Genomic DNA, 57,671 nt, shown 5'->3' with positions numbered 1-57,671 from the left:
TCGCAGCGGGGAACTCTTAAGAGCCTTGCCTTACAAGCATGAGGTTCTCATACGGGATTTGTTAAGTTAAAGGAGAGATGACGCCTTGCGGTTTAATTACATCCGGCCGATCATGCTGATCTTGGTCGCATACACGGCGAAGACCTTGAGCCAGACGATCGCGATGATGGCAGGCATGCCCGAATTACAAGCCGAGAACTTGGGCTATCTGATCATGATCATCGCGGGAGTGATCACGTTCATCTATTTCCGCAGACAGAGCAAACAGCGCCGTTAATAGTGAAGCGTGAAGCTATTATGAAGCTGAGCGATAAGGAGGGGCTGATGCCCGATCGGCAGGTTTTGTCCTAATAATAGGCAGGACCGAAAGTAAACGGAGAAATCTGATCGGGCATTTTTTGTTTTATATAGGATAAAATTCGCTAAAAAGGCTTCTTCCTATACCTGTATGAACCTGTTGGGCTGCCGCCTATTTTGTCTGTTGGAAGCTGAACCTGCCTGCGCCCGCACTGGGCACCAAAAAAAGCACGAGCGCATGCCTCGTGCTTCTTTTTTATAGTTCATGCTCGATTTTATGGTTCATGCTCGATCCGATCGAACTTGCTTCCCCGACAGCTCAATCGAACGCCGAACGAGGACGTCCATGGCATCGATGCAATATCGCGCGGTTTCTTCACTGAGCGGGATGCAGGACAATTCCGTGCATGCAAGGATGACGCAGTCGCATTGATGTTCCTGGACAAAATGGCGGACGATCGCTTCGACCTTCGCAACATCCGCAGCCAGCTCGCGCTTCACCTGATAGATGATGCCCATGATCTGATCTTGGATCTTCGGCTCCGGCTTGACAAGCTCCAGCCCCTTCGCCAAACAGCTCCGCTCATATACGCCGCTCAGGATCGTACCGTCCGTCGCCATGATGCCGATCTTGCTGCGTTCTCCGTAGGTTCTGCAGATCTCGTCCAACGTCTCCTCGACCATATTGATGATCGGCACGCGCGTCATCGCCTGCATCTCCTGATAGAAATAATGGGAAGTATTGCACGGGATCGCGATATGTCCGACGCCGGCGTATTCCAACAGCTCTAGATCCTGCCTCACCGCTTCCAGGAAGCGCTCCCTCTGCCCATTGAGGATCACCTCCGTGCGATCCGGCAATGATGCGTGATTCAATATGATCATATCGAGGTGTTCCTGGTCCCGATTCGCAGCTGTACGCTCGATCACCTTATCGAAAAATACAGCCGTCGCCTTCGGGCCCATCCCTCCGATGACACCCAAGCGTTCGTATGCCACGTTAAGACCTCCAAGATCTAGATTCAAGGGCGTTGCTGCACCGACTTGCGGCCGCTGTCCTGAGCAGCATCCCTTAGAACATGCCGCTCCGCAGGGCAGCCGGCCGGATGCCTGCCGCGCACTGCGGAGTCAAGCCTATGGATAGGCAAGTATGGCGCTGTCCAGAAGACAGCGCACCATCTCATAAGCGCATAAGCTGGTCAAGCTTACTCCTTGCCAAGCTCCTGGAACGCCTCTCTTACGATCTCGGCTTCGTGGAAGGGAATCTCTTCCTTGCCGATGACCTGCGTTCGTTCATGGCCTTTGCCGGCGATCAGGATCACATCGCCTGGACGACAGATCTCGACGGCATGGCGAATCGCTTCACGCCGGTCAACGATCGCCGTATAACGGCCGCCCTCCTCTTCGATCGCAGCGGCCACATCAGCGATGATCGCCTTGGGATCCTGCTCCTTCGGGTTATCCGTGGTGACCACAGACAGATCCGCCAAGCGGGCTGCCACCTTGCCCATGCCGCGCCGCTTGCTCAGGCCGAGTTCACCCGGCGCTGCATAGACGCCGAAGACGACGATCAGCCGTCCCTTCGTGAAAGGCTTCAGCGTCGTGATCGCCTTCTCTAGACTGTCCTCCGTATGGGCGAAGTCCACGACGACCTTGTAATCGTCCGTCTGATACACGACCTCCATGCGTCCTTGTATGCCTTGCACGGCCTCGATGCCCTGTTGAATATCGCCGGGGTCGATGCCGTTGGCATAGGCGCATGCGATCGCCGCTAAGCTGTTGTAAACATAGATGAGCCCGGGCAGCTGGACCTTCACGGGGAAGCTGTCCGCCGGCGTATGCGCCGTATAGGTCGTGTAATCCGCCGTCAGCTCGATCTCCGTCGCATAGACGTCCGCAGGCTGCTCGATGCCGTAGGTGATAAGTCTGGCCGGGAAGTTTGCAGGGAAGTTCGCAGCCTCTTCGCACAGCCGGCGGCCGTATGGGTCATCGATATTCACGATGTTGTAATCCTCGGCCATCTTGAACAAGCGCGCCTTAGCCGCATAGTACTCATCCATGCTGCGGTGCAGCTCCAGATGATCCGGCGTAAGATTCGTGAAGATCGCCGTGCGGAAGCGGCTGCAGGCGACCCTATCCAAGCTGAGAGCATGGGAGGAGACCTCCATCACGCAGTTCATGATGCCTGCGTCCGCCATCTCATGGAAGATCTGCTGCAGTTCCAGCGCCTCCGGCGTGGTCGGATTCTTGTTCTTCCGCAGCTGGCCGCCGATCAAGGTGCCGATCGTCCCGATCACGCCGACGGAGCGGTGCGCCTGCTCGAAGATCGATTTCACGAAGTAAGTGATCGAGGTCTTACCGTTCGTGCCCGTCACGCCGATGAGATTGAGCATATCCGTCGGCTGATTATAGAAGTTGGCAGCCAGCCGTGCCAGTGCATATCTTGTATCCTGCACTTGCAGCACAGTGACGTCATCGGCGATAGCGACGGGCTGCTCGATGAGGATGACCTCGGCACCGCGGCGGATGGCATCGGGGATATAGCGGTGTCCATCGACGGTGAAGCCCGTGATGGCGACGAACAGGCTGCCCGCTTGGACTTCCCGCGAATCATAGGCGATATGCGACACCGTGCGTTCCAAGGTCCCCTTGATCCGCTCATAGGTCAAACCTTGCAACAGATCGCTGAGCTGCATCCCGATCATCCCTTCCTTGCCGACTTCTGCGCGATGCGGCGAGCCGGCTTAAGGCGCAGTTTGCGAAGCACTTTGCCGGCGATGATCCCGGCGAAGGCGAAGGCCGGCTTCGGATCCTGCGGGTCCCAGATCGCCTCTACCTTGCGGAGCTTCAGCGTGCGCAGGACTTGTCCAAGGGTCAGCTGCTTCGTCCGCAGATAATCGCGCACAGCTAACAGATCTTCATACAGATACCAGAACACGGTGTTCGTCTCTTCGCGAATCGCCTGCGGCGGGAGCGGATCGCCCGTCAATTCGCGGTAGGTGATATAAGGGAAGTTCAACCCGATCTTATACAGCATATGGTTGAAGTTCGTCATGCGCACGTTGCACTCGATCAGATAGAACTTGCCGGTTTCGGCGTCTTTTTTGAACTCGATCTCGATGAATCCCTTGAAGCCGACGGCTTCGAGGAACTTCGCACCGATCTCATACAGCTCCGGCACCACCTTCTGCCGGGTGTAGACGGAGGCGCCGAAGTTGATCGGGTATTGACGGTATTTCTGACAGGTTACCCAGTGGGTCACCTTACCTTCCTGATTCAGATACGCATCGAAGGTATGCATGTGATCATCAAAGCCGGGGATGATCCGCTGCACGATCACTTCCAGCCCCGCCTGCTTCACCTTCTCCAATGCTTCCGTTAATTCCTCATGGTTATGTACTTTGAAGATCTTGCGCCGGAACACCGCCACGAACGCCGGTGAATCGACGGGTTTGACGATGCAAGGGAAGCCGATCAGCTGATCCACCTTCACCCGAAAATCCGGCTCCTCCGGCCGCACCGTCTCAGGCACAGCGACGCCGTGCTGCTTCGCCAAGCGCTCCAGCGATTCCTTATTCATCAACTTCGTATAGAGGCCTTGTTCGGTCTGAGGGATCAGATAGTACTTCTTGAGCTCAGGCAGATACCGGTCGATCACCTCGACATAGTTGTCATGGCAGGGGAACAGCACCGGCGGTGCACTTTGCTTCTTCGCATAATCGATGAGAAAATCAACAAACGCCCGTTCATCTTCCTGATAATGGGGCGATATCAAACGTTCAGATACATATTTGGACCTGGCGCCATAGGCTTGATCATCAGAATAATCCACCGCTACCGTATGGATGCCGTGAACACCCAGACAGCGAATCACGCTGAGTCCGATATAATAATTGCATCCGAGTATGACTGCTTTATTGTTCATAGTCGCACTCCCGCATCATGTAAAGTTTGCAAGGCGAATCCTGCTTCATCTGCTGCTGATGCAGATCCGCGATAGACCGCCTAGATTAAATGTATCTTAAACGATCCCATATTACAAATCGCGGGCCATGTACAGTCCCGGAGCTGAACACGGATTAATCGCGCCAATTCATGCGAATATCGCGGATGCCCTCCACTTTCCAGAGCGCTTCGAACAGCTGGTTAAATTGTTTGCCGCTGACGGCATATACTTGAAACTCCAGCATCAGATGCCGCTGATCCTGATCCGCGGTCTCATCGGTAATGTGCACCTTCTCGATCTTCAGCCTCGCCTGCTCGAGGATGGAGGTGACCTGATCCAGAGACGTCAGGCGTTCTTCAGTCACCATGTGGATGCGCAGGCTGCCCGACCGCCTGAAGGCCAGATAGCGCATCTCGAAGCGGTTCAAGAGCAGCGTGCTGAGCAGGACGAGCAGCGTAACGGCCACCGCCGGAACATAGAAGCCGGAGCCGACGCTTAAACCGATCGCCGCGGCCACCCACAGCGTAGCAGCCGTCGTCAGGCCGGAGATCACCTTATCCGAGCGGCGCAGGATCGCCCCTGCACCGAGGAAACCGATGCCGCTGACGACCTGTGCAGCCAGCCTCGCCGGATCGAAGCCGTAGATGGACGTCAACATGATGAGCGACGAACCCAGGGAGACAAGCAGATGCGTCTTCAAGCCGGCTTGCTTGTTCCTCCGCTCCCGCTCCCAGCCGATCATGCCGCCGAGCAAAGCAGAGAGCAATAATCGGCTGATGATCGTCGTCGTATCGATGATGATCTCGGGCATACCGCCACCTCCACGCTGTCACGAAGTCTTGCCTTCCAGATAACCTTGCTTTCCATAAACCTTGCTTGCATATAACTTTATAATGTTGCCATAATTTTTATAATGTTGCCTGTTGCCATAATCTTGATCATCTTGCCTTTCTCTTACAATTGTACTATCATAACATGATCCTATCATATACGATTCCTTGAGATCTGCACAATATCGGACAGTTCCTTGCGCACAAGCTCCCGCTCTGAAGCACATCTCGCCTCATCCCAGCCCAATCGCCGGGCGAGCACGCGGATCACCGCATCGACTGCCCCCTCTGCCCGCTTGCGATCGAAGAGCAGCCAGCCCGTTCTCCGCAGGAGGAAATCCAGCGCACTGAGCGTCATCTCCTCGTCGATGCAGTAGAGCACTTCCGCCGCAAGCAGCCGATCTTCTCTCTGCCGCTGCCCATCTTGCTGCCTTTCGGATCCGGGCTGTTCCCGATACAGATCAAGAACCCGCTGCATATTCACCCCATACCGCGACCACAGATCCCGCGCATCGCCTTCGGATATGCCAAGAGACGCGGCACACTCGATCATCTTCTGCTCCACAGCTGCAGCTGATTCATCCTCAGCGCCCGGAGCCGGTCCGCCGCTGACGGCGATGCGGTCCGTCGTGCAGGGCGGATAGATCGGACCGTATTCCTCCTCCAGCTGCATGGCGACGAGGTTGACGACTTTCTTCGCCATCTTGCGGAAGCCCGTCAGCTTGCCGCCGGCGATCGAGATCAGACCCGAGGGAGCGAGGAAGATCTCATCCTTGCGGGAGATCTCCGAGGGACGCTTGCCCGGCTCGTGGATGAGCGGTCTCAGCCCCGCCCAGCCGGACTCGATATCCGCTGCCGCAAGTTCGGCTTCAGGGAAGACGCGGTTCACCGCTTCGAGGAGATACGCGGCATCCTCCGCCGCAACCCTGGGCTCAGCGGGATCACCGTCATACTCCGTATCCGTTGTCCCGATATAAGTCTTCGCGCCGCGGGGGATCGCGAAGATCATCCGACCATCCGGCGCATCAAAATAAACCGCTTGCCGGATCGGCAGGCGCCCATGATCAACGACTAGATGGACCCCCTTGGTCAGACGCAGCTGCTTGCCTGTCAGGGACTGATCCAGCCGCCGCAGATGATCCACCCACGGTCCCGCTGCATTGACGATCCTGCGCGCATACAGAGAATAACGCCGCCCGCTTAACTGATCCTGGACTTGCACGCCGATCAGCCTGCTCCGCTTATAGAGAAAATCCACCGCCTGCACATAGTTACAAGCCAGAACGCCATGCAGCACCGCCGACTTGATGATCTCGATCGTCAGCCGCGCGTCATCGGTTGTGTATTCGTAATATAGCCCGGCGCCGCGCAGACCTTCCTGTTGCAGCAGCGGCTCAAGCCTCAGCGTCTCCTTCCGGTCCAGCATCCGGCGGCGTTCGCTCTTCTCCACCCCGGCCAGCCAATCGTACAGCCAGATCCCCAGGCTGCTCGTATAATAGCCGTACGTCCCGCCCTTATACACGGGAAGCAGCATCGGCACAGGCCTAATGAGATGCGGAAGGCGCTTATGCAAGAGCTTCCGTTCCCGTCCAACCTCGCGCACGAGCTTCCATTCTCCCTGCTTTAGATAACGAAGCCCGCCATGCACCAATTTCGTCGATCGGCTGCTCGTTCCGAAGGCAAAATCCCTCATCTCGATCAGCCCGACGGACATGCCTCGCACCGCAGCATCCCAAGCGATCCCCGCTCCCGTGATACCGCCGCCGATGACGAGGAGATCCAGCTCCTCCTGCGCCATACGCTCCAGAATCTCTTCCCGCCGATCAGCAGCCAGCGTCCCCTTCCGATGAGTATCCCTCATCCCCCAAACCTCCCAGCATATATCGCATGAAGTAACACACCCTGAAGCTGTTCTATGATGATTAACCCTATTATAATCCAAAAAAAAATCCCCCGCCTCACGCAAGGGCAAGCACCGGTGTGTGTCAAGCAATTGTGGGCAGCCTTCTAAGTTTGGTGAAAACTCATGTTTCATTGGCTGCAAGGATCTTGCGGTAGTCGACCAGATGCTTCTCATGACCACGCAAAAACCCTTTCAGCCGTTCCCAATCGGTACGTCGATCCTCTGGAATACTCTCCTTCGGTATGACATCCATCGCAGCAAACAATCCCTGCGGGTCATAAGCAGCCAGGGCTCGACGGACGGCTTTCCAATGCACAAGCAGTTCGCGCAAACTATGTTTTAATTCCCGCGCAACATGAAAGCGATCCAGCGTGTAAATGCAGCGGTGAAAATAGGATTCACACTCCCCGATCCACTCCGCTCCATCTCCATTGACAACCAACCATGTATCTTCATCCACATCATAGTGCTCGATCAGAAAGTCTCCAAAACCTTCCCAAAACGTTGCTTTTAAACATTGTTTCACCAATTATTCCTTTTTACTCCCCACAAACATTTTACACTCACCAAGCACCGCTTCCATACATCCAGCAGGGGATTCGCTTGAGAGATACCGCATCACATATCGCATCACATGATGAGCAGACTCACTGCCATCACCATCATTCCGCCGATCAAGCCATAGATGGACAGATGGCCTTCGTCGTATTTTTTGGCAGCCGGCAGCAGTCCGTCCAGCGAGATGAAGACCATGATGCCGGCCACAGCGGCAAAGATCACGCCGAACATCACATCGTTCAGGAAGGGCAGCAGGATCAGCATCGCCACAAGCGCTCCAAGGGGTTCGGATAACCCCGAGAGAAAAGACAACCGAAGCGCCTTGCGCTTATCCCCTGTAGCATAATAGATCGGCACGGATACGGCGATCCCTTCGGGAATATTGTGGATCGCGATCGCGATGGCGATGGCAATGCCCAGCGAAGGATCATGCAGCGTGGAAGCAAAGGTCGCAATCCCTTCAGGAAAGTTGTGGATGGCGATCGCCAGCGCCGTGAATACGCCCATCTTCAGCAGATTGGCATCGCTGCTTGCGGCAGCTTTGTCGCCTTCTTCCAACTTCTTCCCCTCATGGGGATTACCCTGGTTGGGTACCAGCCGGTCGATGAGCGCGATGAGCAGCATCCCGGCGAAGAAAGAAGCGACGGTGGTCCAGCTTCCCGCCCGCATACCGAGGGAATCAATGAGCGAGTCCTTCGCCTTGACGAAAATCTCGATCATCGAGACATAGATCATGACCCCCGCGGAGAATCCCAGAGAGAGAGACAGAAACTTCGTGTTCGTCCTCGATGCAAAAAAAGCCAGCAAACTGCCGATTCCTGTTGCTAATCCCGCCATGAGCGTCAGGCAGAAAGCTAAGATCACATTCCCCATGTGCGTCCACTCCCTCAACAAGCTGCATGTCATTAACTAAGCGGTTATCCGCCATTAAAGCGGCATGACGCAAACTTAGTAGCATGCTCCTAAATAAGTAGCGTGATATAAAAGAAGTAGCGTATCCTAAAATAAGTAGCATTGCACAAAAAAAGTTGTGTTCGAGCAAGTTTCTATTATTTTTATATTCTAAGGCTGGGGATTTAGAGCGTCAAGGAGTTCCGTTACACCCTTGCACGAGCTCTTCCACAATAGATAAGATAGCGCCCCAACAGAACTTTATGCACAACAAGAAGAGGACTTTCCCCATCAGGCATCGTCCGCTTGCCGGGTAAAGTCCTCTTCTTGTTTTTTTTCAATATTAGTTAGACCTTGATCTGCGGTCATCGATCTCGAGGGGCGCCTCTTCCTGCAAAGCAGCAAACTTCTCTGCAAGTTCTGCCGCAACACTTTCTGCCGGCTCGCGGAATCGCAAAACTCCGCCTTCCATCTCGCCGACATGAACGACGAGTTTGCTCAGACCATCGGCATAATGCACATCGATGACATAGTTGTGCAGCTTGTCCGCTGCATCAGGGGATACTGAGCGGCCTAAGGAATAGAACACGGGCACGCCTTGGATCAATACCGCCTCCTGCGAGCGGAGCGAACGGTTGCCGATGATGAGATCGGCACCTGCTTCTGCTGCCGCCTTGGCCAATCGCTCCTGCTTGGCCACCGGTGCCTCCCCGCTTCGGCGGTTGCCCATATGGATGAGCACGATGAGATAATCCACCTGCTCTTTAGCTTTGGTTACAGCTTGGATGACTTCGCTGTTGTCATAGGCTCGGGGAAGGCCGACACGGTTGCGGGAAGCAATCTGGTTCGCTTCATGAATGAGTCCCGCCAGCGAGACGAAACCAACCTTGCTGCCGTTCACATCGATGATCTGCGGTTCATAAACCGCCGGCATTTTGCCCAGGCCGATCACCGCATAGCCCTCATCCTGCAGTTGAGTCCATTCCTCCACTGCCGTATTCGACCAGATATCCGCTGTACCGAGATTGAGGATGAGCCGCTCTTTTCCGATCTCTTCCACCCAATCCGGCCGCTTCGTGGTCAGCCCTTCAATCGGTATGATATGCGTAACCTTGGCTGCATCGTTCCCTTCCAATTCCGGTATACCTGCAGCTGCATAAGAGATGTTCCCCCAGATGCGGAACACCGCTCCCGCTTCATCCTTCTGCGGGGGCATCACGCCGTCCGCTCCTTGTTCAGCGGGCCGTTCAGCAAGCCGTTGATCAGCGGTCGCAGCGCTTCCCGATTGTTTGCCGGAATCCTGTCCGGAATCCTGTTCTGATATAGCATCGTTTTGTCCAAACTGATCTTGCTCTCCCTGAGCTTCTCCAGATGTCGCCGCCCAACCATCTTCTCCATCTTCACTGGACTGATCTGCTTGATCAGCTTCGCCGGCATGATGGGCTCCACCGGCTTCATCCGCCCGATCAGCTCCATCGGTCTGATCCGCTTCAGCTTCATTGACTTTCCCGGTCCGAGCAGCCTCATCAGCTTGCTCGGACGTCTCCCCATCTTCCCCTGTTTGCAGCGTCCCGCTTCGCATGCCGGCCCCCTCTGAAGACGGCTCAGATTCATCGAAGCCCCCCGCCAGTTCCGTCTCTTCCGCCTCTTGGCCGGCTGCCGCTCCTCCGGCAGGATCTCCAGCCAACATGCCGTATGTTATGACCAAACCTGTCAGGACGGCGAAGGCCGCAACAGCCGCTAAGATGACCCGTTTCTTACGCTGTCGATACTTCAGCACTTGCTCAACCGACATGCGATAATAACCAAAAAGCTGATCAAGTTCGCCGATCGACAGCCGCAGTTCCCCCCTCTCTGCTTCACGCAGCCGTGCCGCGGGGATTCCCGTCGCTCGCTCGAGCGTTTGATAAGTGATGTTCCGATCCTCTCGAATCCTCTTAAGATTATGTACCAAGTTGTAATAATCCATGATGTACACCCCGAAATGTTGGTTGCATCCATATAAGTTCAAGTGGCTGTGTCTATATAAGTTCAACAGCAAGACAAGTCTCTTGCGACTCTGCTGTTCTATGATGGCTCAACAAATCTACGATGACATTCTAAGTCTATTAATGACGCTGCAAGTCTATTATATCGCTGCAAGCTCGTAGATGCGTTGTTGCTGAGGCTGAGACGACAGGAAGTGTGGTCTCAGCATGGGAAGCGTGCAGGCGGTGCTTGAGACGATAGAATGTGTCGACTTAGCATGGGAAGCTCGCATACGGCGATTGAGACGACAGAATGTGTCGACTCAGCATGGAAAGCGTGCGCAACGGCGATTGAGACGATATAAAATGTGGTCTCAGCATGATAACCACGCGTCCGGTGTTTGGGACAACAGAATGTGTCGACTCAGCATGGAAAGCGCGCATACGGCGATTGAGACGACAGAATGTGTCGACTCAGCATGGGAAGCCCGCATAACGGCGCTTGAGACGACAGAATGTGTCGACTCAGCATGGAAAGCGTGCGCAACGGCGACTGAGACGATAGATTGTGTCGACTCAGCATGGAAAGCCCGCATAACGGTGCTTGAGACGATAGATTGTGTCGACTCAGCATGGAAAGCGTGCGCAACGGCGACTGAGACGATATAAAATGTGGTCTCAGCATGATAACCACGCGTCCGGTGTTTGAGACGACAGAATGTGTGGTCTCAGTCTTTTTCTGACCCTGCAACCTTTATATGTTTCTCCAAACCCCTTATGACGATAAGTCTCTATGACCATAAGCCCATTTTATATATATCGGTCAATCCGAGTCGCATCTATAGGGTTGACATAAATAAAGCTGGCCGCAAGATCATCTTGCAGACCAGCCTGTTCCATAAGCATACGGGATCGCAGCCTGCTTATCGAACCATTAATTTGCACACATCGTTCGTATAGGCCAGCGGGTCAGCAATCGGCAATCCTTCGATCAACAGAGCTTGATTGTATAACAGATTTGTGTAGAGCTCGAGCTTCTCCTTGTCATGTTCGAAGGCGTCTTTGAGCGCTTGGAAAACTTCGTGATTCGGGTTCACTTCAAGCACTTTGTCCGCTTTGATGTCCTGACTGTTCGGCATCGCGCTCAGCACCTTCTCCATCTCGATGGAGACTTCGCCTTCCGCAGACAAACAGACAGGATGGCTCTTCAGCCGCGTCGAAGCTTTCACCGCTTTGACCTTATCCGCGAGCACCTTTTTCATGTATTCGAACAATTCCTTGTTTTCGGCTTCGGCTTTCTTCGCCTGTTCGTCATTTGCATCGGCTTCGATGCCCAAATCGCCGCTGGAGACATTCTTGAATTCCTTATCCTTGTACTTATTCAGCATCTTGATCGCAAATTCATCGATGTCTTCGGTAAAGTACAGGATCTCGTAACCCTTCTCCTTCACAAGTTCTGTCTGCGGCATGCGATCGATGCGTTCAATGGATTCACCAGTAGCATAGTAGATGTACTTCTGATCCTCCGGCATTCTGGATACATATTCATCCAGGGTAACGAGTTTCTTTTCTTTGGAGGAGTAGAACAACAGCAGGTCCTGCAGCATGTCTTTGTTCATGCCGTAGTCGCTGTACACGCCGAACTTCAGCTGTCGACCGAAGGCTTGGTAGAATTTCTCATAGCGGTCCCGCTCATCCTTCAACATGCTGACAAGGGCGCTTTTGATCTTGTTCTTGATATTCCTTGCGATCAGGTTGAGCTGGCGGTCATGCTGCAGCATCTCACGAGAGATGTTGAGGGACAGGTCTTCCGAGTCGACCATCCCTTTGACGAAGCTGAAGTAGTCGGGCAGCAGTTCCCCGCACTTGCTCATGATCAGCACGCCGTTGGAATAGAGCTCCAGGCCCTTCTCATAGTCCTTCGTATAATAATCGAAGGGAATATTCTCCGGAATGAATAGGATCGCGTTGTAGGAAACAACACCATCCGCACTGATATGGATGTGCTTGATGGGTTTGTCGTAGCCGTATCTTTTCTCTTGATAGAAATTCACATAGTCTTCTTCGGTCAGTTCGTTTTTGTTTCTTCGCCAGATCGGCACCATGCTGTTGATCGTCTGTTCTTCCACATGCTCTTCGAATTCGTTCTCGCTGCCTTCCTTCGGCTTCGTAACCTTCACATCCATTTTGATCGGATAGCGGATGAAGTCGGAGTATTTCTTGACGATCTGTCTCAGGCGGTATTCTTCGAGGAATTCATCATAGGACTCTTCCTCTGTGTTCGCTTTGATCTTCAGGATGATATCCGTGCCGACATGCTCCTTCTCCGCCGGTGTGATGATATAGCCGTCGACTCCGCTCGACTCCCAGCGGTACGCTTCATCGCTGCCCAGCGCCTTGCTGATCACCGTCACGGTGTCGGCAACCATGAAGGCCGAATAGAAACCGACGCCAAACTGACCGATGATGTTATGGCCGTCCTTCGCCTCATGCTCCGTCTTAAAGGCGAGCGAGCCGCTCTTCGCGATGACGCCGAGGTTCGTGTCGAGCTCCTCTTTCGTCATGCCGATCCCCGTATCGGAGATTGTCAAAGTCCGGTTCTCCTTATCCGGGATGATCTTGATATAGTAATCGTCCTTGTTGAACTCGATGTTGGGATCCGTCAAGGCTTTGTAGTAGATCTTGTCAATCGCATCGCTGGCATTGGAGATGAGTTCGCGCAGGAAGATCTCCTTCTGCGTGTAGATGGAGTTGATCATCATCTCCAACAATCGCTTCGACTCTGCCTGAAACTGTTTCTTCTCCATGGATGATCTCCTTTCCGTACATATCTAATTGCACCTGCATCATGCAACGTGGCATGGGGTGCAAGATATAACCCGATCTTCGAAAGGCAGTCCGGTCTTGGAGTTGTACAGTATGTTGCGACGTCTCGTATTGTTGCTGCTCGTAATGTTTTATGATATCTATGCGCTGCTCTTAAGTTACGTTTCTGGCCACACCTCTGTGTTAGCACTCTAGACCAGGGACTGCTAATCTCTAATTTATATTACCTAGGCATATTTTTGATGTCAATTAAACATGCCGGTTGTGCCCGTGTCTTGTAGCTTGCATTTTTTCGTACGCTGATCGACAGATTCTGTTGGTTCATGCAATGATCCCACCTCCGCACACGCTGAGTCAATACTTTCTGTCGGCTCACGAACCGTTCTCACGCACCGTTCCCCCTCCGCACACACTGAATCAACACTTTCTGTCGGCTCACACACCGTTCCCGCCACCGCACACGCCGAGCCAACACTTCTTGTCGACTCACGCACCGTTCCCGCTCACACACACGCTGAGTCAACACTTCTTGTCGACTCACACACCGTTCCCGCTCACGCACACGCTGAGTCAACACTTTCTGTCGGCTCACGAACCGTTCTCACGCACCGTTCTCCCTCCGCACACACTGAATCAACACTTTCTGTCGGCTCACGCACTGATCCCGCCACCGCACACGCCGAGTCAACACTTTCTGTCGGCTCACGCACTGATCCCGCCACCGCACACGCCGAGTCAACACTTTCTTCGGCTCACACACCGTTCCCGCTCACGCACACGCTGAGTCAACACTTTCTGTCGGCTCACACACCGTTCCCGCCACCGCACACACTGAGTCAACACTTCTTGTCGACTCACGCACCCTTCCCGCTCACACACACGCTGAGTCAACACTTCTTGTCGGCTCACACACCGTTCCCCCTCCGCACACGCTGAGTCAACACTTCTTGTCGGCTCACACACCGTTCCCCCTCCGCCCACGCTGAGTCAACACTTCTTGTCGGCTCACGCACCGTCCTCACACACCGTTCCAGCTCACGCACACGCTGAGAACACTTCTTGTCGACTCACCCTCTCCCTCCAATCTCTCCTTCCTCACGCTGCCTCTACCCCATCCTGCTGAGCTCTTTCCTTCCATCCGCCTAATCCACCTCATCCTGCCGAAGCTGCCGAGGCCCTCCCAGCCTCCTCACGCTGCCTCACTCCATCCCGTCAAAACTACCCTTTTTCTTCCTCCTCCCGAACTCCACTCCATCCGTCAAGGCTCTCTCTTCTCCCTCCCGCCGATCTCGCCATTCTTCCATGCAATATATCACAGCGAAAACGCCCTCATCAGGAGCACTTTCTGCATGTCGTCAAGATATCGTAACAGCTCATAATTGGCTAAGAATGAATTAGATCGAGTACAATAAAAATATGACCTTCTAAACATATGAACCAAATAACAAACTCGAGGTGTTGCTGTTGATGTGGTTCGCAAAAACCAAAGAAGAAACTCTGGAAGAATTAGGCGTCGATCCATCAGTCGGTCTCTCATCCGCCGAAGCCAAGTCCCGGCTGGAAAAGTACGGGGAGAACAAGCTGAAGGGTAAGCCGAAGAAGAGTTTAATCTCGCTTTTCTTCGCGCAGCTGAAAGATTGGCTCATCTATGTTCTCTTAGGAGCAGCGCTGATCACGCTCGTCGTAGGCGAGTATGTGGATACGATCATCATCCTGCTCGTCGTCATATTGAACGCGATCATCGGCGTCGCCCAAGAGCACAAAGCCGAAAAAGCGATAGAAGCGTTGCAGCAGATGACTACTCCGACGGCATTGGTGCGGCGGGACGGCAAAATCGTCGAGGTCCCATCCCACGAGGTCGTACCCGGAGATATCGTCATCTTGGATGCTGGACGATACATACCCGCGGATCTGCGGCTTCTCGAATCGGTGAACCTGCAGATCGAAGAATCCGCCCTGACGGGGGAGTCCGTCCCATCGGACAAGGATGCCGATGCCATCCACGAGGATCCGAAGACCCCTGTCGGCGACAAATCCAACATGGCCTTCATGTCGACACTCGTTACATACGGCAGAGGTGAAGGGGTCGTCGTTAGAACAGCGATGGAGACCGAGATGGGCAAGATCGCCAAGATTCTCGACGAAGATACCCAGGATCTAACGCCGCTGCAAAGAAGATTGGGTGAACTCGGCAAGACCCTGGGCACGATCGCCATCGCCATCTGTGCGCTGATCTTCATCATCGGCTGGCTGCAAGGACGAGACTTGTTCGATATGTTCCTCACCGCGATCAGCCTGGCCGTGGCTGCTATTCCAGAAGGGCTGCCGGCGATTGTCGCCATCGTCCTCGCGCTGGGCGTCACCCGCATGTCGAAGATCAATGCGATCGTCAAGAAATTGCCTGCGGTTGAGACGCTGGGCTCGGTCAACATCATCTGCTCTGACAAGACAGGCACCCTCACCCAGAACAAGATGACCGTGGTCAAGTACTTTACGCTGGATCATGAAGCTGAAGTCCCCAATACGGGTTCGGGCTTCGAAGCCGCGCCGGACGTGAAAGAGCTGATCAAAACCTTCGTGCTCTGCTCCGATGCCACCTATGAGAACGGGCAAGGAACCGGCGACCCTACGGAGATCGCACTGGTCGTCATGGGCGAGCGGTTCAATCTCCCCCGTGAGGCACTGCATACGACATATCGTCGCGTCGGAGAACGGCCCTTCGATTCGGATCGCAAACTGATGTCCACATTGAATCAGATGGAAGAGGGCTACCGCGTGCATACCAAAGGAGCCATCGACCAGATCTTGAAGATCTCCACGACCGCCTTGGTAGGCGGCAAGATCGTCCCGCTGACGGAAGAGATGAAGCAGCGTTATCTCGAAGCTTCCGAGGCGATGTCCAATGATGCCCTGCGCGTCCTTGGTGCGGCATTCAAGACAACGGATCGCATCCTGGAGCCGGAAGAGATGGAGAAGGATCTTACCGTTATCGGTTTCGTGGGCATGATCGATCCGCCGCGCGTGGAGGTTAAGGATTCGATCCATGAGGCGAAGATGGCCGGCATCACGCCGATCATGATCACCGGCGACCACAAGAATACCGCGTTCGCCATCGCTAAGGAACTCGGCATCGCTGAATCGATCACGCAGTGCATGACCGGTGCGGAGATCGATGCGCTGACGGATGAAAAGTTCGCGAAGCGAATCAGCCATTACCGCGTCTTCGCCCGCGTCTCGCCGGAGCACAAGGTGAAGATCGTGAAGGCGCTCAAGGATCAAGGCAACATCGTCTCGATGACCGGTGACGGCGTCAATGACGCGCCTTCCCTGAAGAGTGCGGACATCGGTGTAGCGATGGGCATCACCGGTACCGATGTCTCGAAGAGCGCCAGCGATATGATCCTGACCGACGACAACTTCACGACGATCGTGCACGCTGTACGGGAAGGACGGAACATCTACGAGAATATCAAAAAATCCGTTATCTTCCTGCTATCCTGCAACCTTGGAGAAGTCGTGGCCATCCTCGCATCCGTGCTGTTCTTCTGGCCGGTGCCGCTGATCGCCACTCAGATCCTATGGATCAACCTGCTGACCGATACCCTGCCTGCGATCGCACTGGGGGTAGACCCGGGCGACAAGGAAGTCATGAAGCGCAAGCCGCGCGATCCGAAGGAAAGCTTCTTCGCCCACGGAGCCGGCACAAGAGCAGCGTTGGGCGGTCTTTTGATCGGATTGATCACCATCATCGCCTTCGCTATCGGCTTAAACGCAGAAGGTTACAGCTTGAGCGCTGCGAATATCCCTGCTGAAGCACTGGCCCATGGGCGTACGATGGCCTTCATCGTATTGGCAGCTTCGCAGTTGTTCTATTCCTTGGCCAAACGCAACAACACCAAGTCCATCTTCCAGATCGGACTCTTCTCCAACAAATACTTGATCGGCGCCATCATCATCGGCTTGCTGCTGCAAGTTCTCGTCATCAATATCCCGGTCCTCGCGGCCGCATTTGGCATGCAGCCGATCTCCCTGGCTGACTGGGGCACCGCGATCGGGCTGGCCTTCCTGCCGCTGATCGTCAATGAGATCATCAAGATCTTCATGCGTATGCGCGAAGCTTAATACCAGGCAAGTCTCGAGAATCCCAATAAGGGCTGTCCTATCAGTTGGCAGATACCAGCTGATGGACGCCCTTTTTTATTCTCCCGTCCATCTACCATCGGTTTGATAGAAATGTATAAAAATGAAATAAAACGGAAATTCTAATCCTATCAAACCCATTTATGAAATATGAGGTTAAGGGAGGATGGGAGATATACCAATGTTAAGAAAAAGGATCGCCGGTGCCGGTTTGTGGCTGCTCGTACTGCTGATGATCACCACACCGGCATGGGGAATGGCGCAAGTACGGAAACCCGAACATTCTTATACTTATGTACCAAGTGAGAAATCGATCTATCAGAAACACGGCGGCAAAATAAACCACAGCGCCGGTACAACAGCTTTTCCAGAGATCATGCTGGAGGAATTACAAGCCTATTTCTATCAATATCCTACAACAGCGGTGAACACCGCTCGCTCCTATATCCCCAGCTATATTGTCGATCAGTACATGCTGAATTCCTATCAAACGCTGGGCAGCGAGGAACGCAGCGGCGATGTGCAAGCTGCTTCAGCAAACGCCAAACATACAGAAGCCAGCTATGTCGTGAAGAAGGGAGACACGCTGTACCGCATCTCCAAAATGTTCGGTGTATCCGTAGATGCGCTTAGGCTTCACAACAAAATCACCGATCCTTCCAAATTGCAGATTGGACAGGTACTCAGCATTCCTGCTGTAAAGCCGGATCAGGATCTCGCTGCATGGCTGAGCAGCAGCAAGCAGATTACCGATGTATTCTATGCTACGCTCACCGCTTATACAGCCGGTTACGAGTCCACGGGCAAGACCCCGTCCCATCCGGCTTACGGCATCACAGCCAGCGGTGCGAAAGTGAAGGAGAATCATACGATCGCCGTCGATCCGGATGTGATCCCTCTGGGAAGCTTGGTCTATATCGAAGGTATCGGGCTGCGCAAAGCAGAGGATACCGGTTCAGCGATCAAGGGACATAAGATCGACATCTATATTCCCGATTTGGAAGAAGCGCTGGCCTTCGGCGTGAAGGAGAATGTGCGAGTGTTTGTCCTCGGACCTGACAAGCGGGACGATGTTCGGATCGCCTCAGCCAAGCCCTGAAGCATCTGCTTCGGGGCTTTCTTGCCGCTTGGATATGCTGGTTCCTGTCCAACTCCGCTGCCCAAGCGATGAACGCACAGCTCGTGAAGTTCTATACCCCGGATAATGAGACCTTATACTTCGGATTGTTCGGCGGAACTGCCATCGTACTGGCCATTATCCTGTTCTCAGCTTCTAAGAACATCCACAGCTTCATGCGAGGTGCCGATTGAACCATATGAACACCAAGAAAAAGGATTCCCCAAAAGTCAGTATTTTCCTTATTCAAATCATGAGCAAACCATCGAGATCCCGTATGCGAATCCTGCGATGGGTGATCTGCTCGATATAGCCGGCTTCCTCGAATTCAGCCAGCTTGCGGCTGATCGTCTCAGGCGTCGTCCCGAGGTAGGATGCAAGATCTTTGCGGCTCATCGGCAGCTCGAATTCCAGATTCGGCTGATCCGAATTCCCGTCCGCACTCCCATCCGCATCTGCGCATTCAGCCAAGTACAAGGCGATCCTCGTGTCCGTCTTCTCACTGGAGAAGCGGGCCGCCTGGATCTCTGCGGCTTCCAGCCGCTGTGACAGTTCATGTAAGATCTTCAGCGCGATCGCCGGATATTGCAGCAGATAATGCTGCATGTCTTCTCGTCTGATAATACATACCTGAGTATCCTCCAGCGCCTCCGCATAGGAATCGTGCGTCGTCTCCTTGAACAGTGCAAGTTCCCCCGCAAAATCCCCCGCCGTCAAGATCCGGTGGATCTGCTCCTTGCCGGACTCCGACAAACGGTAGATCTTAATCTTGCCTTTATTGACGATATACAGGGCTTCCGAGGGATCACCCGCTCGATAGATCAGCTCGTTCTTCTTATACACTGCCGGACGGACCGCCTTGCCGATCTCCTGCATCTGCTGATCATCGAGATGATTGAAGATCGGCACGATCGCTATGCAGGAATGATGCGTACAGGACTGATTCGTGACAGAGTCATCCTTGCAGGATGAAGGATTACAGCCCACGGCCTGCTGATGATCAGAACATGCCATGCGGTGTCATCTCCCTTGGAATGGTTGGGTATAGCTTATCGCTGGTTTTGAACGGCTTTGCAGCGTCCTCTTGCATTCACGCTGGAACCTCCACCATTCATCCATGATCTTTCCTATATATCTGGCATGACCGCCGAATTATTCCTTGCGTTTGAACAGGATGCCTAGGGTATTCGGACCGCAGTGGCTGGTGATGGTGCAGCCGGCACGCGTGACGATGATTTCTTCGAAGGGGCCGAAGCTGGCCACCGACTCCTTGACCTTCTCTAGGACATCCTCAGGAATACTGGAATAGGTGATGAAGATCCGGCTGTAATCGATGTCAGTCCTGCCGCTCAGCCGATCCTTCACATAGTTGTCCAAGCAGCGGGCCAGGTTGCCGCGGTATTTCTTGCCGACCTGCATCTTGCCGTCGACGACCTCGATACATGGCTTGATCTGCAGCAGCTTCGCTCCGAAAGCTTCCAAGCCGGAGCAGCGTCCGCCTTTATGTAAATAGTCGAGTTTGTCTATGACGAAGCTTGCTTCCACCTTGGCTGCGGTCTCTTCTAACTTGCGGCAGATCTCCTCAGCGGAATAACCTTCCTTCGCCATCAGCGCCGCATCCATCACCAGATGCCCGCTGCCCGTTGAGAGATTGCGCGAATCAACCACATAGACATTGTCAAATTCCGCCGCTGCCATCTTCGCATTCTGATGACTGGAAGAGAATTCCGAACTGATGTTGATATGGATGACCGCCTCGTATTGACTCGACAGCTCTTGGAACAGATTCGTATATTCGAACAAGTTAGCCGCAGCGGTCTTGCAATGGATCCCTTCTTCCTCTGTATAGCGGAAAATATCTTCGGGCTTAATATTCACCCCGTCGTCGAAAGTCTTGTCCCCAACGACGATATGCAAGGGAACGATCTGAATACCTAAACTTTCAATAATTTCAGGTGATAGATCACATGTACTATCTGCGGTTATTTTGATCATGTCCAGCACACCTCTAAGTTTTATTTGGGACGAATTGCATCCCTTGATCATTCTTTCACATAGTTATATTGTATCACGAAAAAAAGCCAGCAAAAACTGACTGATAGACAACCCATTGACATGTGCGCATGAACATGCAGACGAGCAGATCCGGTGCTTGAGACGTCTGATGAATGAGTCGGCAGACATATGAAACGACAGACATAATCGTCTTGGCGTGCGAGACGTTAATCATTGTCGTCTCAGTCGCGCCGGACCGGTGCTGCCGCGGATGATTAACCTCGACATAAGCTCTGTGCGCTTCCTCATCGATTATGTCCCCGTGCATGATGCGGATTGAAGAACCCTCGCTGTTATGAAACGGGCTTCATTTTTTGTCTACATTATAAAAATCCCTCTACATTGTCAATTTCTACACATTATCAATCGATATATTCGTTCTCCTGCTCATGCTCCATGGAGCCAACCATCCTCATCCCGAAAAACAACAGAAGCCGCACTCCCAGCTAGCGCGGCTTCTCTGGTTTCCATCATCCCAATTTGTCAGTACTCCAGTCCCCACTGCTCCCGCAGCGCATCCATCGTCCGCATGATCTCCAGCGTCTCCGCCAGCGGCATGACCGGGCTCTCCAGCAACCCTTCACGCAGACACCGCATCGCCTCTTCCGCTTCGAAGAGGTAGCCGCGGGTTTCCCTCTTGTCCTTGAAGGAGATATCTGCGCCATCAGCGCGGCGCAGGAAGGCTTCCCTTGCAGCCAGGAAGTTCGGCACATGGATATAGCCGGAAGTCCCGTAGATATAGGCTTCGTTACGCATCATGAGGCGTACGCCGCCGTTTAGCAGCGCCGTGCGGTCGCCGTCATAGACGAACAGCGCGGAGAAGCGCTCATCTACGCCCGTCGCACCGATATGGGCGGAGCTGGCGATGCGATCCGGCTGTTTGCCGAATACCATGGAAGCGAAGGAGATCGGGTAGATCCCCGCATCAAGGAGCGAACCCCCGCCGAGCTCCTTGTTCAGCAGGCGATGCTCCGGCTGCCAGCCGATATCGAAGCTGAAGTTGGCAGTGACGGACTTGATCTCCCCGATCTCGCCCGTTTCGATCCATTTCCTTACCTGCACGATCGCCGGCAGATAACGGGTCCACATCGCTTCCATCAGGAAGACGTTGTTCTCCCTCGCCGTCTGGATCAACTCCTCGGCTTCGGCGGCATTCATGGTGAAGGGTTTCTCACACAGCACAGCCTTGCCGGCACGCAGACAGCGCAGCGCGCAGTCCTTGTGCATCGGATGCAGCGTGCCGATATATACGATATCGATATCGGGATCAGCTGCAAAATCTTCATAATTGTCATAGGCGCGCGGGATGCCGTATTCAGCGGCGAAGCTCTTCGCCCGTTCTGCCGATTGCGATGCCACAGCGACGAGTTCGACGCCTTGCGCATGCTTCAGATCGGAGGCGAACTTGCCGGAGATCCAGCCCGCTCCCATGATCCCCCAGCGGATGTTGCGATCTGCCATCACTCTCATCTCCTCACAAGCGGCTTGTCACAAGACAAGCCGGCAATAGGTGTACGCTTATGTGATCTCTATGCTGATGATCTATCAGCTAGAATGCCATTACGATGCCTCTCTCATTCGCATACAGAGAACTTACGCCGTTCGTCGGCATCACGATGATCTCTTTGAACGGAAAACGGCTCATGATCGCGTCCTGCAGCTTCTCAGCGAGACTCGGATTGTTGCAATGGGTGATCACCATGCTCTCGCCTTCCAATTGACGTCCGCTGTTTGCAACGAGGTCGATCAGTTTGCTGATGATCTGTTTCTCCCCGCGCGCCTGGCCGTACATGACGATGTTTCCGTCCCCGTCCGATCCCATGATCGGGCGAATGTGGAGGATGGAGATGATCTTGCCCGCGATTTTGTTCAGACGTCCATTCTTCACTAAGTTGTCTATATTGTCCAACACGAAATAGGTCTTCATATCCTTGATGAAGCTCTCCAGCTTTGTGACGATCTCAGACTTGTGCAGCTTCTCATCGAGCATCCTGCGCAGCTTAACAGCGAGCAGCACTTGTCCGGCAGATGCGCTCTTCGAGTCGAACACGTGAACATCCGCATTCGGATCCTCATCTTCTGCCATGCGCTTGCCAAGCATCGCGCTTGTATAAGAACTCGAGAGATTGCTGGACAAGGTGATGGCAAACGACGTGCGCGCACCTCGGAAAGCCTCTTGATACAGTACAGGGGACGGTGCAGCAGAGCCGACCCGGCCCGTACAGTTCTTCATCCGCTGCATGAAGTCGATCAGATTCAGCTTCTCATCATCTACATAACTTTCTTCGCCAAGCGTCAAAGTGAGCGGGACCGTTGTCACCTGCATGCGTTCCCTGTACTCCGGCGTCAAATCACAGCAGCTGTCCACGATAATCTTGTAATCCATATTACTTTCCTCAACTTTCCATAATACAAATAATGAATAGGTTCATTATAACCGATCAGCCGGAGAAAGCATAGGACAAAAAACAAGCATGACCGATTCACGCCTTTTTTTCCGTCAATTTTCCGTTACCGCCAGCATCGCATAACAGACAAAGCAATGGCAAGCGCAACAACATGCTTTACAGCAGCTGTATGAACGCAGTTGCATGAGCTGCAGTATGTGTAACAGCACGCGCAGGTATATGCGCTGCAGCTTCCAATACCATGCACTACAGTACCGCTGCGCATGCACTACAGTATACGCTGCAGCATGCCACCAGCCTTTCACCCAGTTGCTGCATCCCCACATCCTTCGCTAACGGAACTACAGTGCGCTATTTCGTCAAAAAGCGGGGCTTCCTAAATCTAACGGAACTACAGTGCGCTATTCACCGTAAATCCATAGGAGAAAGCCCCATTTCAACGAAATAACGCACCCACGTTCCGTTAGCTCGGAAAATTCGCTCGATACAGCAAAATAAGGTCTCTCAGTTCCGTTGGGCACGAATCAATCTCCGTTTAACCGCCCTGCCGAAACCACAGCAACTGCTGCAACTGCTCGATCAGCCTTTCCAACCTTCGCTAAGGTGAAATTTTCATATGAAAATGTTGCTAATTATTAAGGATTACTCCTTGTTAAGCAGATGTTACAATGAGTGAGAGCGCTTTCACAGGAAATTTCTATACTATAAGGAAAGGAGCAAGAGCATGAAATCGTTCCGTAGTAAAACCCTCATGCTAACCATCACAACGATGCTGCTCGCATCCTTGTTCATGGGCAGCAGCGTGTTCGCAGCAGAGCAGACTAAGTCTCCAATGCAACAGTATGTCGAGGCGATGCAGCCGGGTTGGAATCTGGGGAACACCTTCGATTCGGTAGGTCTCGGCGGTTCCGAAGATCCTGCTTCCGAAGACGAGACAGCTTGGGGCAATCCTAACGTCACCCGCGAGCAGATCGCGTGGATCGCCGATCAGGGATTCAAGAGCATCCGCATCCCGATCACCTTCGACGCCAAGACAGGTCCGGCACCGGAGTATGTCGTGGATCCGGCTTACTTGGAGCGCCTGGCCGAAGTGGTGAATTGGTCCCTGGATGAAGGTCTGTACGTCATGATTAATATGCACCATGATTCCTGGATCTGGGTAAACGGCATGGGTGAGAATCATGACGATGTGCTCGCCCGCTTCGAGGCCATCTGGACCCAAGTGGCTGGTCACTTCAAGGACTACCCGCGTGAGTTGATGTTCGAAAGCATCAATGAACCGCAGTTCTACGGCGAACAGTCGGGCAAATCCCACCAGGAGCTGCTTGATACATTAAACCTTTCCTTCTATAACATCGTTAGAGCATCCGGCGGAAACAACGCCGATCGTCCGCTTGTTCTGCCGACCCTGTATACCAACGCAGGTCAAGAACATTTGGATGCGCTGAAGTCTTTCATCGAAGACTTGAATGATCCGCATATTATCGCAACGATCCACTATTATGGTTTCTGGCCGTTCAGCGTCAACATCGCCGGGCATACCACCTTCGACGAAACCACAAGGGATGATATCCATCAGAACTTCGATCGTCTGTATGATACCTTCGTATCCCAAGGCATCCCGGTGATCATCGGTGAATTCGGCCTGTTAGGTTTCGACCAGCATACCGGCACGATTGAACAGGGCGAGAAACTGAAATTCTTCGCGTACATGCTCAACTATGCGCAAGACAAAGGCCTCACCCATATGCTGTGGGATAACGGCCAGCACTTCAACCGCCGCACCTTCGAATGGAACGATCCGCAGCTGTACGAATGGATGCGGGAGAGCTGGAGAGGCCGCTCCGCTGTAGGTATGACGGATCTCGTCTTCGTGAAGAAGGGCGGGGAAGTCGAAGACGTCACGATCCCGTTCGAGATGAACGGCAGACGCTTCATGATGCTCACTATCGGTGAACAGCCGCTTAAGATGAAGCAGGATTTCCGTTTCAACCGCCAGACGGGCGTGATCACGCTGAACGCCGACCTGCTGGAGCGATTAACCGCATCGGGTGAATTCGGTGAACAAGCGAGATTGACGACCTATTTCAACCTGGGTGCGCCTTGGACTTTCCGCGTGATCTACTACGACACGCCGGTATTCGGAGCAGCGGAAGGCACAACGGTGGACTTCGCGATTCCTGTCCAATATAACGGCGATCTGCTGGCAACGATGGAAGCTTACTATGAAGACGGAAGCTTCGCGGGTCCGCAGAACTGGACGCCGTTCAAGGAATTCTCCTACACCTTCGAACCGAATTATGAGGAGAACACTCTGATCTTAAAGCCGAACTTCTTCAACGAAACGGAAGATGGCGTTGTAAACTTGAAGTTCCACTTCTGGAGCGGAGAAGTATTGGAGTACACGATCACGAAGGACGGCGACTACGTCACCGGCCAACCAGTAACGAACTAATTACGAAACAACATAGTGGATTTGAGAATTCAATGTGTTCAATTGATGATATAGTGGATAAATTGTGAATTTATTGATTGATGAATTGGTAAATTCATGGTGAATTTCTTCTTGACAAACGCTTACCGCCGCTCCTCTCAATGTTTACTATAAAACCCCCAACGAACCAGACGGTTGGTTGGGGGTATTTTTTTGTTGACCAGAAGGTTCATGATGCTATAATAGTTCCATTCATCTTACAGCTGTATGGAAGATCGTCTTCGATCCACAAGATAAAAAATAAAAACCAGAACGGACACCACAGACAACCACAACATAACAACATGTTGATGAAGGAGCTGCTATGAGAGAGAGATTATCTTGGAGAGATACCATCTGGATTGGATTCATGTTATTCGCCCTGTTCTTCGGAGCCGGCAACCTCGTCTTCCCGCCGATGCTGGGACAAGCCGCGGGAACCAATGTATGGCTGGCTAATCTCGGCTTCCTCATCACGGGCGTCGGACTGCCGCTGATCTGCGTGATGGCCATCGGTTATTCAGGCAAACCGGATCTTATGTCTCTTGCCAGCCGCGTGCACCCGATCTTCGGCGTAGTCTATACGACGGTCTTGTATCTGACGATCGGACCGCTCTTTGCGATGCCGCGGACGGGCAGCGTCGCCTTCGAGATCACTTTCAAACCCTTCTTGTCCGAAGCATCAGAGCCCATCCTGCTGTTCATCGTGACAGTTCTCTTCTTCGCCGTCAGCTGCCTCTGCTCGCTGAATCCATCGCGGATCATCGATATTGTAGGCAAGATGCTTACGCCGGCCCTCCTGCTCTTCCTGCTGTTGCTGGCAATCGCTGTGATCGCACAGCCGCTCGGGCCGCTGCAGCGGCCGCAGAGCAATTATGCCGAACAGGCTTTCTATAACGGATTCCAGGAAGGCTATCTGACGATGGATGCGCTGGCCGCCTTCGTATTCGGCATCATCGTGATCGATGCGATCAAAGCCCGGGGAGCAGGTTCGAACAAACGGATCTTATTCGCCTGTCTGAAAGCCACGCTGCTCTCAGCAACGATCTTGGGGCTGATCTACTCCGTACTTTCCTATATCGGCGCATCAAGTACTGCAGCACTGGGCGTACAGGAGAACGGCGCCGCCATCTTAACGAAGGTATCCGACGCCTACTTCGGAACCTACGGCAGCATCGTGCTAGGAGGCATCGTGCTGCTGGCCTGTTTGACGACGAGCATCGGTCTGACGACATCCTGCAGCACCTATCTCCACCGGCTGATCCCAGCAGTCTCGTACCGCACCTATGCCGTCGGATTGTCGGTGTTCAGCGCAGCCCTTGCCAACTTCGGACTCTCGGAGCTGATCTCGATCTCCGTGCCGGTGCTGACGATCCTCTATCCGCTGGCGATCGTCCTCGCCGTCCTGACTTTCCTGCATCCCTTGTACCGAGGGAAACGCCCGGTCTACATCGGCAGCCTGCTGCTGACATTCCTCTTCAGCTTGATCCATGTAATCGGACAAGCTGATCTTCCAACATATGGGGTCCACGAATACCTGAAGACACATCTTCCCCTGTACAAACAAGGATTGGGGTGGACCATCCCCGCAGCTGTCGGCGCCTTGCTCGGTCTCATGTTGACATGGACCGGGATCGGCAGCCGGGCGCAGGATTGATCCACCCCAATGCGGTGGGACAACGAATCGCTTCAGAGCGGATCAAGGTCTCGCCGCGAACCCACCAATCCGCTCCAGAGCAAATGATCCCTCGTTCGAAGCTTACTTCAGTGAGTATCATGTTTTAGCTCGAGGCATTACCTCAGTTCGAATCATGCCTCAGTTCGCGAATTATGCCTCAAAACGGAACCAAGCGAAGTTGAAGTTGGAGCCTGGCAGGAAGATGAAGTTCACCTTCTGCATGCCGGCTACGCGCTCCAGTTCAAAGGTCCGCTCCACATAGCCGTCGGACTGGGTGAACTCGACGAGCTGGTTGCTCTCTCCGCCGTCACCCGAGAAGCGGATGTGGATCGTGTTCTTATCGATCGGCGAATGACCGCAGATGACGATCTTCGATACCCCCTGCTCCCCGAAGTCCATGCCAGAGAATTCAAGGGATACGTTGTTGCCGATGCCTTCAACACGGTTCTCGCGGATCTCGAAGGTATCGCCGTAGATCCGGTCGCTCTCCCCTGCGGCATTGCGCTCGAAGGCGCGATTCAGCCGCTCGAAGGAGAAGCCCTTGATATGAATCTTGGATTGCGTCACGAAGCTGATCGTCGCGATGCCCTTAACTCTGCGCTTCAAACGGAACTTTTCTTCTTGATAGACGTTCCAGATCGGCTCCTTCTGATAGATGACATCCGCAAGCAGCTCGCTGCCTTCCTCGCCCGGCATCCCTTCCCAGATCTGAATCGGGTATTCCTCATTGGACAGAGCGAAGATCGGGATCGTGATCGTGTCAGAGCCGTATGGACCGAAGTCGATGTTGCTGAAGCCGACCACTGTTTCTCCGTCACGGGCAGTTGCGACGCCGCGCTCGTTGCCGCTGCCGACTTCCCCTCGGCTGAGGTCATACAATCCTCCGGCGATGAAGCCGTAAGGATCTTTGTAGGCTACGCCGAGTCCCGTTGCTTCAAATTCCAGCTGCGAGATCAGCTTGGTCTTGTCGGTGCCGTTCTTGCTCGTGCAGCGGACGCGGAAGCTGCCATCGCCTAGCGCCGTGATCTTCGCTTCCAACCCATTCGCTTCTACCTTCGCGATATTGGACTCGATGCCCGCGTCGTTGACCACGCTCCATTCAACGTCTTGGTAGCTGGCATCCGCCGGATGCAGCTTCGCGCGGACGATGATCTCCCGCTTCGTCGGATCCAGCTTCTGGCCGGATTCACTGATGATCTCGATCTTGCGCACCGGGATCTCATCTGCCGAGCCCATCACGATCGGCATATCGGTATTCGCCATCCGTGCAGTCACTCCTGCGACAGCTTCAGGCACTGCCTGCAGCGACTCGAACTTGATCACCGCCGGCTCCATGCCTTTGGAAGTGACCTTCACTTCGATATCGCCCGGCTCTAATGTCGCGCCGATGATCGCCATCAGCTTGCCGCTGAACAGACGGCGGCTTAGGCCTTTGTACTGATCGTAGTCCGTGCTGTCACCGTTATCTAGACCCAGCAGGCGGCCAGCTCCCGTAACTTCCACACGCACGCGGTTGTTCGCATTCTCCACGGGGTTGCCCTGCTCGTCCTCCATGCTGATCTCGAGGAAGATCAGGTCTCTGCCGTCCGCCAGCATCTGCACTTTGTCCGCTTGCAGGCGGATCTTCTTCGCATCGCCGAAGGAACGGCGCACGTGCGTTGCGATAACCTTCCCTTCTTCGTCATAAGCGATCGCCTTGAGCTCGCCCGGTTCATAAGGAACCTTCCACCAGCCGACCAGCTGCGTGCCGCTCTTATGCTCCGGCTCGAAGGTGCCGATCGTCTTGCCGTTCAGCTGCAGTTCGATCTTCGGCGCATTGGAAGCCACGCGCACGTCGATGATCTGCCCGACATTAAAATCCCAATAAGGAAAGATATGAATCATCGGTTTCGTCTTGTAATCGGTCCAGCCCGATTGATAGACATAGTAGCTGTCCTTCGGGAAGGTCGCCGTGTCGATCTGGCCGAAATAGGAGTTTTTCGTATGGTAAGGCGTCGGTTCACCGATATAGTCAAAACCAGTCCAGATGAACTGACCGAGGGAATACGGCGTATCCCGCTCTGCGAGGATACATGCTTCTGTCGATTTGGCTCCCCAGCTCGTCGTGCTGTTGCCGAGAGCCGAGCATTGCTCATCGTCGTCAGCCAGGATCGGCACTTCGTATGGGAAGTGGTACACCCCGCGGCTCTGAACGACGGAACCCGTCTCGCTGCCGTAGATCACCCAATCTGGATGCTCTTTGTGGTGCTCGTCGTAATATTTTTCCCCATAGTTGTATCCTGCGATCTTCACGATATCCGCACACTTCTGAGCGTTCTCCCACGGCATATAGTTCGAGCCGATCGTCACCCGTGCGTTCATCTTCGGGTCATGCTTCAGCACTTCTTCCATCAGCCTGCGGGTGATCTTCTGTCCTCGCTCGTCGGCATGGGTGTCATAGATCTCGTTGCCGATGCTCCACATGATCAGGCTCGGATGATTGCGGTCGCGGCGCACCCAGCTTCTAACGTCTGCCGGCATCCATTCCGGGAAGAAGCGGGCATAGTCGTACTTCGTCTTCGGCCGCTCCCACATATCGAAGGCTTCCGAGACGACCAAGAAACCCATCTCATCAGCCAGATCCATGAGTTCCTTGGCAGGCATGTTGTGAGCCGTACGGATCGCGTTGACGCCCATGTCCTTCAGGATGTGGAATCTTCTGCGCAGCGCATTCACATTGAAGGCAGCGCCCAGGGCGCCCAAGTCGTGGTGTTCGCATACGCCGTTCAGCTTCATTTTCTTGCCGTTGAGGATGAAGCCTTCATCCGGATCCATCACGACATGACGGAACCCGATGTTCGTCGTGATGACTTCGATCGGCTGCGCATTGGCTGCCGATGTTTCTGCAGCTGTTTCTGCCAATTTGCCGGCCGTGCCTGTCACCAGCATCAGTTCCGTAACCAGCTGATACAGCTCCGGTGTATCGGGACTCCAGAGCTTCGGATCAGTTACCATCAGCTTCGTGCTGTTGGTGAGGAAACCGCCGCCTTGCGGCGCTTTGATGTCCTCCTGCACCTGGGTAATCGTCTGATCCCCCTTCTTCAAAGTATGGATCAGCAGTGCATCCTCGAAAAGATTCAATTCCGTATCGATCTCTACTGTCCATTCAGCTCCATCCCAGCCGTCCCCGAGCTTCTTCGCAGAAACGTAGATCCCGTCGGTTGGGATATGGCTGCGGTCACGCAGTTTCAACCATACATTGCGGTAGATCCCGGCACCGGAGTACCAGCGGCTGTTCGGGCTTTGGTGCACGACCTTGACGAGGATCTCGTTATCCCCATCCTTCAGTGCTTCAGTGATATCATGTTCAAAAGCCGAATACCCATACTTCCACTCTCCGACGAATTCGCCGTTCACATAGACGGACGAATCCATGTAGACACCGTCGAAATGAAGCAGCACCTGCTCATGCTCCCGCTTCGTATAATTCAGTTTGCGGCGGTACCAGCCGATGCTGTTCTCATAGAGGTCCAATGTGTTATAGATCAGCCAGTCATGGGGCAAGTCCACAGGGGTGAAAGTCAGACCTTCCGACGATTGCACGTCCAGACCGCTCTTGGCAAATTCCCAGCCGTCATTGAATAGAATCTTGCGGTTCATGTATCCACCTTCTCTCATCGTTCATTGTTCGCACCGTTTGGTTCGCTTGATGGCATTTCTCCTGTTCGTTCACGATCATGGTATCATGCCCATTGAACGAACTCTGCCCGCCTTTCTATACCTCTTTTCATGAGATAATTTGTTATTCTAGGTGCGGGTATTCGGCTGTGCAGGGCAGAGCCTGTGACTTGGGACGTCAGTTTATTCCGCCTCATGCACCAGTCCCGCCTTTACACGCACTGAATCGGCATTATTTGTCGTCTCACGCGCGGTTTCTGCGTCGCACGCAGCTGAGACGACAATAAATATCGTCTCATTCGCTGTCTCTGCATCGACGCAGCTGAGACAACAATAAGCATCGTCTCATGCACGGTTCCTGCCTCGCACGCAGCTGAGACGACAATAAGCATCGTCTCACGATCATCTGCCCTCACCACGAACCGTCCTCACATGCCAGTCCACCGACACACCTTCGCGTCTCCAAGTCCTCTGCTGGGACCATCCTCTCACCGCGTCACATCCATTCAATCTACCGCACCACATCAATCCAATATCGGCAGATCATTTTACCGCTGAAGAAAGTCTTATTCTCCAGCATCCCGCCGCATTTCTCAATCAACTTCCGGGCAGCATCGTTATGCTCATCGCAGGTAAGGAGCAACCTTTCTATACCTAATTCCTTAGCTTTCCCCATTGCCATCTCCAGCATGCGGGTGCCGTAACCGAGCCTGCGCGCACTCGGTCTGATGCCGATCCCGATATGGCCGCCGATTTTGAGCAGATGCTCATTCAACCGATGCCTGATGTTCACCGCGCCAAGCACCTCTCCTGAGCCATTAACAAGCCAGTAAGTAGAACTGTTTACCGTTTTTTTTGCACCCGTCGGCTGGACTTTCATATCATGCAGGATCTTCAGATATTCCGCGAAGTTCGAATGATCCATTCGCAGCACGAAGGGCTCCATCTTCTCCCCCGCAGCCTCCCATTCCCGGATCATCTCCGAGTACGCCTCTTGATCGCGAAGCGAAGGCTCAACCAGCCTCAATTCCGACTCTTGATCAGCCGGCGATCTCCGCATGGAGTAATCGCCTGTCACCGTAATCACCTGCCTTACAAGCTCTCGTATTGCTAGAAAGCATAGCCCGCTCCCCTCATCCTGTCAACGGAACAATCAACATCGACACCTGTCCAACCACAAGCAACCATCAGCATCGACAAGATCATCAGCACCGCCTTCTTTCATCAACACCAACACCATCTTCAAACCTGACACCATCATCACCCCGACATCATCATCAAACCCGACACCATTATCAACACCGGCCACACATGAAATCCGGATCAACAATCTAGCATTGTTCCATATTTATATACTCTTATTCCATTCGCTCAGCAGCTGGAATCGCGTACAATGAAATGGACGAAACTTCATACCAACACCCATAAAAGGAGGATGAATCATGAGCAAAATCACTTTTTTAGGAGCAGGAAGCACCGTGTTCGCTAAGAACATTCTAGGAGATGTGATGCTCACTCCGGCTCTGCAAGGATTCGAACTAGCATTATTCGATATCGATCACGAGCGACTGAACGATTCTTATCAGATGTTGGAGAACCTGAAACAAACAACGGGCTCCACATGCCGAGTCAAAGCCTATACCGATCGCAAAGAAGCGCTCCGCGGCGCCAAGTATGTGATCAACGCGATTCAAGTCGGCGGCTACGACCCATGTACGATCACTGACTTCGAAGTGCCCAAACGCTACGGTCTGCGGCAGACGATCGGCGATACCGTCGGCATCGGAGGCATTTTCCGCAATCTTAGAACGATCCCTGTGATGCTTGACTTTGCAAGGGATATCCAGGAGGTCTGCCCAGACGCCCTGTTCTTGAATTACACCAATCCGATGGCCGTGCTCACCAATGTTATGATCACCCACGGCGGTGTGAAAACTGTCGGACTCTGTCACAGCGTGCAGATCTGCGTACCGTTCTTGTTTCGCGACCTCGGCATGGATCCGGAGGGCGTACAGGCGAAGATCGCCGGCATCAACCATATGGCATGGCTTCTAGAAGTAACGAAGGACGGCGTGGACCTGTATCCAGAGATCAAGCGGCGCGCAGCCGAGAAACAAAAACAACCCCACCATGACATGGTGCGCTACGAGATCATGTTCAAATTCGGTTACTATGTAACGGAATCCTCCGAGCATAACGCGGAGTATCATCCGTATTTTATCAAGCGCAGCTATCCGGAGCTGATCGAGAAGCTGAACATCCCGCTCGATGAATATCCGCGCCGCTGCGTCGCTCAGATCGAGGGCTGGAAGAAGATGCGGGATGATCTCGTGAACAATAAGCAGCTCACCCACGAGCGTACGAACGAATATGCATCCTACATCATGGAAGCGATCGAAACGAACGTGCCGTTCAGAATCGCCGGCAATGTGATGAACACCGGCTTGATCACCAATCTGCCGTCCAATGCCTGCGTAGAAGTTCCCTGCTTAGTCGACCGCAACGGCATCCAGCCGACGTATGTTGGTGCACTGCCGCCGCAGCTGGCTGCGCTCAATATGACGAATATCAATACGCAGCTGCTGACGATCGAAGCGGCCATTACCGGCAAGAAAGAACATATCTATCACGCAGCCATGCTCGATCCTCATACCGCTTCGGAACTTTCACTGGACGATATTGTCTCCTTGTGCGATGATATGATTGAAGCTCATGGGGATTGGCTGCCGAAGTTTACTTAATATGCATTGAATGAATGCACGTTCCCATGAAATGAACCTTACATGCGATTGAGCTCATGATTGCATATATTCGCTCTGCTTGATTTCTGCTCTGTCTGAACGCTGATCTGTTGAACTTGTTGAAAACTGTTGAATCTGTTGGATTGCAGTTAGACGACAAGGGGGGCTTCTGGTGGAATCGTTAAAACCGATCAAGCGCAGCCGCTTGAGAATCTTTCTGGGCAAGCGGTATTACCGCTTACGGCGCTATCTGGAGTGGCATCTGGACGGCAAGACATACGCGCTTCGCCGTGAATCGCAGCAGCTGCCATATCTCGCTTTCACCCACCGGACCCCCTTGCTTCGTCAGCTGAAGGACGTAGACATGTGGATGCAGTACAACAAAATCCATAATCTCAAAATCGCTGCCAGCAGATTGAACGGGATCATCGTTCGTCCGGGCGAGACTTTCTCCTATTGGCGGATCATCGGCAAGCCTACTCGGCGCAAAGGCTATCTGGACGGCATGGTGTTGTCTTACGGCCGCGTTATATCCGGTGTGGGCGGCGGACTGTGCCAGATGTCCAATTTGATCTATTGGATGACCTTACATACCCCGCTGACCGTTACCGAGCGGCATCGCCACAGCTATGACGTGTTCCCGGATGCCGGGAGAACCCAGCCCTTCGGCAGCGGTGCGACCTGTGCCTACAACTACTTGGATCTTCAGATCCGCAACGATACGAATAGCACCTATCAGCTGATCGTCTACTTAACCGATACCCATCTCGTCGGTGAATGGCGATCTGAGCTGCCCCAGACCAGGACCTACGAAGTGTATGAGCGGGATCATCTCATTACCTGCGAATATTGGGGAGCCTACGTCCGGCACAATACGATCTACAGGCGGGTCTACAACCTCGACCATGAATTGATCGACGACGAATACATCACTGAGAACCACGCCATCATGATGTACGAACCTTTATTGCAGGAAGGCCGCCCAGAGCAATTGGGGCACGCTAAGGAAGAGAGCCGGCAGCAGGATCAACCGCTGCGCCATCCACAGCAGAAGCGGCAGCAGAAGCCGAATTGATGATGTGAGCAGTTTTGTACGATTTTTAGGACAAAAACCTTCGCAGCCCCGGCGACTTCACGGGTTTTGTAGGAATTTTAGGATAAAATCTGCAACATCGAGCATCGATCAGCGATTTTTATCCTATTTTTAGGATAAAGTTCGATACTACGTGCGCCAACCAGATGTTTTTATCCCAATTTTATGACAAATTGGAAGCTTATTTTCTGTCAGAGGATAGTATCCGCAAGATCGTCTTCTGCAGAAAAGCTAAATGATCATAAATCAATCATCGTAGATCTAATCATCATAAGTCTAACCATCATAAATCTAACCATTGTGTATCCAACTTTCCTATATCCAAACTTCTTATAAAAAACTCCTCGCAGCCAGGCCCTTAAGCCGGCGGCGAGGAGTTGCTGTTATCGGGAGCCGATCGGGAGCCGTGCCGCGATGAAGCGCACCCAACGGCAGGTTTGAACCCGACCTAACCTTATTCCCAATCCTCAGTCTTGATCGCAAAGCCCTCGATCACGATATCCTCGTCGATCTCGATGACGAGGCAGCGTTTCCCCCGCATATTCACTTGTTTGATATACTTCAGGTCTTCCGGGCGAATCGCAATCGTCGCAGCCTGCGTTTCGATCTTGATCGATTTGGAGGAGAACTTCGGCAGGACGTTGGCGGCTTTGAGCTCATAGTTGCGATCGTCCGTCACCAGCTCGAAGGCCCGTTCCACCTTCTCCGCCGTTACATCCTCCACGCCGCTTACGACCAGCACCCGCTCCACATCCTGTACGTCCAGCTTCGGCGGCTCATCTTCCTCCTCATGCTCATCGATATACTGCTTGATCTCCTCGTACACCTGAGCAAGCGTACTCGGTTCCAGCTCCTCGCCGGCTACTTCTCTCACGATCTCTTCGAATACTTCCTTATCCTGCTGAGCCGTCAAGGGAAGCTCTGCATCCAGCACCTCTTCGACCATGCGCAGATCCGGTTGATTCGCCTTCTCCGCAGCGTACAAAACATGGTTCACATCAGCATACCCATCCTGAACACATGGATACAGGAACCCGCCCTGCGGCTTGGCGAGCTTGATGATCGGATCGACGGTCACCTGATATTTGAATTCCCTGCTGATGTAATCGAAGACGAGGGTCTTAGGAGGCTGCTCCGTCGTGTTGATCGAGCATAGGATGAATTTTGCCGCGTACCCTTCATCCTGCTCATATTCTTCTGTTACCTCCTCCCGCTTCTTAGCCGGCTTATAGACCTCCCCCCGGATGAAAGTGATAACGGTATCCTTGGCAAACTGGAAGTCCGTGAGCATTTTGTCTACGAGCCTCAGCATCTGCTCCTTCCACTCTTCGACATCCTGTGCCTGCAGAGCTTGATAGAGTATGCGGCGCGAATGGTTCTCTGAATGGTTCTTTGAATGGTTCCCCGCCGGGTGCTCCGCCCCAGCTTCCAGCTCTGTTACCGTTCCAGTCTCCGTCCGGAAGTGGAGTTCGAACAGCTTCTCGTCCAGGCGTCCGGAGAGCACCTTTTTGAAATTGCCCATGAAGAGTTCCTGCTGATCCCGCTCCAACAGAGCGAAAGGCTGGCATTCGTGATGATAGATCTCGCTGCTTTCCTTCATAATATACACATGGAAAATATCAAATACACGCAATCGGTCGTTGTCCAGTTTAAACTGTCTGCGTATATAAGCGATATCCTTAGCATTCACCGGTTGAACATCTCCTAGTCTCTATAGATTGCTGATTGAATATATGAACTCAAGTCCCGCATGAATTGCCAGTTTAACATAGATCGGCTGTCATATATGAAGCCGCTTGATCGCTTAAGATCACCCATCCATTATATCGAAAAGCATCCCGTTCAGTAAGCAAAATGCCGGAAATACCGTGAAAACCTATGCGAATCTAGCATTTAACAAAAATTTTGATACAATAGAGAGACCATGTCGAAAATTAAGGAGGTTGAAAATGACACGGTTGCCACAGTTCATCGAAAATGTACAAGGGAAACTTTGGTTGACCGAAGATGAAGACCATAACCTGGAGATCAGATACCACATCAAAGAAGTCTTGTTCGAGGAACAGAGCAAATACCAGCATGTCATGGTCTTGGACTCCTACACCTTCGGACCGATGCTCGTGCTTGATGGGATCGTGCAGACAACGTCCAGGGACGGATTCATCTACAATGAGATGATCTCCCATGTTCCCTTGGCCTATCATCCGAACCCGCGAAATGTTCTGATTATCGGCGGGGGCGATCTCGGAGCGGCACGGGAAGCAGCCAAGCATGAGAAAGTCGAACGCGTGGATCTCATCGAGATCGATGAGACGGTCGTTCGCGCCAGCCAGCTGCATATGCCCGAAGTGTCCGGCGGAACCGAGATCAGTCCAAAGATTCGCATCCACTACCGCGACGGCGTCGAATACGTCAAGAACCTCAAAGCGGAATACGATGTGATCATCGTCGACTCTTCCGACCCGATCGGCCCGGCGGTCGAATTGTTCTCTGAGGCGTTCTATCAGAACGTTCACCGCGCTCTGAAAGACGACGGGATCATGACATGCCAAAGCGAATCCCCGATCTTCTATCAGGACATCATGGCCAAGTCCTACAATCGGATCGCGGGCATATTCCCTCATACGAAGATGTATACTGCGGTTGTTCCGACTTATCCGGGCGGCTTCTGGACCTTCACGCTTGGTGCGAAGCAAGCCCTGCCGGATCCGGAACAGGTCCGTTTCGATATAGATGCACGTTATGCCAATGAAGAGGTTATCCGCGGCTGTTTTTCCTTGCCGACTTTCATCAAGAAGCAGCTGGAGAAGTAAGCTGGCCCTCACTGAGAAGCATACTAACTCGATAGAGAAGCAGCTCTAAAGCACACAAACTCAAGCGAAAACACAAAACACCTGCTAACCAACAACCTCTGCCAAGTTAAACGGGGCTGTCCAATAAGTCAGTGACAACTGACGGATGGACAGCCCCTTTATGTGTGAGACGACACTTTTAGTTGTCTGAGATGCGTCGAGGCAGGATCTGCACGCGAGACAACACTTCTTGTCGTCTCAGATGCGTCGAGACAGGATCTGTGCGTGAGACAACACTTCTTGTCGACTCATCTTGCGCTGAGACTGAATCTACGCGCGAGACGAAACTTCCTGTCGTCTCAGCTGGCGGCGTGACAGAATCTGCACCTGAGACGACACTTCCTGTCGTCTCAGGTGCCTGTATCCTACGCGCGGGGCTGCCCAACAATCATGCCAGCAGTCATACACATTAGTCATGTCCGTCAAATATCAGTCATGCCGGACTTACTGGTCAGCCCCGCTTCTGCCTTATTATTCGATTACTTCACAGGTTCCAAACCGAGTTCTCACACCGGCGCCTCAGCCGTCTTAGCTGCCTCAGCAGCCTCAGCCGCTGCCAGCCGTTCATTGTACCTTCTGCGCAGCGGGATGAGGATGACGGCACCGGTCACGATTGCAAGGCCCAGCACCGCAGCGGTGAGGTACATCCCGTCGAACCCGTTGCGGGAAGCGATCTTCGTCACCTCCGCCGCGCTGCTGGTGATGACCTCGCGCAGCGTCGGGTCTTGGATCGCATTCATCATCTCGGTCATCTCCGCTTCTGACATCCCCGCTGCACCTTCTGCCATGCGTGCACCGATCTGTCCGAGTTCCATCCGGGCCTCCGCAGACAATTCCACGCCTGCAAGATTCTCCCGCAGGATATCCGGAAACTCCTCGCGGTACAGGGTGCCCATTCGATTGAATGCTCGCGCTAAGAATCCTGCATAGATCGTCGGTGCCAGCGTCATCCCGATCTGACGCAGCAGCGACAAGGAAGCCAGGGCAGAACCCTTATCCTTGGTCATCCCTTCCGTAGCCAGGATGTTCAGCGGCGCTCCCAAGATGATCCCCATGCCGACACCGGCGATGATGCTCGCGGCGATGAATTCCCAGCGGGTCTCGAGCCACAGCGGGAAGAGACCGAAGCCCAGGGCTGAGATCAAACCGGCCGCTACAACGGCGAAGATCGGCCCCTTCTTGCCGACCAACACGCCGCCCATTCCTGCGCCGACACCGGCAGCCAGCGCCAACGGCGTCATCCAATAGCCCGAATTCTCCGCCGCGATGTCCAGTACTTGTTCGGTGAAGGCGGGAATATAGATCATCGCGGCGAGCAAACCTCCTGACAGCATGCCGATCAACAGCACCATCAGATAGCGCGGCTGCTTGATCAGACGAATCGGCAGGATCGGATCGCCGCCCGCTTTCCGTTCAAGCTGGTTCTCGTATACCAGAAGCACGACGATCAAGAAGATGCCAGCGAGCAAATAGCCCCAAACATCAACACGGCCGAGACTTTGCATAATATCCACATCGATGTTCGTCAGGCCCAGCATCAAAGCCAGGATCGCGACGGACAGAAGGATCGTACCGCTGAGATCCAGCCTACCCGGCGACGGATCCGCCGATTCCTGTAATTTCATCACGCCTAATATGATCAACACGACGGCGATCGGCACGTTGATCAGGAACAGCACATGCCAGTTGCCTGTCAAGTCCAGCAGGAAGCTGCCGACGTTGGGGCCCAAGACTGCAGCCACTCCGTTCATCGCTCCCAACAGACCCAAGTATTTGGCTTGCTTGCTGGGTTCAACCGTGCTCAAGATATGGGAACTGCCGATGATGAAGATCCCGCCGCCGCCGAGGGCCTGCAAGAAGCGCGAGAACAGATAGAAACCGAAGCTGGGACTTAGTGCTACAAGCAAGGAACCAAGCCCGAACAGGGTGATCTCGATAAGGAACAACCTCTTGCGGCCGTAGCGGTCCGACAGCTTCCCGATGATCGGCAGGCTGATGGCCAAGCCCAAGGTGTAGATCGTGATCCCCCAGGCTCCCCAGTTTGCCGATACGCCGTAGGAACGGTTGATCGTCGTCAGCGCGGAACTGATGATCCCGTTATCCAGCTGTGCCATGAAGACGCCGATTGAGAACAATAGGATCGCCCAGAATTGGGGCGTTTTAGCTTTCATACATATTCCTCCATTTGCTGCATGATCAACTTGCTGCTCATTATATTCCGCCTGGCTTGACAACATCCGTACAAAAAATAGGGGAACGGTCCCCTCGCCATCGCAGATCACCTTCACCATCATTCATCACCGTCATGACAACTGCCATCACCGTCATGACAACTGCACGAACAGTCAAGCTGCGGAGGATGGCGCATAGATCGCATAGAGCACATAGATCACGCTGCATGTATGATATTTGTCACATAATCAAGGATTATACTGTATCGAACGCCCGCCTTCAAATGAACATTTTAAGAATAATAAAGACCAAGACTGCCGATCCCGAACAGCCTTGGTCCATATACATCCGCTTATTCAAACCGCACCAGGTAGTAGTTCTTCTTGCCGCGGCGGAGGACAACGAACTTGCCGTGCAGCCGCTGTTCAGCCGTGATCACGGCGTCGATGCTGCTCACCCTCTCCCCGTTGACGGAGATCGCTCCGCTCTCGATATCCTGCCGCGCCTGCCGGCGGGAAGGCGCCGCCTTCGTCTCAATCAAGAGGTCGATCAGCCCCGTCTCCTCTTGGCCGGTGATGACCGCAGTCGGCATGTCTTGGGAAGCTTCGATGAGCTCCGCTTCGCTGAGTTCCGCGATATTCCCGGAGAAGAGGGCGCGGGTGATGTTCTCCGCAGCTGTCACCGCCTCATCGCCGTGTACGAAGCGCGTCACTTCCCGCGCCAGTTCCCGCTGAGCAACCCGTTTCTCCGGCGCCTGTTTCAGCTCCGCCTCGAGTTCCGCGATCTGCTCCGGCGTCAGGAAGGTGAAATATTTTAAGAACTTGATGACGTCGTTGTCGTCGGTGTTGATCCAGAACTGATAGAACTGGTAGGCCGATGTTTTGCTGCGGTCCAGCCAGACAGCGCCGCCCTCGGACTTGCCGAATTTCTTCCCGTCGCTCTTCGTGACAAGAGGAAGGGTGAGACCGTATGCTTCTCCGCCGCCCATCTTGCCCATGAGATCAAGTCCCGCCGTAATATTCCCCCACTGGTCGCTGCCGCCTACCTGCAGGCTGACGCCGTGATCCTTATGCAGTTTGTAGAAGTCATATGCCTGCAGGATCATATAGCTGAATTCGGTGAAGGAGATGCCCGTCTCCAGGCGCGAGCTGACCGATTCCTTCGCCAGCATGTAGTTAACCGTGAAGTTCTTGCCGATATCGCGCAGGAAGGTGATCAGATCCAGCGGTCCAAGCCAGTCGTAGTTGCTGACGAGCTTCGCCGGATTGGTCTTGCGATCGAAGTCCAGGAAGCGCGATAACTGCTGCTTCAGGCTCTCTGTCCACTGCGCAACGATCTCAGCGGAATTCAAGGAACGCTCAGAAGATCGGCCGCTCGGATCGCCGATCATGCCCGTCCCGCCTCCTACGAGAGCGATGACGTTATGCCCTGCTTCCTGGAAGCGGCGCAGCACAGTGATCGGCAGCAGATGGCCGATATGCAAGCTGTCCGCCGTCGGGTCAAAACCGATGTATAAGCTGATCGGCCCCTCGGCCAGTTTGCGCTCCAAACCTTCGCGGTCCGTTACTTGGTAGATCAGACCGCGGTATTCCAGGTCCTCCAGAAGCCGGCTTGCTGATGCAGAATGATTCGTCATATGGATCTTTCCTCCTTGGGATGATGTAACCTCATATTCAAACCTAAATAATAAAAACGCCCCTGTCATAAGACAGGGACGATTGCTCGCGGTACCACCCTATTTGAGCATGCGCATCCTAACGACATGACGACATGCCCCGCTCGATCGGATAACGGCCGACACCGTCCCATTCTTCTGCACCTGTGCAGTTTCGAAATGGGATGCTCCAGGACGTAATTCGCCTTCGCACGTGCACCGGCTCGCACCACCCGCCGGCTCTCTGTAAGCAGCGCTCGCGAACGCTACTGATTCCCATCATCGCTTTCACTTATTATGTGACTTACTTTACAAGATTATATCCCATGTTGTCAACAGCAGCAATGCCAAGAGGTGTCCGTCCATGCTCGTATATCGTTTACTAGTCAGCAAACCAGCTGGCCGATCAGCCAAATCGCTTGCGGTAACCGCAGCGGCGGCACAGCTCTTCGACCGCCTCCCGGCGGGAGAAGCCTTCGACGATGCGCCTTGCACGCTCCCCATCTATGATCTCCGCGAAGGAAGCATGTTGGATATTTCCCAGATCGATCACCCCTTCCCCATCCAAGCAGCACGGCACGACAGTCCCGTTCTCGAGAATCGCCGCATGGGTTCTTAGACCATGACAGAATCCCTTGCCGTCATCCCTGGGCGCCGTCAAACTCGGCCACTCAAACTCCGCATCCTGATTCAGATAGATGCGTTCCGCGATCTGGATGCCGCCGCCGGGCTCGACCTTCTCTTCGATCGTATAGTCCAGATGGAACTCCCGCTCGATCATCGCCAAGGTCTCACGGTTGCGTTGCTTCTGGGCATTGGTCATATTGTCCCAGCTGAGGTTCCACAGACGGAGCGAGATGATCACGCCCTGCGCCGCTGCTTCATGCGCGAAAGCAATGACAGCCCGTAAGTATCCGGCGCGATCCTTCATGCCCTCATTGCCGTCGAAGCTGTGCAAAGAGATATTGACCTGCCTGAGCGCCGGCTTCCCCAGCAGCTGATCCTGCTTCTTGGCAAGCAGCGTGCCATTCGTCGTAATATTCACCTGAAAGCCTTTGGCATGGCTGATGTCAAGCAGTTCTCCGATGCGCGGATGAAGCAGCGGCTCGCCCTTCACATGGAGATAGATATAGTCCGTATAAGGTTTGATCTCGTCCAGCCTTCTCGCGAATTCCTCCGGCTCGATGAAACTCGCTCGGCGCTCTGTCGGCGGACAGAAAGAACAAGCCAGATTACATACGCTGGTGATCTCGACATACACTCTTTTGAACTTTCGGATCGAAGTCATCGTATCCTCAGCCTCTTCTCTGCCATGATCGGAATCGTGATGCAGTTGATTAAAGCGCATTCAAAACAACTTGCTGGATGAAGCTTGCTTTCTGGTATCATAACTATATATTACAAGATCGGGATGACAAGATCACCGATGCGGAATCAACAATAGAGGAAGAAGGGAATCATGATGGCTGAACCGATGAAACTGATGTATAACGAGGATTTTTTGCTTCAATTCGGAAGGAGGACAGCGGATGTATATCCAGCCTTCCAAACCGAAGCCTTCGTGCGGGAAGTGACGGATGAGGACTGGGACGTGCTTGAGCTGAAAGAACGAATTCGCAAAATCTCAACCTCCCTCGGCCGATTCCTGCCTGCGCGGTATGAAGAGGCGCTTGAAGTGCTGTTTGCGGTGAGCAAGCGGTGCGTCGGGTATCCTTATGTCTTCCTCCCCGACTTCGTCGAAGTCTACGGTCAAGCGGAGGAACATTGGGAGCTGTCGATGCGTGCGCTTGAGCGGTTCACGCAAGGTTCTACGGCGGAATTCGCCGTCAGGCCCTTCCTGCTTCGCAATCCCGAGCGCATGATGAAGCAGATGCTGGCATGGACGGAGCATCCCAGCGAGCACGTGCGCCGCCTCGCCAGCGAAGGCTGCCGACCGCGCTTGCCATGGGGACGCACCCTGCCGATCTTCATCCAGGATCCGGCACCGATCCTGCCCGTCTTGGAGCGGCTGAAGCAGGATCCATCACTCTATGTGCGCAAGAGCGTCGCAAACAATCTGAACGATATCACGAAGGACCACCCCTCCGTCGTCTTAGCGCTCGCACGGCAATGGAAGGAATCGCATCCGCATACCGATTGGATCATCCGACACGGCCTGCGCACGCTGATCCGGCGCGGCGATCCCGCTGCCTTAGCGCTGTTCGGCTACGTGGATCCGTCCGAGATCGCTTCCTATATCGCCTATGCCTCACTGTCCGCTCAGCCGCAAGCGGTGCCGATCGGCGGAAACAGTGAACTCAGGTATGAACTCCAGCTGCGGGACGGCGAGGCGCTGAAGCTGCGCATCGAATACGGCGTCTATTATGTCAAAGCGAGCGGCCGCACATCGCGCAAGCTGTTCCTGCTCACCGACAAAGAAGTGCCCGGCGGTGCACGCCTTACGGGCAGCCGCACGTTCCACTGGGCAGATCTCTCCACTCGCCGGCATTATCCGGGTATCCATCGGATCACGCTGGTCGTCAATGGTCACGAAGCCGCCGAGACCTCCATCGAGCTGTACGAGTCGGAATAAGCAACGATCGATCTGTACGCAATTGAACATGCATGCTGAACTTCGTTCATGCAATCAACCATGCACCTCGAACTTCAATCATGCACACCGAAATCCGTTCGTATACGCCGAACTTCAATCATGCACACCCAACTCCGCCTGTCCGCGGACCGCGCTCAGCCGGCATTCTTCGTCCAACCAACCTACACCCGTCCGACGAGGATATCCAGATCAATGGTGATCTCGGAGGCGCCCTGCTTGCAGAAAGCCTCCACCCTCTCCGGTTCCGCGGACCAAGCCAGCGGTGTCATACGAGTGAGGTCTTGCAACTGCTGCTCATCCAGAGTGATGGTATCCTGCAGTTGGATGACATCGAGCAGATCGATCTGCTTCTCGAAGAGGGAGACCGTCTCATCGTTGCTGTAATCCAGCTTCTCCTGGTCATCGAACAAGGCTTCTCTTAATTCCTTAAGATACCCCGTCCGCGGCACCACTTTCACGACCAGCCCGCCCGGCACGAGCACCCGTCTGAATTCCTTATAGTTCGCCGGCGACAGGATGTTCAGGATCACCTGCACCGTGTGGTCAGCTAAGGGAGAGTTCGCAAGGTCCCCCACCACCCACATGGCATCTTTGTACCGTTTGGCCGCCATGAGGATGCCTTCCTTAGCGAGGTCGAGGCCGATGCCGTACAGGTTCGGCGCCTTCGAAGCAGACAAGATGCTGTTCAGATGCGAACCTTCCCCGCACCCCATATCAGCGATGAGGCAAGATTCCTGCGCCGCACCCGCTTCCTGCTCAATCAGCGTCTGCAGGGTCTGATGCAAACGCGTGTACATCGCACTCTCCGTCAAGATCCGGTGCCTTGCTTGAAACAGTTCCTTCGTATACAAACTGTTCGAGGGCTGCACCGCCAGGTTCAAGTGCCCATGCTTGGACAGATCGAAGGTATGCCGGTGCGGACAGATCATGCTCTTAAACTCCACCAGCTGCATCCTTTCTTCGCAGATCGGGCAGCGGAAGATGCCCTCGAATTGTTGATACCGCCGTGCGCGTTGATATTTGTCCGTCACGATGCTGCCATTCCTTTGCGTTAATCTATTGAGATGATTCTATTATACATCTTGGATCTGGGCGATGCAGTTTTATACGATGAATAGAACCAAAACGATCCCCCGATCTCGCTGCGGTCTCCTCCGCTTTGATCACTGCCTGCTATTATACGAATTTTAGGACAAAACCGCACCGCGAGTTGTGTGGTCTAAGATGTTGCTGATGCGTACCGTCAGGCGATTCTTGCCTTCGACGAGGTATTCGTTGATCTCTGCTTCGAAGGGGGTGAACCCGCCCTTGTGATGAACGACGAATTGGCCGTTCACATAGACCCATGCTTCGTGGGTTGCCGATCCGAATCGCAGGACCAATCTTTGATCACGCAGCGCTTTCGCCACGGTGAATTCTCTCTCATACCATACATATCCGCTGTGCTGGCGAATCTCGGCTAGTACCGCTTGATCATTGAAGGAAGCCGGTACGGCCATCAATTCTTGCGCAGGTAATGGTTGGTTAACATCAATTTCCTTGGTTTCATCATCGATCATGAATTTCCAGATGCCGCTGAGATCCAGTACGGTGCGGCTGTCAGTAGTTATCGGATACAACATGTGCTACTCCTCCATTTCGATCTGAGGAAAACTCTGCCTCACGACTCATTGTTTGCTCGCCTGATCAAAAAAATTCACTCTAGCCTATCTTTATCAATGTAAGGGCTTTAATTTGGTTATAGTATGATTATAGAGGATGTGGTAGCATGATATTAGAATTTTTATTTCTGGATTCGTAGGATTTTTGCTAATTCGCATCGTTTTTTGTATGCTGGAGAACCTAAGGAGGGTACCCCGTCCCAATGAAAGGGAATACGGATTTTCAGGAATATGTTCCGATCATGCACATCCTTCATTCCGTCACGAAGATGGACGTCCGCCTAATCGATCAAAGCGGAGACATCTTCAATGAAATCATCATTCACGAGATTCCCGCCGTACTCGAACAGCCGAAGGAAGACTTCAAGCATATCCTGGGGGTTCTGCGGCAGCATGAGCCGGAGCGGTTCTATCAGCACATCAGCCCGTACGGACTGGAATATATCGCGTCAGGCATCTGGGAAGCCGCCTCCCTCGCCGGTGCGATCTTGCTCGGTCCGCTGCTGTCCAGCCAGGAAGTGATCCACCGGATCCAAGATATCATCATGGACCACCAGCTTGCTGTCAGCGACCGCCAGCTGCTCGAAGAGTTCTATCAATCCCTGCCGATCCTGAGCGACGAGGAACATACGTATGTCGGCAAGCTGCTTGGTCACCTCTGCCAGCATCCCCGCGTTCAATCTCAGCAGATTCCGCCGGCAGAGCAGAAGCCTTATCAACCGGTGAATTTCCGCGCGGTTACCATGGAGGAAAGTTATCAGATCATCGAAAGGCGCTATGAACATCAGAACCGTTTGATGGACGCCATCACCAAAGGGGACAAAGAACGTGTCAAACACGAGGTAAGTTATCTGCTCTCCGAGCTGCCGGCCTTCTCTGAGCGCATCCCGGAAAACCCGATTCGGACTTCGAAGAACCTCGGCTTCGTGCTGAACACGATGTGTCGAATCGCTGCGGAGCGAAGCGGTGTGCATCCCGTATACCTGCATCATCTATCCGAACGCTATGCCATCCTGGTCGAGCGCACGAGTACCTTTCCCCTCTTGAAAAACTTGTTCCAATCGATGGTGATGGACTATTGCGATCTGGTCATCAGCACCTCCACGGGCAATTACAGCGCCATCGTCAAGAAAGCCGTTGACTATATCATGCTCAATCTCGGGCAGCCTCTTCCTCTGCAGGAGATCGCCGAGCATATCCACGTCAACCCTTCCCATCTGTCACGGAAGTTCAAGGAAGATACCGGCATGACGATCACCGAATTCATCAACCGCAAACGGATCGAAGAAGCCGCCCTCTACCTGCAGCGAAGCCGCCGATCCGTCACCGAAGTCGCCTTTATGGTCGGCTTCAACGACCTTAACTATTTCAGCAAGGTGTTCAAGAAGATCATGAATGAAACCCCCACGCAATACGCCAAACGGCGGAGGCATTGAGAAGGAGACAGCCTGCTTATATATGCGCAAAAAATACCTCAGCGGACGGAACCGCCTGTCCTGCGACAAGGCAGTTCGCTCTGCTGAGGTTTGTGTTGGAATGGCAAGATCGCCATTACGCACCGAACACCATCATAAGTTGTCATGCTTCGTACATACATAATAAAGCCCCTCGACAGATGTTGGGGGGCTGCTTTATTTCGTTTCATCTGTTCAGTAGCAGCAAGTTCTTGAAAGGGGAATGTTTGTCTATCATAATCTCAAGCTTTTTGGGGACGCATATATGGTGCAAATTACTCTCACAATAGCATTGATTATAGTTGAAATTTGCAGATCGTTATTGCTTCAAGCAAAAAAAGAGAAACGAAGTAAAAAATAACGGAACGTAAAATCTCCGCGATATCAAAGCATCCTGTTCGCGGGGATTTTTTTGTGGTGAATGGGATGGGGGTTTGTATGTTTCTTCCATTTCGGCATTATATTCAATCCACGCACTCCATACGGAGTGCGACTAGAAATTCCGTACCAGCAATGTTGTATCGGAAAATATTTCAATCCACGCACTCCATACGGAGTGCGACTGATTATGAAGCCGATCATTTATCTGACCGTTGGATTTCAATCCACGCACTCCATACGGAGTGCGACTCTATGCGGTACCTAAGACCGTGGAGTGGATCAAAATTTCAATCCACGCACTCCATACGGAGTGCGACCGAACTCGGAAAGATCCACTTGATGACGGCACTAATATTTCAATCCACGCACTCCATACGGAGTGCGACGGAATGCCGGCTCGTTATGCTTGCTGATCTTTTTATTTCAATCCACGCACTCCATACGGAGTGCGACTGACGATCCGCACCCTTATCCTCCATCAGTCGGGGATTTCAATCCACGCACTCCATACGGAGTGCGACTTCCATGTCCTTTGCTTTCAGACTTTCTAAATCTGATTTCAATCCACGCACTCCATACGGAGTGCGACTCCTAGGGATTTCGATAAGCAACGTTTATTATCATCTATTTCAATCCACGCACTCCATACGGAGTGCGACTTGCTCAGCTGGAGCAAGGAATTCGCGACATGTCATTTCAATCCACGCACTCCATACGGAGTGCGACGTTGTTTACATGTTCGCTCCAACGATTCATCGAATTTCAATCCACGCACTCCATACGGAGTGCGACAGCTCGAAGAAGCTGAAAAGCGCGGTCAGCAGTATCTATTTCAATCCACGCACTCCATACGGAGTGCGACTATTCAGAAAGGCAGACAAGTTCTGTTCGACAAGATTTCAATCCACGCACTCCATACGGAGTGCGACTCCTAGGGATTTCGATAAGCAACGTTTATTATCATCTATTTCAATCCACGCACTCCATACGGAGTGCGACACTACCATATGGACGAATGAAAAAGACAGTGATATTTCAATCCACGCACTCCATACGGAGTGCGACAAAACGCAGCAAAGCTTCGAGCAATGGACAAGCATTTCAATCCACGCACTCCATACGGAGTGCGACGGGCAACGGATTGGAAGTGATCGTCAAATGATGCATTTCAATCCACGCACTCCATACGGAGTGCGACAGCCGGATCTGAGAGTCCTTGTCCAACAAGGCCTTTCGGACCCGAAAGTGCGAACCCCTTTTTAGGATACCATATTTTCCTTTGATTTTATATCAAAAAAGCCACAAACCCTACAGCGGCGCGGGGTGCGAACCTCCCGGGGATTTCATGTGCACTTGGGGTTCGCACCATTAGAAGATCAAGGTGCCTTCCAGATCCAAAGCAGGTTTCGCACCGATATGTTCCACTTTGTTTCGATACTTGTTCCCTAATCGATAGATTCGTAAGCTATCCTTTTCATGATCGATCAATTCCATAAGTTCTAGCTTTAGCTTAGTTAACTGTGCTGCGTCAACAATGCATTCAAAGACCGAATGCTGTACGCGCTGCCCATAATTCTGACAAACCTTCGCCACTCTTCTCAGTCTCCTGGCTCCATCTGGGCTGGAAGTTTGCACGTCATACGTAATCAGCACCAACACACTCCATCACCTGCCCTCATCTACTTCCATAGAAATGGCGGATACTCATCCAGATCGCCTCTAAGATATCTTGCAAGCAGCAATGCCTGAACATATGGAACCAGTCCCCAGGGAATCTTCTCTCCAAGAAAAGGGTGCGTGATCATCTCCTGTTTCTTCGCTTGCCAAGCTTTCAAGAACAACTTCCTGGTTTCATCGGTCATCAAGACCGCACCATTCTCCTTCTGATAAAAACCATTCGGCGTCACTTCTTTGCGGTTAATTAAAGAAAGCACGAAACGATCCGCATAGATTCCACGCAGTTCTTCTATCATATCTAGGGCCAGAGATACTCTTCCCGGACGGTCCCTGTGCAAGAAACCAACATAAGCATCTAGACCAACGGACTCAAGAGCAGCTGCCATATCATGAGTCAGAAGGATATACGCAAATGACAGCATCGCATTCACATGATCCCTGGGCGGCCTTCTGCTCCGTCCGTGAAAAGTGAAACTTTCCTTCTGTTGCAGGATCATATCATCAAAGACCTGGTAATAATGCCATGCTGCCTGACCTTCCAAACCGCGTAATGTCTCTAAGTTCTCACAACTGCGAGCTTCATACAGATACTCATCAAGCTGATGAGAGATGGATTTGAAACGTTCAACATCTACACGGAGAGGATAGTCACGCGTCATTCGTTCGAGCATCCATTTGTGATTATAGATCTTACCTATAATAAAGTTGCGCGCGATCAAAGCGGATTCTCGCTCTTGATCAGAGATGCGGTACTGGGCCTTGCGGAGCGTTACGTTGCCCCTGCTTTGCCCGATTACTCTAGCAAGAAACCTCCCGCTCGCTGTAAGGAACGTAATCGAAATATTCCGTTCAGCACAATATCCCATCAGTGCAGGACTTGCCCCTGTATATCCAAAAGTGATGATGGATTCCAGATTGTGCAGAGGCAAGCGGCCCAGAGCCTGCTGATCTTTTAACAATACGATATTATCTCCATCAAGGGATAGATAAGCATCGGGCTGAGTGACATACAAAGTATTCAACAGTTTCCTCACTTATTCACTCAGCCTCCCTTCAATATAACTTTTGACGGAACGCTTGTTCATAAGCTTCGGCAGACAGATATTCTTCAGAGAGCAATTGTTGCAGAAGGGGCCGGTTTTCACCTTAGGGGTGTAACGCTTATCAAAATAATGGTGCATCTCCTTAGCCATAAGTTGAACCGTTTCGCGAAGGGTTTCGGTGATCGGTACTTCGACACGATGTTTGATTTGTTCATAGTACAAGTACCCCTTATCAATCCGACAGGCTAACATTTCCTCCAAACAGATCGCCTGTGCAACTAATTGGATAACATCTTCCAGTCCTTTCTTCGGCCTCCCGCGCTTATACTCAATGGGATAGGCCTTGTATCTTCCCTCTTCGCCAACCAGCTCTACTCCTTCGGGATCCAAATGAAACTCTACGACATCGCATACCCCGGTAAGCTGTAATTCATGAGAGCGAACCGGCATCCCTCGTACGATAAGTTTGTTCCCCCGCTTCTCTCGCAGCAAGGCTTGATGCGCTTTGTGATGGAGGTGCTGCCCCTCTACCGTGAGAGCATTCTCCTCCCATTGCTGTTCGATGTGAATCAGGGCCCACTGCCGCTTGCAGAATAGGAAATGTTGGAGCCCTGACAACATCAGATAGCGATCCTCTTCTTTAGATCCCATCGATCACCTCAACCTGCAGCCCATCCAGCTGCTCCAGGCTAATCTCATAATCTTCAAAACTTCTTGGCTGCTCTGTCAGCGATTTGATCTTCAAGGAGCGGTGCACCTTAGCAGAGGAATATTGCCCCAACTTCGAATTGTGCTTCCACCAATAGACCTTATGTACTTCCATGCTGCCTTCAGGACGAGCGGAAGAACTGTCATTTTCGAAGAGAGTCATCAAAGCCTGTTTAATTTTCTCCGCATCCTCGTTTGTAAATCCGGTCTTCTCCGCTAGTTGTGTATTGATGCTGCCCTTGAATACGTACAAACCGAAATCCACCCGATGCTTCATGCCCATCGTATCTGAACTACGTGTTTCTTTTGGCTCCGAGTTCACACTCTTAGTGATCTGTATGCTTACGATATCAATCGGATCGATACTCGTCGCTGCATGAATCGAAACAGGACCGCGAATTCCAATAGAAACTGAGTTCGTCTTAAATGCAAATACTTGTCCAAAGCTGCGAACATCAATCCATTCTTTACAAGCAATCTTAGTAAATTCCTCAACGGAAGTATTTTTGGCCTTCAACATCTTTGCTAATTCTGGATGTGCCTCTGCACGCTCCCGCAAACTGTTATAGGAATCCGTCCTCCGATCGTCAGATTGTACGAAGATCTTCTCCCCCATATCTTGCAAACGGTTTCTAATCTTTCTTTTAATTGCTACGTCAGATATTTCACCGTAACCGTCATAATTCTGACGCGGACGATTCCCGTTTAAAGGATCCCCATTCGGATTCGCCTTCGTAACGGACAAAACAACCGCAAAATCAATCTTATGATCCAAAGTGCTCATTCGTTCGTCTCCTCCTCTTGCTCATTATTTTTCTTATACAGTTCACGACGCTGGCTGTAGAAACCTAATAGATACTTTTCGTCCAAAGGTTTATTGTTAAAATCTTGGATATCCATCTGATCCGCGATCTCATCGATGAGTCTGGACAGATACGCTGCTTTCGTTCCTAACTTGGCTTGATACGGCTGCAAACTCGCTTGAATCGTCTTCCAAGTTCGGCTTGGACTCTGGGCAAATGAGTTCATATAACGGATCGCGTTGGTCGCTCTGGTCTCTTCTTTGCCGAGAGCTCTTCGCTCAAGCACATCAGCCACGGCTAATAAACGGCCAAACAGATAACTGCGATCTCTGGATTCTGTATCCAACGCCACATGCCATTCCTCCTTTTTGTCCAATAATGACTTTCTGATCAGTGCACAGGTGATGCTTAATGTCTTTTCCCATTCCCACACTTCCATCGATACCGGATTAGAAGCTCGATAGAAGGCACTCCTGACGATATCTATAGGAAGTGAACGAAGATCCACGATACAAGGCATAAGCCGTTCCACTAAGCCTTTAACCACTTTGTCACTGGCTCGCGGACCATATGCAGCGAAGGCAATATCCTTCGTTGCAGGAGCACCGTAGAAGGTAACCCATTGATTGTTATATTTTCGGTACTTATGTTCCCAAGCACAAGATGTATGCCACTGTTTAAGTCGATTTAAATACAGATCCTTATCAAGGTGTCGATAATATAAGACAGCCATTCTACCTGTTGTTGCCGAATCTAAGATGAGTATGTTGACATCAGACTGATATGTTAGATCATGGCGATAGCCGTCGATGGCTTTGCTGACTTCGGCTGCGAAGAGCTGCCCCGTTTCGGGTTCCCTTTCTATTTCTCGTCCCGTCTGCATCATATAGTCCACTGCATCGTCGTTAGGATGAGGAACTGGACTGTCATCCTTGCTCCAGACCAGGAAGATTCGGTTGTGGATTGATTTGGCTTGACGTTGAATTAACCATTTCAACGCATTATGTGCTTTTTGCGAAACGTCATAGCTGATCGACACAGCTTCCTTACTGGTCAAAAAACGTCCCCGAAAGGTAAATCCCGAAGTGTCATTTGCAGAGATTAATTTAGCCTTATCTCCGGCATGTCGAATCTTATCCGCATGACGTTCTGTGCTGGGAAGCCTCTTTCCTGTTACATAACAAACATCTTGATCTCCAAGCTTCTCATGATAATACGCAATAAACGAGTTATACATATCCGGGTCTTTCCAAACATCCTCTGGTGAGTCGGGCATGAAGACATTGAAACGAACAAAGGATTTATAGATCTCACTTACGCCGCACGAGAAAATGGGCGGTTTTTCCCCGTAACGTTCCTCATATTTCTTATCCCATTTCTCGATCATGTGTCCGTTATCATCCAGTAAGATCACGCCGGCATTCACCAAATCCTCGATCAAGCGACCTTTGCTCAGATAAGCATAGATCGCTTTCACCTTGGGCGTCGCGTGCGGGGAATTGGCCCAATCCGCTAAATTGCGAATATACATGTCAAAGGGTTTTTCTTGTGAATTTTTTGTTTTTTTGACCACCTTACCGCTATATTTAACAAAGTCACCTGCTACATACAAAAGAGTATCGTGAAGCGGATAGGGAACAGTATTGCTGGTACGATTCGCAGATTCTTCTGTGCAAGGGATGACCGTGTTTTCTTTATCCAACGCCCTCGCATCCAGAAAGTCTCCATCCTCATCGACAGTAACTTCGATGTGGGCTGTCTGGGTGGTATGTGAAATCGGAAGCAGTGTATATTCCCGATCATCCTGCTTCTTCACAACCTTGCCGACTTGATCCAAATTGGCTTCATATGTTTCATATAGGTGAAGCAGCCAACTCATCCTTCTCACCTCCTAAGAAGTTATCCTGTTGCTCTATGACTGGATTGAAGCACCCCTGTATCCTCAATCAAGCCCCAAATCAAGGTAGAGTTGATCGACTGATTGGACATTTCCTTCATGGAATCGCTTAGCTTGCATCTTCCTTATCGGGCGAACAATCTTGCACTCCTTAGGTCTTGGAAACTTGATATAGCCCCTTACCATCTCAACCGACCATAGACGCACAGAGAGCTCGTCCTCTCCCGTCTCATCGGGATAGTTGAATCCATGCACCATCGTGCCCAAGTAATGTACACGGTCATCATCGTCGTAATAGCCTTCACCGCTGCCAAATTCACAGGGTTCTACGTATCCCTGACATTCACGCGTCCCAAGGTAGATGTCTCTGCGTCCGCCTGCTTTCAGCGACCGCTGCAGGATGCTGTAATGCTTTCCTTCAATACGGTCATGTGCCAGATCCGGTCGATGGGGATTAAAAATAAAATGCGCCCTTACCTGATAGCGAACATTCCTTAGATACGTATAGTTCGCTAAGTCATTCTCACCAGTATTGTACTTGAGCGGCCTAACGCCCTTGGATTCCATCTGAATAGGGTTCATCACACGAACTTCATCGATGATATACATGATGGTCGGTTTCCAATAGATGGACTCCAATATGCCTTTTAGGGCTTGGTATGTAGGGACACTGTAAGATAATTTCTCACCTCCAATTTTAGTGAGAGGATCTGTAAACAGGGCATAATCGCCGTACACTTCGAATTGCACTTCGTTGCGCATGATTGTGTTCACCTCCTTTGAAGTAAGCGGTATCGGCTGCTACCAACTGATGAATTCCAACTCCCCCTCTCCCATAAGATCAACACCATATTCCTTGCTGTACCAATTCTCTCTCAGCTCATAGATCATCCCATCCAGGTGTTCGACAATCGCCCCTTCCTGTCTGAGGATCCTCCATTCCTGCGGATAGAGATTAACAATATAGTGCTGCGCCTCCTTCAGCAGCTGGTTCAAATCCTCGATCCATTCAATGCTGTTCAGTTGGGCGATGATCTCTCGTCCTCGATGATAGGGGACAATAACCGAAGTAGTCGGCTCATCAATCACCTGAAAATGTTCTGCCGCTGTTCGATAACTGCCGCACAAACATAAAGGAAACGGCTTTCCGGTTTTCCTATAGTAATGATTAATATAGCTGTTCTCTTTAGGATGAGACATAAGCAGCTTAGTCATCTCATTGTTCACTTCGGGAACATAATAATTAAGGGACGATTCCATCTTCCTGTAGAAATGGGTAAAATAATCTTCCATCGCACGCTGAAAGAGTAGACTTCCTCCATACCTCTCAGCTTTTTTGTTGAATATTCCGATCAGACTCGCTGAGATACTCCCGCCGATCTCAATCTCCTTAAGGCTCTTCAGTTTCTCCTCCGCATGACGAATGATATATACGTTGCGAGATAACTCTTCTCCGTGCCGATTGCATCGTCCAGCTGCCTGCGCAATAGAGTCCAAACCAGCCAGAGAGCGAATCACGCAGCGAAAACTGACATCGACACCGGCTTCGATTAACTGAGTGGTAACGCATACAAATGGAATCTTTCGATTCAACATCTCTCGGATTTCCTTCAGCTGATCCTTCCGGTGGGATGCACACATAGAAGTGCTTAGATGATAAACCGGGATCGATGTTTCTTTTAATAGGAGATAGAGATCTTTCACGACCTTCTTCGTATTCAGGATAACAAGCGTACTGCCCCACTCTTCGATCTCCGTCTGAATCCAAGCGGCTAATTGTTCATTTGTCATAGGCTTGTCTATCCGATCCACCAGCTCTACCCGTTTAAAAGCCTTGGAAACAAACTCCAAATCGGAGACAATCTCGCCATCTCGATCTTTCAGAAGACTATGCTTTACGCGTTCCAAGGTCGGCTGGGTGGCCGTGCAAAGCAGTATGCTGCAATGGGCGGTTTGCTTCAAGAAATTCAACGCCTCATTAAACAGGGAAATGCAATGTACGGGGACTTTCTGTACTTCGTCAAATATAATCACTGAATGGCTTAGATTATGCAGCCGGCGCGTATTGCGATTCCCCTTAGCGTAAAATACATTCAGAAACTGTACTAAAGTTGTGAATATGATTGGACTGTCCCAGTTATCTCGAGCGAGCTTCAATCTCTCTCGCTGGGTAATGAGCCCGTCATCGGCTTCGTCGCCTTGTTCTATGTGCAGCGTATTATCTTCGATGATGTTCGAGTGGTGTTCCAAGATATGTTCATCATCTGCTAAGATCTGACGTACTTCTTGAGCATTCTGTTCGATGATCGTGGTGTAAGGAACCACGTATATGATCCTGTGTTTCTTGAATTCCAGGGCATGTTTAAGGGCATAACGAAGGCTGGCAAAGGTCTTGCCACCGCCTGTTGGGATGGACAAAGTATAGATGCCGGAAGGTTTGGAAGCGAATTCATCACACGCATCCGACATCTGTGCTCTCAGTTCGTTGATCGTTCCTTTGGCCTGGTTGTTGTCCTTAAGAGCTGCCAGGTGATCCAGCAAGCGATGATAATATCGTTCGAACAGAAAGGTCTGTTGAGTATACTCATGAGATGATCCTTCTTCGTCCTTCCCCTCTGCCTCTCTCTGTTCTTCAAATCTTCTAGTATCCGTCCGATCGGCGTCGATCAGGCAGCTAAAGATGAACTTGCTTAGGAAGAAACATTGCTCCGGACTATAAGCAGTATACTGACGCAATTCATCCACAGCTGCAGAGATATAGTCAGACAATTCTTCTCTAGAAATTGTGTCCTCAAAAAAACGTTCAACCGCCTGCTCATATTCTGGCAACTCTTTGTCTCGCACTCTTCTTAAGAAATCCGAATCCATATTCGGAGAAATATAGTCCTGCAGATTCGAATGGTGGGAAATGATAGCGTTAGAAACGATCTCGGCAAGCAGTTTCTCATGGAAGGAAGTCTCTTCATGGTGAAGCAAGGAGAATAGTAGTTTTCCCCCAGCGGTGGAGTGGTCAACTTCTCCTCGTCGATAATTAGAATCTTCAGGATGAAAAGCCGCGGTCTGAATATAGGATTGGAATGAATCGCTGTACTTGCCTAAGTCATGGAGCAGACCAGCTAATCCTGCGACAGATCGAAGTCCCAGCTTCTCTCCGTACCGTTCAGCTAAATGGCATACTCCAATCAGATGGTCCCTCACGGATTGGATTGCCTTGTCGTACTCCCGAACATGGGCAATATAGACCACCGTCATCCCCTCTTGCTCATGGATAATTAGTTTTATTTTACCATATTGGCGACAAAAGTCATCATATCTAGTTAGAATTTTCGCGAATATGTCAAAAACACCCCTTTCTGGGGAGTTTTAAGATTTAGCTTGGTTTTCGAATTGATATCCATGAATTCGTTGTGTTGTAATCGTTGGCACAATGATTCTGATATAAATGCGATTCTAAACAAGACGACATAAGAAGCTAAAGTTTCTCACGTTGCATGAGAAGTGAGTTAGAGCCGTATGGAGTGTACCGAAGCGGGCTCTCCATACGGAGTGCGACCGTTCGTCGGCGGATTTGTGCGCGGCGGTCGCCGATTTCAATCCACGCACTTCGTGCGGAGTGCGACACTGCCATGTCATCTCACCAAGTGCCAATCTATCACGATTTCAATCCACGCACTCCGTGCGGAGTGCGACTTAGATCGACTTACACCACACTTGACAACATGCTTATTTCAATCCACGCACTCCGTGCGGAGTGCGACGGTACCTGTACTGGTTTGTACGCTGGTTTCTTCCATTTCAATCCACGCACTCCGTGCGGAGTGCGACCTGGTTCTGGTTTCATTTGACAACCCGATCAGCATTTCAATCCACGCACTCCGTGCGGAGTGCGACTCTAAATTGCGTTTAACGATATCATTCATGGTTTTTAATTTCAATCCACGCACTCCGTGCGGAGTGCGACGTTTTCCATATATAACGGTTTTCTTTATCATCTGAATTTCAATCCACGCACTCCGTGCGGAGTGCGACTGCAGGCTCTTACCTCAGATGTCATTAAGACCGCCTGATTTCAATCCACGCACTCCGTGCGGAGTGCGACGAACAAAAACGGAAATTTTATGACAGCAAAGAGTGATTTCAATCCACGCACTCCGTGCGGAGTGCGACTACAATCCACAGAGCGACAAGCCGGGGAT

At 52.2% G+C, this 57,671-nt stretch carries 38 protein-coding genes, 3 pseudogenes, 2 CRISPR repeat arrays and 1 other annotated feature; of the genes and pseudogenes, 11 read left to right on the top strand and 30 right to left on the bottom strand.

Annotated features, from left to right (window positions below; all coding sequences use genetic code 11):
* Positions 1–85 precede the first annotated feature (85 nt).
* On the top strand, positions 86–277 hold the full coding sequence (locus tag PRECH8_RS05820; RefSeq protein WP_200966158.1) for a hypothetical protein: 192 nt from the start codon (positions 86–88) through the stop codon (positions 275–277).
* A gap of 302 nt (positions 278–579) precedes the next feature.
* Here the strand turns inward: PRECH8_RS05820 and cuyB are convergent, their stop codons facing one another.
* From cuyB to htpG, 10 genes and pseudogenes are all read right to left on the bottom strand, one after another.
* Positions 580–1,296 carry a cysteate racemase gene (gene cuyB / locus PRECH8_RS05815; protein WP_200966157.1) on the bottom strand — a complete coding sequence of 239 codons (717 nt, stop codon included), beginning with the start codon at positions 1,294–1,296 and terminating at the stop codon, positions 580–582.
* A gap of 23 nt (positions 1,297–1,319) precedes the next feature.
* Positions 1,320–1,445, bottom strand: coding sequence for a hypothetical protein (locus tag PRECH8_RS14610; RefSeq protein WP_276569092.1), 126 nt, complete (start codon positions 1,443–1,445; stop codon positions 1,320–1,322).
* Positions 1,446–1,502: 57 nt separating this feature from the next.
* Positions 1,503–3,002, bottom strand: a complete 1,500-nt coding sequence (locus tag PRECH8_RS05810) for a UDP-N-acetylmuramoyl-L-alanyl-D-glutamate--2,6-diaminopimelate ligase (RefSeq protein WP_200966156.1) — start codon at positions 3,000–3,002, stop codon at positions 1,503–1,505.
* Positions 2,999–4,222: a carboxylate--amine ligase gene (locus tag PRECH8_RS05805; protein WP_200966155.1), complete on the bottom strand. Its 1,224-nt coding sequence runs from the start codon at positions 4,220–4,222 to the stop codon at positions 2,999–3,001. Before PRECH8_RS05805 ends, PRECH8_RS05810 begins: the two co-directional genes overlap by 4 nt.
* 154 nt (positions 4,223–4,376) lie before the next feature.
* Positions 4,377–5,054, bottom strand: coding sequence for an MgtC/SapB family protein (locus PRECH8_RS05800; RefSeq protein ID WP_200966154.1), 678 nt, complete (start codon positions 5,052–5,054; stop codon positions 4,377–4,379).
* A 173-nt stretch (positions 5,055–5,227) separates the two neighbouring features.
* Positions 5,228–6,934 carry a glycerol-3-phosphate dehydrogenase/oxidase gene (locus tag PRECH8_RS05795; protein WP_200966153.1) on the bottom strand — a complete coding sequence of 569 codons (1,707 nt, stop codon included), beginning with the start codon at positions 6,932–6,934 and terminating at the stop codon, positions 5,228–5,230.
* Positions 6,935–7,106: 172 nt separating this feature from the next.
* Positions 7,107–7,478: pseudogene (locus PRECH8_RS05790) on the bottom strand (UPF0236 family transposase-like protein); the annotation flags it as partial.
* A 128-nt stretch (positions 7,479–7,606) separates the two neighbouring features.
* Complete coding sequence (zupT, locus tag PRECH8_RS05785) at positions 7,607–8,407, bottom strand: zinc transporter ZupT (RefSeq protein ID WP_200966151.1); 801 nt, start codon at positions 8,405–8,407, stop codon at positions 7,607–7,609.
* 361 nt (positions 8,408–8,768) lie between these two features.
* On the bottom strand, positions 8,769–10,394 hold the full coding sequence (locus tag PRECH8_RS05780) for a CapA family protein (RefSeq protein WP_200966150.1): 1,626 nt from the start codon (positions 10,392–10,394) through the stop codon (positions 8,769–8,771).
* 921 nt (positions 10,395–11,315) lie between these two features.
* On the bottom strand, positions 11,316–13,199 hold the full coding sequence (gene htpG / locus PRECH8_RS05775) for a molecular chaperone HtpG (protein WP_200966149.1): 1,884 nt from the start codon (positions 13,197–13,199) through the stop codon (positions 11,316–11,318).
* A 1,486-nt stretch (positions 13,200–14,685) separates the two neighbouring features.
* Between htpG and PRECH8_RS05770 the strand changes: the two genes are divergently transcribed.
* From PRECH8_RS05770 to PRECH8_RS05760, 3 genes and pseudogenes are all read left to right on the top strand, one after another.
* Positions 14,686–17,340: a cation-translocating P-type ATPase gene (locus tag PRECH8_RS05770; RefSeq protein WP_371871179.1), complete on the top strand. Its 2,655-nt coding sequence runs from the start codon at positions 14,686–14,688 to the stop codon at positions 17,338–17,340.
* Between the two features lie 199 nt (positions 17,341–17,539).
* Positions 17,540–18,457, top strand: coding sequence for a 3D domain-containing protein (locus PRECH8_RS05765; RefSeq protein ID WP_242457455.1), 918 nt, complete (start codon positions 17,540–17,542; stop codon positions 18,455–18,457).
* A 38-nt stretch (positions 18,458–18,495) separates the two neighbouring features.
* A pseudogene (locus PRECH8_RS05760) lies at positions 18,496–18,669 on the top strand (MFS transporter); the annotation flags it as partial.
* A gap of 52 nt (positions 18,670–18,721) precedes the next feature.
* Here the strand turns inward: PRECH8_RS05760 and PRECH8_RS05755 are convergent.
* The 4 genes from PRECH8_RS05755 to PRECH8_RS05740 form a co-directional block, all read right to left on the bottom strand.
* A complete protein-coding gene (locus PRECH8_RS05755; RefSeq protein ID WP_242457454.1) occupies positions 18,722–19,384 on the bottom strand; it encodes a Crp/Fnr family transcriptional regulator in 663 nt (220 codons plus the stop codon).
* A 243-nt stretch (positions 19,385–19,627) separates the two neighbouring features.
* On the bottom strand, positions 19,628–20,470 hold the full coding sequence (locus tag PRECH8_RS05750) for a DegV family protein (protein ID WP_200966145.1): 843 nt from the start codon (positions 20,468–20,470) through the stop codon (positions 19,628–19,630).
* Between the two features lie 543 nt (positions 20,471–21,013).
* The gene (locus PRECH8_RS05745) at positions 21,014–21,991 is read right to left on the bottom strand and encodes a Gfo/Idh/MocA family protein (protein ID WP_200966144.1); all 978 of its coding nucleotides are present in this window, start codon (positions 21,989–21,991) and stop codon (positions 21,014–21,016) included.
* Between the two features lie 88 nt (positions 21,992–22,079).
* Positions 22,080–22,916 (bottom strand): DegV family protein, encoded by an 837-nt coding sequence (locus PRECH8_RS05740; RefSeq protein WP_200966143.1) that lies wholly within the window; start codon positions 22,914–22,916, stop codon positions 22,080–22,082.
* Positions 22,917–23,689: 773 nt separating this feature from the next.
* Between PRECH8_RS05740 and PRECH8_RS05735 the strand changes: the two genes are divergently transcribed.
* Complete coding sequence (locus PRECH8_RS05735; protein WP_242457453.1) at positions 23,690–25,393, top strand: cellulase family glycosylhydrolase; 1,704 nt, start codon at positions 23,690–23,692, stop codon at positions 25,391–25,393.
* Positions 25,394–25,736: 343 nt separating this feature from the next.
* Positions 25,737–27,068, top strand: coding sequence for a branched-chain amino acid transport system II carrier protein (brnQ, locus tag PRECH8_RS05730; protein WP_200966141.1), 1,332 nt, complete (start codon positions 25,737–25,739; stop codon positions 27,066–27,068).
* A 171-nt stretch (positions 27,069–27,239) separates the two neighbouring features.
* On the opposite strand, the gene PRECH8_RS05725 is transcribed toward brnQ, so the two are convergent.
* The 3 genes from PRECH8_RS05725 to PRECH8_RS05715 form a co-directional block, all read right to left on the bottom strand.
* Positions 27,240–30,728, bottom strand: a complete 3,489-nt coding sequence (locus PRECH8_RS05725; RefSeq protein WP_200966140.1) for a glycoside hydrolase family 2 TIM barrel-domain containing protein — start codon at positions 30,726–30,728, stop codon at positions 27,240–27,242.
* A 529-nt stretch (positions 30,729–31,257) separates the two neighbouring features.
* Positions 31,258–31,833, bottom strand: a complete 576-nt coding sequence (locus PRECH8_RS05720; protein ID WP_207161771.1) for a GNAT family N-acetyltransferase — start codon at positions 31,831–31,833, stop codon at positions 31,258–31,260.
* A 66-nt stretch (positions 31,834–31,899) separates the two neighbouring features.
* Positions 31,900–32,055: a hypothetical protein gene (locus PRECH8_RS05715; RefSeq protein WP_200966138.1), complete on the bottom strand. Its 156-nt coding sequence runs from the start codon at positions 32,053–32,055 to the stop codon at positions 31,900–31,902.
* Between the two features lie 133 nt (positions 32,056–32,188).
* Here PRECH8_RS05715 and PRECH8_RS05710 point away from each other — a divergent pair, with 133 nt between their 5' ends.
* Positions 32,189–33,487, top strand: a complete 1,299-nt coding sequence (locus PRECH8_RS05710; RefSeq protein ID WP_200966137.1) for an alpha-glucosidase/alpha-galactosidase — start codon at positions 32,189–32,191, stop codon at positions 33,485–33,487.
* A gap of 172 nt (positions 33,488–33,659) precedes the next feature.
* Positions 33,660–34,457 (top strand): annotated as a pseudogene (locus tag PRECH8_RS05705) (VanW family protein); the annotation flags it as partial.
* 577 nt (positions 34,458–35,034) lie between these two features.
* On the opposite strand, the gene PRECH8_RS05700 reads toward PRECH8_RS05705, so the two are convergent.
* Complete coding sequence (locus PRECH8_RS05700; protein WP_200966135.1) at positions 35,035–36,270, bottom strand: DUF4317 domain-containing protein; 1,236 nt, start codon at positions 36,268–36,270, stop codon at positions 35,035–35,037.
* A 259-nt stretch (positions 36,271–36,529) separates the two neighbouring features.
* Here PRECH8_RS05700 and speE point away from each other — a divergent pair, with 259 nt between their 5' ends.
* Positions 36,530–37,393 carry a polyamine aminopropyltransferase gene (gene speE, locus PRECH8_RS05695; RefSeq protein ID WP_200966134.1) on the top strand — a complete coding sequence of 288 codons (864 nt, stop codon included), beginning with the start codon at positions 36,530–36,532 and terminating at the stop codon, positions 37,391–37,393.
* A gap of 545 nt (positions 37,394–37,938) precedes the next feature.
* Here speE and PRECH8_RS05690 read toward each other — a convergent pair.
* From PRECH8_RS05690 to PRECH8_RS05680, 3 genes are all read right to left on the bottom strand, one after another.
* Entirely contained in the window at positions 37,939–39,603 is a 1,665-nt protein-coding gene (locus PRECH8_RS05690; RefSeq protein WP_200966133.1) for an MFS transporter, read from the bottom strand.
* 353 nt (positions 39,604–39,956) lie between these two features.
* Positions 39,957–41,240, bottom strand: coding sequence for a tyrosine--tRNA ligase (tyrS, locus tag PRECH8_RS05685; RefSeq protein ID WP_200966132.1), 1,284 nt, complete (start codon positions 41,238–41,240; stop codon positions 39,957–39,959).
* Positions 41,241–41,311: 71 nt separating this feature from the next.
* Positions 41,312–41,550: a binding site (T-box leader), on the bottom strand.
* 114 nt (positions 41,551–41,664) lie between these two features.
* Positions 41,665–42,537: a radical SAM/SPASM domain-containing protein gene (locus tag PRECH8_RS05680; RefSeq protein WP_200966193.1), complete on the bottom strand. Its 873-nt coding sequence runs from the start codon at positions 42,535–42,537 to the stop codon at positions 41,665–41,667.
* A gap of 183 nt (positions 42,538–42,720) precedes the next feature.
* Between PRECH8_RS05680 and PRECH8_RS05675 the strand changes: the two genes are divergently transcribed.
* A complete protein-coding gene (locus PRECH8_RS05675; protein ID WP_200966131.1) occupies positions 42,721–43,830 on the top strand; it encodes a DNA alkylation repair protein in 1,110 nt (369 codons plus the stop codon).
* A 182-nt stretch (positions 43,831–44,012) separates the two neighbouring features.
* Here the strand turns inward: PRECH8_RS05675 and PRECH8_RS05670 are convergent, their stop codons facing one another.
* Together PRECH8_RS05670 and PRECH8_RS05665 are read right to left on the bottom strand one after the other, a co-directional pair.
* The gene (locus tag PRECH8_RS05670; protein WP_200966130.1) at positions 44,013–44,882 is read right to left on the bottom strand and encodes a putative RNA methyltransferase; all 870 of its coding nucleotides are present in this window, start codon (positions 44,880–44,882) and stop codon (positions 44,013–44,015) included.
* Positions 44,883–45,038: 156 nt separating this feature from the next.
* Entirely contained in the window at positions 45,039–45,473 is a 435-nt protein-coding gene (locus PRECH8_RS05665; RefSeq protein ID WP_200966129.1) for a sugar-binding domain-containing protein, read from the bottom strand.
* Positions 45,474–45,715: 242 nt separating this feature from the next.
* Between PRECH8_RS05665 and PRECH8_RS05660 the strand changes: the two genes are divergently transcribed.
* Positions 45,716–46,948, top strand: coding sequence for a helix-turn-helix transcriptional regulator (locus PRECH8_RS05660; RefSeq protein ID WP_200966128.1), 1,233 nt, complete (start codon positions 45,716–45,718; stop codon positions 46,946–46,948).
* Positions 46,949–47,427: 479 nt separating this feature from the next.
* A CRISPR array of direct repeats spans positions 47,428–48,545; the repeat unit is 33 nt; unit sequence ATTTCAATCCACGCACTCCATACGGAGTGCGAC.
* A gap of 170 nt (positions 48,546–48,715) precedes the next feature.
* On the opposite strand, the gene cas2 is transcribed toward PRECH8_RS05660, so the two are convergent.
* The 7 genes from cas2 to cas3 all read right to left on the bottom strand — a co-directional run bounded on the left by cas2 (position 48,716) and on the right by cas3 (position 56,727).
* A complete protein-coding gene (gene cas2 / locus PRECH8_RS05655; RefSeq protein WP_200966127.1) occupies positions 48,716–49,006 on the bottom strand; it encodes a CRISPR-associated endonuclease Cas2 in 291 nt (96 codons plus the stop codon).
* 20 nt (positions 49,007–49,026) lie between these two features.
* Positions 49,027–50,058: a type I-C CRISPR-associated endonuclease Cas1c gene (gene cas1c, locus PRECH8_RS05650; RefSeq protein WP_200966126.1), complete on the bottom strand. Its 1,032-nt coding sequence runs from the start codon at positions 50,056–50,058 to the stop codon at positions 49,027–49,029.
* Entirely contained in the window at positions 50,059–50,718 is a 660-nt protein-coding gene (cas4, locus tag PRECH8_RS05645) for a CRISPR-associated protein Cas4 (protein ID WP_200966125.1), read from the bottom strand.
* A complete protein-coding gene (gene cas7c, locus PRECH8_RS05640) occupies positions 50,708–51,559 on the bottom strand; it encodes a type I-C CRISPR-associated protein Cas7/Csd2 (protein ID WP_200966124.1) in 852 nt (283 codons plus the stop codon). Before cas7c ends, cas4 begins: the two co-directional genes overlap by 11 nt.
* A complete protein-coding gene (gene cas8c / locus PRECH8_RS05635) occupies positions 51,556–53,457 on the bottom strand; it encodes a type I-C CRISPR-associated protein Cas8c/Csd1 (RefSeq protein WP_200966123.1) in 1,902 nt (633 codons plus the stop codon). Before cas8c ends, cas7c begins: the two co-directional genes overlap by 4 nt.
* Before the next feature lie 63 nt (positions 53,458–53,520).
* Positions 53,521–54,237, bottom strand: a complete 717-nt coding sequence (gene cas5c / locus PRECH8_RS05630; protein WP_200966122.1) for a type I-C CRISPR-associated protein Cas5c — start codon at positions 54,235–54,237, stop codon at positions 53,521–53,523.
* Between the two features lie 39 nt (positions 54,238–54,276).
* Positions 54,277–56,727, bottom strand: a complete 2,451-nt coding sequence (cas3, locus tag PRECH8_RS05625) for a CRISPR-associated helicase Cas3' (RefSeq protein WP_242457452.1) — start codon at positions 56,725–56,727, stop codon at positions 54,277–54,279.
* Between the two features lie 335 nt (positions 56,728–57,062).
* A CRISPR array of direct repeats spans positions 57,063–57,642; the repeat unit is 33 nt; unit sequence ATTTCAATCCACGCACTCCGTGCGGAGTGCGAC.
* Positions 57,643–57,671 lie beyond the last annotated feature (29 nt).

The organism is Insulibacter thermoxylanivorax, assembly GCF_015472005.1.
Lineage (GTDB): Bacteria > Bacillota > Bacilli > Paenibacillales > DA-C8 > Insulibacter > Insulibacter thermoxylanivorax.
This window is presented reverse-complemented; position numbering and strand designations above follow the sequence as displayed.

Coding starts and splice junctions, on each gene's coding strand:
- tyrS (WP_200966132.1), bottom strand. CDS start 41,240: ATGACGAATCATTCTGCATCAGCAAGCCGGCTTCTGGAGGACCTGGAA.
- PRECH8_RS05770 (WP_371871179.1), top strand. CDS start 14,686: ATGTGGTTCGCAAAAACCAAAGAAGAAACTCTGGAAGAATTAGGCGTC.
- PRECH8_RS05795 (WP_200966153.1), bottom strand. CDS start 6,934: ATGAGGGATACTCATCGGAAGGGGACGCTGGCTGCTGATCGGCGGGAA.
- zupT (WP_200966151.1), bottom strand. CDS start 8,407: ATGGGGAATGTGATCTTAGCTTTCTGCCTGACGCTCATGGCGGGATTA.
- PRECH8_RS05810 (WP_200966156.1), bottom strand. CDS start 3,002: ATGATCGGGATGCAGCTCAGCGATCTGTTGCAAGGTTTGACCTATGAG.
- PRECH8_RS05740 (WP_200966143.1), bottom strand. CDS start 22,916: ATGGATTACAAGATTATCGTGGACAGCTGCTGTGATTTGACGCCGGAG.
- PRECH8_RS05735 (WP_242457453.1), top strand. CDS start 23,690: ATGCTAACCATCACAACGATGCTGCTCGCATCCTTGTTCATGGGCAGC.
- PRECH8_RS05765 (WP_242457455.1), top strand. CDS start 17,540: ATGTTAAGAAAAAGGATCGCCGGTGCCGGTTTGTGGCTGCTCGTACTG.
- brnQ (WP_200966141.1), top strand. CDS start 25,737: ATGAGAGAGAGATTATCTTGGAGAGATACCATCTGGATTGGATTCATG.
- PRECH8_RS05800 (WP_200966154.1), bottom strand. CDS start 5,054: ATGCCCGAGATCATCATCGATACGACGACGATCATCAGCCGATTATTG.
- speE (WP_200966134.1), top strand. CDS start 36,530: ATGACACGGTTGCCACAGTTCATCGAAAATGTACAAGGGAAACTTTGG.
- PRECH8_RS05710 (WP_200966137.1), top strand. CDS start 32,189: ATGAGCAAAATCACTTTTTTAGGAGCAGGAAGCACCGTGTTCGCTAAG.
- cas4 (WP_200966125.1), bottom strand. CDS start 50,718: ATGGGATCTAAAGAAGAGGATCGCTATCTGATGTTGTCAGGGCTCCAA.
- PRECH8_RS05690 (WP_200966133.1), bottom strand. CDS start 39,603: ATGAAAGCTAAAACGCCCCAATTCTGGGCGATCCTATTGTTCTCAATC.
- cas5c (WP_200966122.1), bottom strand. CDS start 54,237: ATGCGCAACGAAGTGCAATTCGAAGTGTACGGCGATTATGCCCTGTTT.
- htpG (WP_200966149.1), bottom strand. CDS start 13,199: ATGGAGAAGAAACAGTTTCAGGCAGAGTCGAAGCGATTGTTGGAGATG.
- PRECH8_RS05780 (WP_200966150.1), bottom strand. CDS start 10,394: ATGGATTATTACAACTTGGTACATAATCTTAAGAGGATTCGAGAGGAT.
- PRECH8_RS05750 (WP_200966145.1), bottom strand. CDS start 20,470: ATGATCAAAATAACCGCAGATAGTACATGTGATCTATCACCTGAAATT.
- PRECH8_RS05805 (WP_200966155.1), bottom strand. CDS start 4,222: ATGAACAATAAAGCAGTCATACTCGGATGCAATTATTATATCGGACTC.
- PRECH8_RS05725 (WP_200966140.1), bottom strand. CDS start 30,728: ATGAACCGCAAGATTCTATTCAATGACGGCTGGGAATTTGCCAAGAGC.
- PRECH8_RS05660 (WP_200966128.1), top strand. CDS start 45,716: ATGAAAGGGAATACGGATTTTCAGGAATATGTTCCGATCATGCACATC.
- cas8c (WP_200966123.1), bottom strand. CDS start 53,457: ATGAGTTGGCTGCTTCACCTATATGAAACATATGAAGCCAATTTGGAT.
- PRECH8_RS05675 (WP_200966131.1), top strand. CDS start 42,721: ATGGCTGAACCGATGAAACTGATGTATAACGAGGATTTTTTGCTTCAA.
- PRECH8_RS05745 (WP_200966144.1), bottom strand. CDS start 21,991: ATGGCAGATCGCAACATCCGCTGGGGGATCATGGGAGCGGGCTGGATC.
- cas3 (WP_242457452.1), bottom strand. CDS start 56,727: ATGACGGTGGTCTATATTGCCCATGTTCGGGAGTACGACAAGGCAATC.
- PRECH8_RS05665 (WP_200966129.1), bottom strand. CDS start 45,473: ATGTTGTATCCGATAACTACTGACAGCCGCACCGTACTGGATCTCAGC.
- cas7c (WP_200966124.1), bottom strand. CDS start 51,559: ATGAGCACTTTGGATCATAAGATTGATTTTGCGGTTGTTTTGTCCGTT.